This window comes from Parasphingorhabdus sp., assembly GCF_048269865.1.
Lineage (GTDB): Bacteria > Pseudomonadota > Alphaproteobacteria > Sphingomonadales > Sphingomonadaceae > Parasphingorhabdus.
On sequence record NZ_JBLWUA010000003.1, the window covers coordinates 170,975 to 228,087 of the forward strand.

The 57,113-nt window shown below is 58.4% G+C and carries 53 protein-coding genes (2 of these 53 running past the window's edge); 34 read left to right on the forward strand and 19 right to left on the reverse strand.

Annotated elements, in window-relative coordinates; genetic code table 11:
- Positions 1-267 carry the end of an NAD-dependent DNA ligase LigA gene (gene ligA, locus ACN0WW_RS05150; protein ID WP_417610084.1) on the forward strand. Its footprint begins 2,112 nt before the window's first position, so the window shows 267 of its 2,379 coding nt (coding positions 2,113-2,379); its start codon lies beyond the left edge, outside the window; it ends in the stop codon at positions 265-267.
- Positions 268-314: 47 nt separating this feature from the next.
- Positions 315-3,224, forward strand: coding sequence for a CHAT domain-containing protein (locus ACN0WW_RS05155; protein WP_417610086.1), 2,910 nt, complete (start codon positions 315-317; stop codon positions 3,222-3,224).
- A 28-nt stretch (positions 3,225-3,252) separates the two neighbouring features.
- On the opposite strand, the gene ACN0WW_RS05160 is transcribed toward ACN0WW_RS05155, so the two are convergent.
- A complete protein-coding gene (locus ACN0WW_RS05160; RefSeq protein WP_417610088.1) occupies positions 3,253-4,107 on the reverse strand; it encodes a sterol desaturase family protein in 855 nt (284 codons plus the stop codon).
- A gap of 90 nt (positions 4,108-4,197) precedes the next feature.
- Here ACN0WW_RS05160 and ACN0WW_RS05165 point away from each other — a divergent pair, with 90 nt between their 5' ends.
- Entirely contained in the window at positions 4,198-4,860 is a 663-nt protein-coding gene (locus ACN0WW_RS05165) for a Crp/Fnr family transcriptional regulator (protein WP_417610090.1), read from the forward strand.
- A 4-nt stretch (positions 4,861-4,864) separates the two neighbouring features.
- On the opposite strand, the gene ACN0WW_RS05170 is transcribed toward ACN0WW_RS05165, so the two are convergent.
- Complete coding sequence (locus tag ACN0WW_RS05170; protein WP_417610092.1) at positions 4,865-5,581, reverse strand: TIGR02117 family protein; 717 nt, start codon at positions 5,579-5,581, stop codon at positions 4,865-4,867.
- On the opposite strand from ACN0WW_RS05170, the gene phhA reads away from it, so the two are divergent.
- Positions 5,580-6,494: a phenylalanine 4-monooxygenase gene (gene phhA, locus ACN0WW_RS05175; RefSeq protein WP_417610094.1), complete on the forward strand. Its 915-nt coding sequence runs from the start codon at positions 5,580-5,582 to the stop codon at positions 6,492-6,494. The two genes, ACN0WW_RS05170 and phhA, sit on opposite strands and share 2 nt — an antisense overlap.
- An 86-nt stretch (positions 6,495-6,580) precedes the next feature.
- On the opposite strand, the gene ACN0WW_RS05180 is transcribed toward phhA, so the two are convergent.
- From ACN0WW_RS05180 to ACN0WW_RS05190, 3 genes are all read right to left on the reverse strand, one after another.
- Positions 6,581-7,564 (reverse strand): 50S ribosomal protein L11 methyltransferase, encoded by a 984-nt coding sequence (locus tag ACN0WW_RS05180; RefSeq protein ID WP_417610096.1) that lies wholly within the window; start codon positions 7,562-7,564, stop codon positions 6,581-6,583.
- A 12-nt stretch (positions 7,565-7,576) separates the two neighbouring features.
- Complete coding sequence (locus ACN0WW_RS05185; protein WP_417610098.1) at positions 7,577-9,457, reverse strand: ABC-F family ATP-binding cassette domain-containing protein; 1,881 nt, start codon at positions 9,455-9,457, stop codon at positions 7,577-7,579.
- Between the two features lie 128 nt (positions 9,458-9,585).
- Positions 9,586-10,827 carry a diguanylate cyclase domain-containing protein gene (locus ACN0WW_RS05190; protein WP_417610100.1) on the reverse strand — a complete coding sequence of 414 codons (1,242 nt, stop codon included), beginning with the start codon at positions 10,825-10,827 and terminating at the stop codon, positions 9,586-9,588.
- Between the two features lie 335 nt (positions 10,828-11,162).
- Between ACN0WW_RS05190 and ACN0WW_RS05195 the strand changes: the two genes are divergently transcribed.
- Entirely contained in the window at positions 11,163-12,788 is a 1,626-nt protein-coding gene (locus ACN0WW_RS05195; protein ID WP_417610102.1) for a M20/M25/M40 family metallo-hydrolase, read from the forward strand.
- A gap of 15 nt (positions 12,789-12,803) precedes the next feature.
- Here the strand turns inward: ACN0WW_RS05195 and ACN0WW_RS05200 are convergent, their stop codons facing one another.
- A complete protein-coding gene (locus ACN0WW_RS05200) occupies positions 12,804-13,487 on the reverse strand; it encodes a spermidine synthase (protein ID WP_417610104.1) in 684 nt (227 codons plus the stop codon).
- Positions 13,484-14,197: an SDR family NAD(P)-dependent oxidoreductase gene (locus ACN0WW_RS05205; protein WP_417610106.1), complete on the reverse strand. Its 714-nt coding sequence runs from the start codon at positions 14,195-14,197 to the stop codon at positions 13,484-13,486. The genes ACN0WW_RS05200 and ACN0WW_RS05205 overlap by 4 nt, the downstream gene beginning before the upstream one ends.
- Before the next feature lie 200 nt (positions 14,198-14,397).
- Between ACN0WW_RS05205 and sdhC the strand changes: the two genes are divergently transcribed.
- Genes sdhC through ACN0WW_RS05225 form a run of 4 tightly spaced genes read left to right on the forward strand, consistent with a single transcriptional unit; the run spans position 14,398 to position 17,383 of the window.
- Entirely contained in the window at positions 14,398-14,811 is a 414-nt protein-coding gene (sdhC, locus tag ACN0WW_RS05210; RefSeq protein ID WP_417610108.1) for a succinate dehydrogenase, cytochrome b556 subunit, read from the forward strand.
- 15 nt (positions 14,812-14,826) lie between these two features.
- A complete protein-coding gene (sdhD, locus tag ACN0WW_RS05215; RefSeq protein WP_417610110.1) occupies positions 14,827-15,216 on the forward strand; it encodes a succinate dehydrogenase, hydrophobic membrane anchor protein in 390 nt (129 codons plus the stop codon).
- Positions 15,213-17,033 carry a succinate dehydrogenase flavoprotein subunit gene (gene sdhA / locus ACN0WW_RS05220; RefSeq protein WP_417610112.1) on the forward strand — a complete coding sequence of 607 codons (1,821 nt, stop codon included), beginning with the start codon at positions 15,213-15,215 and terminating at the stop codon, positions 17,031-17,033. The genes sdhD and sdhA overlap by 4 nt, the downstream gene beginning before the upstream one ends.
- Positions 17,033-17,383, forward strand: coding sequence for a hypothetical protein (locus ACN0WW_RS05225; RefSeq protein WP_417610114.1), 351 nt, complete (start codon positions 17,033-17,035; stop codon positions 17,381-17,383). The genes sdhA and ACN0WW_RS05225 overlap by 1 nt, the downstream gene beginning before the upstream one ends.
- 30 nt (positions 17,384-17,413) lie before the next feature.
- On the opposite strand, the gene ACN0WW_RS05230 is transcribed toward ACN0WW_RS05225, so the two are convergent.
- The 3 genes from ACN0WW_RS05230 to ACN0WW_RS05240 are packed head-to-tail and all read right to left on the reverse strand — an operon-like array spanning position 17,414 to position 19,618.
- Positions 17,414-17,923 (reverse strand): hypothetical protein, encoded by a 510-nt coding sequence (locus ACN0WW_RS05230; RefSeq protein ID WP_417610116.1) that lies wholly within the window; start codon positions 17,921-17,923, stop codon positions 17,414-17,416.
- A 32-nt stretch (positions 17,924-17,955) separates the two neighbouring features.
- Positions 17,956-18,447: a hypothetical protein gene (locus ACN0WW_RS05235; RefSeq protein ID WP_417610118.1), complete on the reverse strand. Its 492-nt coding sequence runs from the start codon at positions 18,445-18,447 to the stop codon at positions 17,956-17,958.
- A gap of 22 nt (positions 18,448-18,469) precedes the next feature.
- Positions 18,470-19,618 carry an alpha-hydroxy acid oxidase gene (locus ACN0WW_RS05240; RefSeq protein WP_417610120.1) on the reverse strand — a complete coding sequence of 383 codons (1,149 nt, stop codon included), beginning with the start codon at positions 19,616-19,618 and terminating at the stop codon, positions 18,470-18,472.
- A 130-nt stretch (positions 19,619-19,748) separates the two neighbouring features.
- Here ACN0WW_RS05240 and creD point away from each other — a divergent pair, with 130 nt between their 5' ends.
- Positions 19,749-21,164 carry a cell envelope integrity protein CreD gene (creD, locus tag ACN0WW_RS05245; RefSeq protein WP_417610122.1) on the forward strand — a complete coding sequence of 472 codons (1,416 nt, stop codon included), beginning with the start codon at positions 19,749-19,751 and terminating at the stop codon, positions 21,162-21,164.
- Between the two features lie 40 nt (positions 21,165-21,204).
- Here creD and ACN0WW_RS05250 read toward each other — a convergent pair whose 3' ends face one another.
- Complete coding sequence (locus ACN0WW_RS05250; protein WP_417610124.1) at positions 21,205-22,110, reverse strand: neutral zinc metallopeptidase; 906 nt, start codon at positions 22,108-22,110, stop codon at positions 21,205-21,207.
- Between the two features lie 127 nt (positions 22,111-22,237).
- Here ACN0WW_RS05250 and ACN0WW_RS05255 point away from each other — a divergent pair, with 127 nt between their 5' ends.
- From ACN0WW_RS05255 to ACN0WW_RS05280, 6 genes are all read left to right on the forward strand, one after another.
- The gene (locus tag ACN0WW_RS05255) at positions 22,238-23,023 is read left to right on the forward strand and encodes a 3-hydroxybutyrate dehydrogenase (protein ID WP_417610126.1); all 786 of its coding nucleotides are present in this window, start codon (positions 22,238-22,240) and stop codon (positions 23,021-23,023) included.
- A gap of 100 nt (positions 23,024-23,123) precedes the next feature.
- Positions 23,124-24,449 (forward strand): amidohydrolase, encoded by a 1,326-nt coding sequence (locus tag ACN0WW_RS05260; RefSeq protein ID WP_417610498.1) that lies wholly within the window; start codon positions 23,124-23,126, stop codon positions 24,447-24,449.
- A complete protein-coding gene (locus tag ACN0WW_RS05265) occupies positions 24,450-24,815 on the forward strand; it encodes a hypothetical protein (protein ID WP_417610128.1) in 366 nt (121 codons plus the stop codon). It abuts the gene before it with no gap.
- Positions 24,816-24,975: 160 nt separating this feature from the next.
- Entirely contained in the window at positions 24,976-25,395 is a 420-nt protein-coding gene (locus ACN0WW_RS05270) for a rubrerythrin family protein (protein WP_417610130.1), read from the forward strand.
- A gap of 105 nt (positions 25,396-25,500) precedes the next feature.
- Entirely contained in the window at positions 25,501-26,832 is a 1,332-nt protein-coding gene (locus tag ACN0WW_RS05275) for a (Fe-S)-binding protein (RefSeq protein ID WP_417610132.1), read from the forward strand.
- Positions 26,833-26,896: 64 nt separating this feature from the next.
- Positions 26,897-27,490, forward strand: coding sequence for a DUF3501 family protein (locus ACN0WW_RS05280; protein WP_417610134.1), 594 nt, complete (start codon positions 26,897-26,899; stop codon positions 27,488-27,490).
- Here ACN0WW_RS05280 and ACN0WW_RS05285 read toward each other — a convergent pair.
- Entirely contained in the window at positions 27,487-27,885 is a 399-nt protein-coding gene (locus tag ACN0WW_RS05285) for a hypothetical protein (protein ID WP_417610136.1), read from the reverse strand. The two genes, ACN0WW_RS05280 and ACN0WW_RS05285, sit on opposite strands and share 4 nt — an antisense overlap.
- A gap of 183 nt (positions 27,886-28,068) precedes the next feature.
- Between ACN0WW_RS05285 and ACN0WW_RS05290 the strand changes: the two genes are divergently transcribed.
- The 5 genes from ACN0WW_RS05290 (at position 28,069) to ACN0WW_RS05310 (ending at position 36,497) form a co-directional block, all read left to right on the forward strand.
- The gene (locus tag ACN0WW_RS05290) at positions 28,069-29,460 is read left to right on the forward strand and encodes a helix-turn-helix domain-containing protein (RefSeq protein WP_417610138.1); all 1,392 of its coding nucleotides are present in this window, start codon (positions 28,069-28,071) and stop codon (positions 29,458-29,460) included.
- A 161-nt stretch (positions 29,461-29,621) separates the two neighbouring features.
- Positions 29,622-31,010: a TIGR03013 family XrtA/PEP-CTERM system glycosyltransferase gene (locus tag ACN0WW_RS05295; RefSeq protein WP_417610140.1), complete on the forward strand. Its 1,389-nt coding sequence runs from the start codon at positions 29,622-29,624 to the stop codon at positions 31,008-31,010.
- Position 31,011: 1 nt separating this feature from the next.
- Positions 31,012-33,108, forward strand: coding sequence for an XrtA/PEP-CTERM system histidine kinase PrsK (prsK, locus tag ACN0WW_RS05300; RefSeq protein WP_417610142.1), 2,097 nt, complete (start codon positions 31,012-31,014; stop codon positions 33,106-33,108).
- Positions 33,105-34,490: a PEP-CTERM-box response regulator transcription factor gene (gene prsR / locus ACN0WW_RS05305; RefSeq protein WP_417610144.1), complete on the forward strand. Its 1,386-nt coding sequence runs from the start codon at positions 33,105-33,107 to the stop codon at positions 34,488-34,490. The genes prsK and prsR overlap by 4 nt, the downstream gene beginning before the upstream one ends.
- On the forward strand, positions 34,491-36,497 hold the full coding sequence (locus tag ACN0WW_RS05310; RefSeq protein WP_417610146.1) for a tetratricopeptide repeat protein: 2,007 nt from the start codon (positions 34,491-34,493) through the stop codon (positions 36,495-36,497).
- 7 nt (positions 36,498-36,504) lie between these two features.
- Here ACN0WW_RS05310 and ACN0WW_RS05315 read toward each other — a convergent pair whose 3' ends face one another.
- Both ACN0WW_RS05315 and ACN0WW_RS05320 read right to left on the reverse strand, forming a co-directional pair.
- Positions 36,505-36,849, reverse strand: coding sequence for a GntR family transcriptional regulator (locus ACN0WW_RS05315; protein WP_417610148.1), 345 nt, complete (start codon positions 36,847-36,849; stop codon positions 36,505-36,507).
- A gap of 81 nt (positions 36,850-36,930) precedes the next feature.
- Entirely contained in the window at positions 36,931-37,533 is a 603-nt protein-coding gene (locus tag ACN0WW_RS05320; protein WP_417610150.1) for a nitroreductase, read from the reverse strand.
- Between the two features lie 159 nt (positions 37,534-37,692).
- Between ACN0WW_RS05320 and ACN0WW_RS05325 the strand changes: the two genes are divergently transcribed.
- The 3 genes from ACN0WW_RS05325 to ACN0WW_RS05335 are packed head-to-tail and all read left to right on the forward strand — an operon-like array spanning position 37,693 to position 41,982.
- Positions 37,693-39,282 (forward strand): peptide MFS transporter, encoded by a 1,590-nt coding sequence (locus ACN0WW_RS05325; RefSeq protein WP_417610152.1) that lies wholly within the window; start codon positions 37,693-37,695, stop codon positions 39,280-39,282.
- Positions 39,283-39,298: 16 nt separating this feature from the next.
- Entirely contained in the window at positions 39,299-40,690 is a 1,392-nt protein-coding gene (locus ACN0WW_RS05330; RefSeq protein WP_417610154.1) for an amidohydrolase, read from the forward strand.
- Complete coding sequence (locus ACN0WW_RS05335; protein WP_417610156.1) at positions 40,687-41,982, forward strand: amidohydrolase family protein; 1,296 nt, start codon at positions 40,687-40,689, stop codon at positions 41,980-41,982. The genes ACN0WW_RS05330 and ACN0WW_RS05335 overlap by 4 nt, the downstream gene beginning before the upstream one ends.
- A gap of 3 nt (positions 41,983-41,985) precedes the next feature.
- Here the strand turns inward: ACN0WW_RS05335 and ACN0WW_RS05340 are convergent, their stop codons facing one another.
- The gene (locus ACN0WW_RS05340; protein ID WP_417610158.1) at positions 41,986-42,978 is read right to left on the reverse strand and encodes an aldo/keto reductase; all 993 of its coding nucleotides are present in this window, start codon (positions 42,976-42,978) and stop codon (positions 41,986-41,988) included.
- Positions 42,975-44,195 (reverse strand): dicarboxylate/amino acid:cation symporter, encoded by a 1,221-nt coding sequence (locus tag ACN0WW_RS05345; RefSeq protein WP_417610160.1) that lies wholly within the window; start codon positions 44,193-44,195, stop codon positions 42,975-42,977. The genes ACN0WW_RS05340 and ACN0WW_RS05345 overlap by 4 nt, the downstream gene beginning before the upstream one ends.
- A 172-nt stretch (positions 44,196-44,367) precedes the next feature.
- On the opposite strand from ACN0WW_RS05345, the gene glmM reads away from it, so the two are divergent.
- Genes glmM through ACN0WW_RS05370 form a run of 5 tightly spaced genes read left to right on the forward strand, consistent with a single transcriptional unit; the run spans position 44,368 to position 47,444 of the window.
- Positions 44,368-45,708: a phosphoglucosamine mutase gene (gene glmM / locus ACN0WW_RS05350; RefSeq protein WP_417610162.1), complete on the forward strand. Its 1,341-nt coding sequence runs from the start codon at positions 44,368-44,370 to the stop codon at positions 45,706-45,708.
- Complete coding sequence (locus tag ACN0WW_RS05355) at positions 45,708-45,935, forward strand: DUF1272 domain-containing protein (RefSeq protein WP_417610164.1); 228 nt, start codon at positions 45,708-45,710, stop codon at positions 45,933-45,935. Before glmM ends, ACN0WW_RS05355 begins: the two co-directional genes overlap by 1 nt.
- Positions 45,929-46,120: a hypothetical protein gene (locus ACN0WW_RS05360; RefSeq protein WP_417610166.1), complete on the forward strand. Its 192-nt coding sequence runs from the start codon at positions 45,929-45,931 to the stop codon at positions 46,118-46,120. The genes ACN0WW_RS05355 and ACN0WW_RS05360 overlap by 7 nt, the downstream gene beginning before the upstream one ends.
- Complete coding sequence (gene thiD, locus ACN0WW_RS05365) at positions 46,117-46,887, forward strand: bifunctional hydroxymethylpyrimidine kinase/phosphomethylpyrimidine kinase (protein ID WP_417610168.1); 771 nt, start codon at positions 46,117-46,119, stop codon at positions 46,885-46,887. Before ACN0WW_RS05360 ends, thiD begins: the two co-directional genes overlap by 4 nt.
- On the forward strand, positions 46,887-47,444 hold the full coding sequence (locus ACN0WW_RS05370; protein WP_417610170.1) for a ribonuclease HII: 558 nt from the start codon (positions 46,887-46,889) through the stop codon (positions 47,442-47,444). The genes thiD and ACN0WW_RS05370 overlap by 1 nt, the downstream gene beginning before the upstream one ends.
- Here ACN0WW_RS05370 and ACN0WW_RS05375 read toward each other — a convergent pair.
- Positions 47,441-48,472 carry an acyl-CoA desaturase gene (locus tag ACN0WW_RS05375; protein ID WP_417610172.1) on the reverse strand — a complete coding sequence of 344 codons (1,032 nt, stop codon included), beginning with the start codon at positions 48,470-48,472 and terminating at the stop codon, positions 47,441-47,443. The genes ACN0WW_RS05370 and ACN0WW_RS05375 overlap by 4 nt on opposite strands.
- Positions 48,473-48,804: 332 nt before the next feature.
- Between ACN0WW_RS05375 and ACN0WW_RS05380 the strand changes: the two genes are divergently transcribed.
- The 5 genes from ACN0WW_RS05380 (at position 48,805) to ACN0WW_RS05400 (ending at position 55,651) form a co-directional block, all read left to right on the forward strand.
- Positions 48,805-49,944, forward strand: coding sequence for a site-specific DNA-methyltransferase (locus tag ACN0WW_RS05380; RefSeq protein WP_417610174.1), 1,140 nt, complete (start codon positions 48,805-48,807; stop codon positions 49,942-49,944).
- Between the two features lies 1 nt (position 49,945).
- The gene (folP, locus tag ACN0WW_RS05385; protein ID WP_417610176.1) at positions 49,946-51,082 is read left to right on the forward strand and encodes a dihydropteroate synthase; all 1,137 of its coding nucleotides are present in this window, start codon (positions 49,946-49,948) and stop codon (positions 51,080-51,082) included.
- An 80-nt stretch (positions 51,083-51,162) separates the two neighbouring features.
- On the forward strand, positions 51,163-52,698 hold the full coding sequence (locus ACN0WW_RS05390) for a tryptophan halogenase family protein (protein WP_417610178.1): 1,536 nt from the start codon (positions 51,163-51,165) through the stop codon (positions 52,696-52,698).
- Positions 52,695-54,152: a tryptophan 7-halogenase gene (locus ACN0WW_RS05395; RefSeq protein WP_417610180.1), complete on the forward strand. Its 1,458-nt coding sequence runs from the start codon at positions 52,695-52,697 to the stop codon at positions 54,150-54,152. Before ACN0WW_RS05390 ends, ACN0WW_RS05395 begins: the two co-directional genes overlap by 4 nt.
- 206 nt (positions 54,153-54,358) lie before the next feature.
- Positions 54,359-55,651 (forward strand): serine hydrolase domain-containing protein, encoded by a 1,293-nt coding sequence (locus ACN0WW_RS05400; protein ID WP_417610182.1) that lies wholly within the window; start codon positions 54,359-54,361, stop codon positions 55,649-55,651.
- A gap of 146 nt (positions 55,652-55,797) precedes the next feature.
- On the opposite strand, the gene asd is transcribed toward ACN0WW_RS05400, so the two are convergent.
- A complete protein-coding gene (gene asd, locus ACN0WW_RS05405) occupies positions 55,798-56,652 on the reverse strand; it encodes an archaetidylserine decarboxylase (RefSeq protein WP_417610184.1) in 855 nt (284 codons plus the stop codon).
- A gap of 20 nt (positions 56,653-56,672) precedes the next feature.
- On the reverse strand, positions 56,673-57,113 hold the end of the coding sequence (locus ACN0WW_RS05410) for a threonine ammonia-lyase (RefSeq protein WP_417610186.1). It continues 801 nt past the right edge of the window; 441 of the gene's 1,242 nt are visible here — the last part of the coding sequence; its start codon lies beyond the right edge, outside the window; it ends in the stop codon at positions 56,673-56,675.

The window sequence follows — 57,113 nt, forward strand, 5'->3', positions numbered from 1 at the left end:
GACTATATCGTCGAAACCCGCGAAAGCGCAGTGAGCGGCAAGACCATCGTCTTTACCGGCAAGCTTGAAACCATGAGCCGCGACGAAGCCAAGGCGCAGGCCGAGGCGCTGGGGGCCAAGGCTTCCGGTTCGGTGAGCGCGAAGACCGATCTGGTGGTAGCCGGACCGGGTGCGGGATCGAAGGCGAAGAAAGCGGCAGAGCTTGGGATCGAAGTCATCGACGAAGCCGCCTGGGCAGAGATCGTGCAGGCAGCGGGATCGGATTGACAGGCCGGGGCCGCGGTGTAGATTGTTGTTCAGGAGAGGAAAATATCTTGGTTTCTAAACTAGGCATCATGGTCAAAAGACCGGTCTTGGCCTCTTTGTTTCTCGGCCTGTCGAACTTTGGAGGGATTGCATCTCCGGTATCGGCCCAGGATTCCGATCCATCATCAGCGACCGCTCCAGCGTCATTTGAGCAGCGGATCGATGCCGAAGAAAAAGCCGATGCGTCGGTGGATCCTGCTGCTTCTCTGGCGCTCCGCCAGCAAATGCTTGAAGACGCGGTGGCACTGGTGCCACCCGATCCGCGATCGGTCGGCCGCATCCACCAATTAATCGGCCAGGCCTATTTCCATCTTGGCGATGTCGACCAGGCCTTTGCTGCCTTCCAGTCGGCGGAAAAGGCCCTTGCCGAAGCCGGGGAAGAGGCGCGGCAAGATCTGATCAAGACGCGATCCGATCTTGCGGTGATTTATAATTATAAGGGCGAGCATGAAAAGGCGCGCAAAAACTTTCGGGAAGCCCTGGCGTTCTGGGAGCAGAAAGCCGCCGGTGAGCCAAATCTTGAGCTCGCAACCGCGCTGAACAATATGGCGGCCAGCGAGCTGGAACAGGGCAATCTGAGCGCTGCGCTGGAGTATAATCAGCGCGCCACCGATATGGCCTTTGCGCTGGACCCCGTGCCGCTCGACACGCCGGTATGGCTCGCCAACCGGATCGTCTATCTCTATCAGGCCGGACAGACCGATGCGGCTATCGCAGCAGGGCGGGAAGGCCTCGCCAAAATGCGGGAAATCTTGCCGCCGGACCATCCCGCGAACGGCAATATGCTCGCCAATATGGCCAGTCTGCTGTACCGGCAGGGGCGTCCCAATGATGCGCTGGAATTCGCCCGGCGCGCTTTTGAAGTACAGGAAAAGGCCGCCGGTGGGCCAACCCAGAATAGCGCTGCCATCCGGTCGATCTACGCCAGCGCGCTGATCGCAAACGGTGACTATGCCGATGCAATTACGTTTCTCGACGCGGCGCTGCCGATCCTGGTCGATCAGCTGGGGGCGGAATCCGACCGGACGCTGCTCGCCCGTACCTATCGCGCGACGGCCCTGTCGGAACTCGAGCGCTATGATGAAGCGTTGGCGGAGCAGCGCGCGATCGCCTTGATCTCCGATTCCAAGCTGCCGGAATTCCATCGCGACCGGGCCGGATCCTATATCGGGCTGGCTTCGATTGCGCTGAAAGCAGGGCGGCTTGAGATGGCCCGGGAAGCGGCTGCGCAGGCAATCGCCTTGCAATCGCAGGCGCTGGTCGCCGAACATCCCGAGCTTCTCGCGACGAAAGCCATGGCGCTCGCCATCGACAGCCGCCTGCAGCTGCGCTCGCCGGCAGAGCTGACGAGCGAAGCAAAGGCGTTGCTGATGATCATGCAGCGCAATCTGGGCCTCTCGCAAAATGGTGCGATCGGGCAGCGAGAGCGGAAGGCCTTTGCCTATCTCGCCGAGGTTTTGCTACGCGCCGGCGAAGATCTGGAGACCAGTTTTCTGGCGCTGCAATATGTCGCCTTCAGCAGGCTGGATTCGATCCCGCAGGCCGATATGTCGACCGATGGCCTTGATCAACCGGATGCTGATCTGCTGCGTCAATATGCTGAACTGCGATCCGAGCGTACTGCTCTGCTCGACGCCGCGAGCGGCCGTATCGCAAATGTAAAAGCCGAATTTTCGCTGGCCGATGACGTCGCTGCGGTTGCCGCAATTGATCGTAAAATGGCGGCGGCGGAACAGCAGATAAAGGCCGCCGGGCTCACGAAATATCTGCCGGTTCAGACATTCCAGCCGCTGGCGTTTGCGGATGTGAATGCGGCCCTGACCGACAGCGCAGCGGTGCTGATGGCTACGGAACTCAATGACCAGGTCGCGGTCTTCTATATCGACGCCGACCAAAAGACCGGCGTGCTCTCGGACCTTTCGGCGCGGGATACGAAGAATTATGTCGATCGCATCCGGGCGTCCGTCGATCCGCTGACCGCTGCCGAGACTGCGTTTGACGAGGAGGCAGCGCAAAAATTATATCAGGGTCTGCTGGGCGCTTTGCCGTCCGGCATATTGGACGGACGGTCGGAACTATATTATGTCGCCAACGGCGCGCTGGATGCTCTGCCATTCTCCCTGTTATCGGCGCAAGAAACCGGGCCTGATGGTCAGGCCAGCGCACGTTTTCTGATCGACAAGATCGGTCTGGCGCAGCTTCCCTCGATCCAGTTCCTGAAACGGGCCGGCGGCAGCGAGGCGCTCGGCGATGTCGGACTGTTTCTCGGGATCGGCGCGGCATCCGGCGGCAATGGTGACTATCAGACACTGGCGTCGCGCTCCGCGAGCGACGCGCGCGTCGTTGCGGACTTGCCGGCATTGCCCGCCAGTGAGAAGGAGCTGCGCGATCTCGCCGCCATCATCGATGGCAAGAAAACCGCGCTGTTGCTGGGGCCGGATGCGACGGAGACCGCTATTGCCGCGACGGTGGTGCCGCGGCAATCGATCATTGCCTTTGCAACCCACGGCCTCGTCTCCGGCGAGCTGGAAGGGCTGAAGGAACCGGCGCTGCTGGTCGCTCCCGATGATCAGTCCGATGGGCTATTGACCGTTTCCGAGATTGCGAAATTGTCGCTGCCCGCCGAATGGGTGATCCTGTCGGCCTGCAATAGCGCGGCATCGATCGGTCCGGATGATCCGGGACTGTCCGGTCTCGCCGAAGCGTTCATGCGGGCAGGGGGACGCCATATTTTGGCGACTCACTGGATCGTGCAAGACGATATCGCCAGCATGCTGACGCTCGAGACATTGAAATATGCGGGCGAAGGCTTGTCCGCGCCGCAAGCCTTGCAGCGCGCGATTGCAAGCGTTCGTGCGCAGTCAGACGGCAAGCTTCATCCGGCATTCTGGGCACCGTTCATGGTGATAGGCCGCTAAATACGTTCGAAGTGATGCGGGTCTGGACCTAGATATTGGCCGCTCTCTCCATGGCTGCCAGTTCCGCGACCCCATGTCCGCCTTCCTTGTTCTCCGGGAAGATCGGCCAGGCCAGCTGTTGGCCCAAGGTGGCGGGAGCGAGATTTTCGACGCCGTAGCTGTCGGGATAGCGCCGGGTGATATGGGCGGTGCCGAACAGCACGTCCCAGAAGAAAAGCAGATTGCCGAAATTGCCCTTATAATGGGTCACGCCGTCGCTCTTGTGGCGGCCGTGATGGGCGTGGTGGGTAGACGGGGTCGAGATGGTCCGCTCGACCACCCACATGACCGGCGAGAGCCATTTGATCTTGTACAACGGCGCGTCCCAGGCGACATCGCTGTGCGCGCCGACGATCACGGCCATCTTGACGATGATATAGCCGACATAGACCCAGCCAAGGCCGAGATAGATCAGCGCGCCGGAGAACCAGATGCTCGGCATGGTCAGATAATAGAAGATATTGTTCCGGTAGACGAGGCGGACGCTCATGTAGCGGGCATTGTGGTGCGAGCGGTGCAGGTTGTAGAGAAAGGGCACGCCGTGTGACAGCCGGTGCCACCAATATTGCATCATGTCGTCTAGCACCAGGAACAGTGCGATCGCGGCGATCAGCGGAATATGGGAGAGCACGCCGGACCATTGTGGCGCTGCTGCCCCGAGAATATACTGGACCGCCAATATGATGGCGGGCTGAGTGATGACCAGCACCACGAACGAGCCGATAATTTCGACGAGAGCGTCGTCGCGCGTCTGTTCGGGCTTGTTGAACAGCCGGGTGCGCAAAAATTCGAGCATTCCGAAGAAGAGGAAAATTCCTGTGATTGCCAAAAGTTCAGGTCGCATGATGTTTCTCCCGGAGACTTGATTCTGGCGACTCGATAGCCCACAGAGCCGGGTAGAAATGCAAAGATGTTTTCAATTGGGATAATATTGATGGATGAACCTTCACTGGCAGGAACCGGCTTCATCAAGGCGCTGCCAGCGGCGGTTCGCGATGATCTGCTGGCGAGCGGCCAGCCGCGCACGTTCGGCAAGGGCCAGATTATCCAGCAGCGCGGCGATCCGGCCAACGAATTCTGGTATGTGGAGAGCGGCTCGGTGCAGGTTGGACGCTATGGCATCGGGGGCCGGTTGTTGCTGCTGGCGCTGCTCGGGCCGGGCGATACGTTCGGTGAACTGGCCTTCATGGGCGAATTTCCGCGCACCGTGGACTCGATTGCCGGCAGCGATTGCACGCTGATCCGGATTGGCAACACAGAGCTGCAGAGTCTGATGATGTCCGATCCGGCGATCACGCGACTGCTGCTCAAGACGATGGCGCTGACGGTGCAGGATGCGTTCAACCTGATCGAGGCCAGCCGGAACCTGTCGGTGCCGCAACGCCTGGCGCAGGCGCTGCTCCAACTGCGCGGTGATCAGCAGGAGGGCGCAACGATAAGCGTGACCCAGCAGGACCTGGCCGATCTGGTTGGTGTGTCGCGCGTGTCGCTGGGCAAGGCGCTGACGAAATTGCAGGCTTCGGGGCTGATCGAGCCGGGATATGGGGCAGTGAGGATCCCGGACGGAGCGGCTCTGGAGAAATTTGTGGCGGTTTAGGCTGTCATTGCGCGGAGTCCGGAAACCAGCGCATCACGCCGCCCTGAAACGGCGTCCACAGGCCGGTGCGGATACCGGCCTGCCGCAGCACGTCGCTGGTCCAGTTGTTGCAGGTATGGAGGGCGCTGTAGTGGCCGCGCGATCGGTAGAACAGGTCATATTGGCCATAACCGGGTGACGCTTGGGCGCGACCATCATCGTCGAGCACGAACCTCGCCTCGATCGCTGCCGCGATTTTTCGATATTCTGCTTCGCTGACTTTCAGCCGGCGGCGATATGGGGGATAAGCCTGTGGATATCGCAGGTGATCGACGTGGATAAGCACATCGTCGCTGCCAAACACGGCGCTGAACGCGTCGCTCGCGCGCAGATCCTTCCAATAGCGGGCGTTGCGATACACGCCTTCATGGCCCCAGCCGACCAGGATATGGCTGCCGTAGGCCGATGGGTTGGCGAGGTTTTCCGGTCGAATCAACGGTCGCCAGTCGTGCACATCGCTCCAGATCGGCATGATGATCCCGGTGTGCAGACCGTTGGTCTCTATATAGAGTTCGATCCCGTCGTCAGGGCTTTGCCAGTTGGGGTTGGCGGGCAAAAAACTGCCGACAAGCGCGGCGAGCAGATAGAGCGCAACAATACCGGTCACGACAAACATGGCGCGTTTCAGGTATTTAGCGACTAAAGTTGCCATTGAAACCTTTTCTGCTGTATGATGCGTCATGCTCAACAAGCCTGCACCCGAAAGCCAAACCGACCCCGAAACCCATGTCTATGACAAGCCGCCAGCGCACGCAAATGCCGACTGGACGATTGATCAGGACTGGCAGAGCTATTCAGCGGAAGACCACGAGACCTGGGATATATTGTTTGCGCGCCAGCAGAAGATGCTGCCAGGGCGAGCGGCACAGGCGTTTCTCAATGGCATCGACATATTGAAGCTGTCGCGGCCGGGTATTCCCGATTTCGCCGAGCTCAACCAGATATTGATGGATGCCACCGGCTGGCAGGTGGTGGCGGTGCCGGGACTGGTGCCGGATGATGTGTTTTTTGACCATCTCGCCAACCGGCGTTTTGTTTCCGGCAACTTCATCCGGCGCCGCGACCAGCTCGACTATCTGCAGGAGCCGGATATTTTTCACGATGTTTTCGGCCATGTGCCAATGCTCGCGGACCAGCGGTTCGGCGATTATATGGCGGCCTACGGGCGCGGCGGATTGCGTGCGCTGAAATTTGGCACGCTGAAACAGCTGGCGCGGCTTTACTGGTACACTGTCGAGTTTGGATTGATCCGGGAAGCAGAGGGCCTGCGCATCTATGGTGCCGGTATCGTCTCCAGCTATGGCGAGAGCGTCTTCGCGCTCGACGATCCGAGCCCCAACCGGATATTGTTCGATCTCGAGCGGGTGCTGCGCACCGAGTACCGGATCGACGATTATCAGCAGAATTATTTCGTCATTCCCAGCCTTGACGAGCTGCTGCGGGTGACGGTGGAGACGGATTTCAAGCCGGTCTATGACCGGATCGCCGATCTGCCCGATATCAAGATTGCCGAGATTGTCGAAGGCGATGAGGTGCTGACCAAGGGGACGCAGGACTATGCGCGGTCGCAGGCGGGGGAAGCCACGGTTGTTTGAAGGTTCGGTGCTCCGCACTTGATGCGGAACTGGTGCCGCATAACGCTCTCTTGTCGCCAGAGCTTCGCATCAGGTGCGGAGCACAATCAGCACTCCCCGAAATAATCCGAAGCCAGCGGCGATTTCTTGCGGTGCGGTTTGCGGACCCAGCCGTATTTCTTTGCCTTGACCAGAGTGAGTGATGGCCATTCATTCTCCAGCTGCGAATGTTTTAGGCGGAAGCCTTCGCGGACATAGGCGCGGACGACTTCGGCCTTTTGGCGGCTCAGCAGGCCAGCCAGCAGCAACACGGTGCCAGGCGCCGAGGCGGCGGCGATTTGCGGGGCGAGGGCGACCAGCGGGCCAGCGAGGATATTGGCGATGATCAGGTCGAATGGGGAGCGTTGCTTCAGCGCCGGGTGGTCGAGGCCGTTGCTCTGCACCAGCCGGATATGGCTGCGGCCGTTGCCCAGCGGGATAGCATTCAGCTCCGCGTTGGACTGGGTGACGGTGACCGCAATCGGGTCGATATCGCTGGCGATGATTTTCGCCTCCGGCCACAGATAGTGTGCGGCGAAAGCAAGAAGACCGGTGCCAGTGCCGACATCGGCGATATTGCGGAAACGATGGCCGGTGCGGCGCAAATGGTCGAGGCTTTGCAGACAGCCCATGGTGGTTTCATGATGACCGGTTCCAAAAGCCTGACCGGCGTCGATACAGATATTGGTCAGCTTCGGATCTTCCGCCGGCGCGTCGCTGGACGTGTGTACGTGAAAGCGCCCGGCGCGGAGCGGATCGAGACCCTGCTGGCTCAGTGTAACCCAATCCTCGTCCTGCAGCAGCTCTAACATCGGCTCCAGACCGGCGGCCTTTGCGGATGGCGATAACAATAGCAGATTGGCGAGGAGGTCCGGATCGGGCTGTTCCTGGCAATAGACTTCGATCATCCATTCGTCGGGGCGCTTGCTGTCAATTTCACTGGCCACAACCGTTGGCGTCGAATCGGCCGAACTGACGAACAGATTGTCCGCTGTCAGCGTCCGCGCTTCATCGCGAGTGCAGGGGATCGAGACTTTCCAGATTTCGGTCATCTGTCGCGCCGATCAGCCATCACTATTATCTTCTTCCAGCTTGTCGGTGGCTTCCATCCAGAGCGCTTCCGCCTTGTCGAGCTTGTCCTGCGTTTCCGCCCGCAGCTTCATCAGATCGGTCATCGTCAGATCGGCGTGCTTCGGTTCAGCCGTGGCCGGATCGAACATCGCGCGGTCGATCGCGGACAATTCCGTGCCAAGCAGCTGCATCTGCTTGTCGGCGGAGCTGATGCTCTTGCGCAATTCAGCCTGCTGCTTGCGCCGCTCGGCCGCCTGACGCCGCTCTTCCTTGCGATTGCCTCCGCTGGCTTTGCCCGATGATGTGCTGGGCTGATTCCTGCCCAGGACAAAATCGGTATAGTCTTTCAGCGTCCCGGAAAATTCTTCCGCCTTGCCGCTATCGACCATCACCAGCCGGTCGGCGGTGAGCTCCAGCATATGGCGGTCATGGCTGACCAATATGACGGCCCCGCTATATTCGTTGAGCGCATGGACCAGAGCCTCGCGCGCATCGACATCGAGGTGGTTGGTTGGCTCATCGAGGATCAGCAGATGCGGCGCATCGCGTGTGATCATCGCCAGCGCCAACCGCGCGCGCTCGCCACCGGACAGCTTGCCGACCTTGATCGTCGCCTTGTCGCCGGAAAAGCCGAAACGACCGAGTTGCGCGCGCACCGCGCCGGGGGCAGCGCCTTTCATCAGGCGAGTCATATGTTCCAGCGGCGTATCCGCCGTGTCCAGTTCCTCGACCTGATATTGGGTGAAATAGCCTACGGTCAGCTTGCCCGATTTGTTGATCGAGCCTTTTTTTGGCTCCAGCTGGCTGGCGAGCAGCCGGGCGAGGGTGGTCTTGCCGTTGCCGTTGCGTCCGAGCAGCGCCGTTCGATCATCAGGGTCGAGCCGCATATTCAGCCCGGACAGCACAATATTGTCACCATAGCCGACGGCGGCATCATCCAGTGTGATCAGGGGCGGCTTGAGCTCTGCCGGGCTGGGGAAGTGGAAGCTGAGGGAAGGATCGTCGATCGCTTCGGCAATCGGTTCCATCCGTGACAGCGCCTTGACGCGGCTCTGCGCCTGCTTCGCGCTATGCGCTTTGGCCCCCCAGCGGGAGACGAAGGATTCCAGCTTTTCGCGCTGGGCGATCTGTTTCTCCCGGGCGGACGCCTGCTGCGCCTGGCGCTCGGCCCGCTGTTTCTCGAACGCGTCATAGCCGCCGGGGTAGAGCGTGGTCTTCCCGTGCTGCAGATGCAGGATATGGTCGACGACATTGTTGAGCAGATCGCGTTCGTGGCTGATCACCAATATCGTCGCCTGATAGCTGGTCAGGAAATTCTCGAGCCATAAGGTCGCTTCGAGATCGAGATGGTTTGACGGTTCGTCGAGCAGCAGGACTTCCGGTTGCGAAAACAGCAGCGCGGCCAGGGCAACGCGCATCCGCCAGCCGCCGGAGAAACTGTCCATCGGCTGCTGCTGGGCGGCTTCGTCAAAGCCGAGCCCGATCAGGATCTTTGCTGCTCTAGCCGGTGCGCTGTGGGCATCGATCATGTTCAGCCGTTCGTGAATTTCGCCAATGCGATGCGGATCGGTTGCGGTTTCCGCCTCTTCCAACAATTCCGCGCGCTCGACATCCGCTGCCAGCACCGTGTCGAGCGGGCTGTCCTGACCCGCCGGCGCTTCCTGGGCGATGTAGCCAAGCCGTGCGTCCTTTGGCATGTCGACGCTGCCGTCGTCCGGTTCCAGCAGGCCTGCGATCACCTTCATCAGGGTCGACTTGCCGGCACCATTGCGACCAATCATGCCAACCCGCGCGCCGGGTGGCAGCGCTGCGGTCGCGCCGTCAAGGATCACAGTGCCGCCGAGGCGAACGTTTATGTTGCTAAAATTGAGCATCGGCTGCCGTTAGCGGAGCTTCCGCGCTTTGGCTATCAATACTATCGTCGGGATTCCTGTTGAGGGGCCTGTCACCGCGAGCAAACAACCTGCGTGGCCGTCTGGCGCAGCGATTGATAGTGCCGTGATCAGGCGGTGATGGTCGACCCACCTTGTTTAATCGGTCGCAATAAGCGGGTCCGGTTTCGTCCGTCGGATTTCGCCTTGTACATCGCCTTGTCCGCGCGCTGGATGGCGGTGTTGAGCGGCTCACTTTCAAGCCAATAGGTGACCCCGAAAGAACCCGACAATTTCAGGTCTTCAGGCCACTCGGCGTTCCGATAGTTTTCCAGGCTGCAGCGGATGTTTTCGGCGATCCGCACAACATTGTCGGTTGCGCAATTGGCTAGGGCAATGATGAATTCCTCGCCGCCCCAGCGGGCGATCGCTTGACCGCTGTCTGCTGATGTTTCCAGATCACGCAATTGAAACTGCATCAGGCGGGCCGTTGTCTTCAGGACATCGTCACCCAGGCCATGGCCGTGGCGGTCGTTGATCTGCTTGAAATGATCGAGATCGACCATGATGATCGCCATATTGCTGGCCTGCGTTCGAGTTCGGAGTTCTTCTGTCACCCGCTCGAAATCCCGCCGGTTCAGCAAGCCGGTCAGACTGTCGTGCGCCGACAGATATTCCGATATGCTGAGCGCTTCGGAGAGCTTCTCGTTCAGAACGACATTTTCCATCTCTGTTTGCAGGGCGCTTTGTGCCCGTTTTCCCATGGCATGAGAGAGGTAGTAGATGGTTGGTGGAAACAAAATGATGGCAAAAACCACGCGAGAGCCAAAGTGATCATAATAATAAAGACCCGTGGAAATTGCCGTCGTTGCAAAGCCGGCCAGCAGTGCCCTTATCAGCTGCGGGGCGTCTGCGGCGACAACGGCCGCCAGAGCGACGGTGACAATAAGCGTGATCGATATGACGGTCTTTGCCCCATCCGTATCCCCTGTTTCTGCAATGGGTCCGATCATCAGTCCCCAGATGGCACCACTCAGGAATTCGAAAAATAGCCATAATCGGATCGCGCGCGATTCTGCCCGCTCGGAAATCTCGTTGTCAGCCAGTTTGTCCGTGACCCGGAGCGCCGTGTAGGAGGTCATCACGATCATCAGAATTTGGAGGCTGACCAGAGCCAGCATATCGTTTCGGTCCACGAGCGCCAGGGAGGCATAGCCGATCAGGAACAGCGGGATAAGGGTCGGCAGACGGTTCACCACCGGGTTTCCCAGGGCCCGTTTCAGCATCTCGCGTTTAACCAAGGGTGTCGGAATGGATACCGATTCCAGTGTCCTCGCTGCGCTGAACACAGAAGATGATACTGGCAGTTCCATATGAGATCTTTTCCACTGGCTAAAACTGGTTTGCGGCATCGTAGTTGTAACGGGTTAAATTACGGCTAACTACGGTCTTAGGGCCTGCCCTGATGGGCCGCGTGCGGGTGCAGCATTTGCGGCGTGCAGATCGGGGTGCAGCTCTGGTATCCATGGGCGACGAAAAAGGAGCTGGTTCACGACTGACCACGCGCGCGTCCAGTCGCCGAAAAAATCTGCGCAAAACTTGATGTGCAATTGGCGGCTCGAGACGTTAGTAAAGGACCGAATATTGATTTTGCAGGAGTATTGCTTTGTTTTCAGGTCGCGCCACTCTCTTATTTTCCGCAGCTCTCATGGTTTATGCAGCGCCGGTCCACGCACAATCGTCCGATCAGCCGGTCGATATCAGTGCCGACCTGATCACCCAGACGGTCAAAACGATGACTCTTGACCAGTTTGAAGGGCGCGCGCCGGGGACTGCCGGTGAAGACCGGACCATCGGCTATCTTATCGGGCGCTTTGAGGCGCTGGGTCTCGAGCCGGGCGGCGTTGATGGCAGCTGGACGCAGCCGGTGCCGCTATTGCACACCGCTCTGGGAAAACCGGAAACGCTTTCGATCACCGGCAAGACCGGCACCATGGCGCTGAAGGCAGGCAAGGATATTTATGTATCGACGTTACAGCCCAAGGACCAGGCGGTTGTCGACAATGCTGAAATGGTTTTCGTCGGCTATGGCGTGACCGCGCCGGAACGCGGCTGGGATGATTACAAGGACGTCGATCTGAAGGGCAAGGTTGCGGTCTTTCTGGTGAACGATCCTGATTTTGCAGCCGCTGCCGATGAACCCGTGGCTGACACATTTGGCGGGCGGGCGATGACCTATTACGGGCGCTGGACCTACAAGTTTGAGGAAGCCTCGCGGCGCGGTGCGGTGGCTGCGCTGATCGTTCACGAAACCGAAGCGGCGGGCTATGGCTGGAGCGTCGTGGAAAGCCCGCAGGGTGAAAATTATGGCATAGCCGGCGATAGTACGAGCCTGGCGCTGCAGGGCTGGATCAGCGGAGGCACGGCGGAGAAGCTGTTCGATGACGCCGGGCTGGACCTCGCCAAATTGCGGGTGGCGGCGCGGAAGAATGATTTCCAGCCAGTGCCGCTGGGCGCACGCTTCAATGCCGACTATCCGGTGAAGCAGGAAGTTGTGCAGAGCCAGAATGTGTTCGGCAAGATTCCTGGCAAGTCACGCCCCGACGAGACGATTATCTATGGCGCGCATTGGGATGCCTATGGGGAAGGGCCACCGGACAAGGATGGCAATATCTATCGCGCAGGGGCCAATGATGATGCGCTGGGTCTCGGCGGAATCATGGAGATCGCCCGCAAGTTCAAATCGATGCCGCAGCCCGACCGGACGATCGTCATTGCTGCCTGGAGCGCAGAAGAGCGCGGATTGCTCGGTTCGGAGGTTTATGCGCAGAATCCGATCTATCCGCTGGAAAAGACCGTTGCCAATCTGACGATTGATGTTCTGCAGACCGCCGGCAAGGCAAAAGACGTTATATTGATCGGCAAGGGGCAGGGGACGCTGGAGGATGATCTGGCGAAATATGCCAGGGAGCAGGGACGCGTGGTGACGGAGGAAAGTCTTCCGGAGCGCGGCCTGTTTTTCCGCGCCGACCATTTCTCGCTCGCCAAGCGCGGCGTGCCGGTGCTGCTGATGATGGGCCTGGCCGGCGCGTCCGATCTGGTGGAGGGCGGCAGGGCTGCGGGCCAGAAATGGATCGATGACTATACCGGCAATTGCTATCACGCCGCCTGCGATGCCTGGTCTCCGGACTGGAATCTCGATGGCGCGCTGCAGGACATCAATGTAATGTTCGATATCGGGGAAAGCCTCGCCTATTCCGACCGCTGGCCGGAATGGAAAGCGGGATCGGAATTCAAGGACATCCGCGATGCGAGTGCCGAGGCGCGGGAGTAATAGCCGCAGCCGGCGTCAACTTGGCTTGCGGGCCAGCCAGATCGTGTGTTTAGCGCCTTTGCCATTGCTGCGCGCGGCGACGGTTTTGACGTCAACCGCGAAGCCGGCCTTATGCAGTCGGGATGTAAATCGCGAATCGCCTTCGCTCGACCAGACGGCCAGAATGCCGTTTGAGCGGAGCGCTGTCTTCGCCGCAGACAGGCCGGCCATGCTGTATAGCCGGTCGTTCGCTTCGTGGGTGAGGCCGTCCGGCCCGTTGTCGACATCGAGCAATATCGCATCATAGTCTCGGTCGGCCTGACCGATGATATCGCATACGTCACCCAGCGTAGCCGTGACCCGGCTATCATTCAGGCCATTTTGGGTCAGCTCAGCCATCGGGCCGCGCGCCCACTGGATGATCGCCGGAATCAGTTCCGCTACTTCCACATGGGCCTGGGGCGGCAGAACCGCGAGAGCGGCGCGCAGGGTAAATCCCATGCCATAGCCGCCGATCAGCAGCCGCGGGTTTTTGGCCTGCAGGCCAGCGCAAGTGAGGGTGGCCAGCGCTTCTTCCGACCCGCTGAGCCGGCTGTTCATAAGTTCGATGCGGCCCAGCATGATCGAATATTCGTCTGCGCCCTTTAGTTCACGCCGGAACAGGCGGAGTTCACCGCCGCCGGGGATGGTGGCGGTGTCCAGCAGTTCTCGAGCGATCATCTAACGAAGCTGGCACCATTGGCGTCGAGCACTGCGCCGGTCATGCTTTCCGGTGCATCGAGCGCGCAATAGCGAGCCATCGAGGCAATTTCCTCCGGTTGTGCCACCCGGCCGAGCGGAATGTCGGCGAGCAATTTGTCGCCGCCGCGGCTGGTCAGATAATCCTCTGCCATGCCGGTCATGGTGAAACCCGGACAGATGGCGAAGGCGAGGATCTGCTGATGGGCATAGGCTCTGGCGATCGACTTGGTCATCGCGACCATACCGCCCTTGGATGCGGCATAATGCCAGTGGTCGGGACCATCGCCGCGATAGGCGGCACGGCTGGCGATATTGACAATCCGCCCCGGCTTGCCGCGTTGCTGAAAATGCAGCACCGCGAGGCGGCATAATTCTGCAGAGGCCGTCAGGTTGATCGTCATGGTGCGGTTCCAGCTTTCCAGCCAGTCGTCGGCTCCGATCGGGTTGGGCTGAAATAGGCCGGCATTGTTGATCAATATGTCAATCCGCCCGTCGAGCTGATCCAGCGCTGCGTTCCAAAGGGTGTCTGCCGCGCCATCTTGCGTGAAATCTGCAGCGATCAACCCGTCGGCACCGCTTGTGCTTTGCCCGACCCGTTTGACATTGTCCTGATCCAGCGATTCGAGAATGGCCTTGCCAATGCCGCGACTGGCTCCGGTGACCAAAATATGTTTTTTCCTGTTGCTCATGCTCTATGGATTAGAGCGACGGAGCGCGCGCGTCCATCGATGATGCAGATTTTGTGATCTGGAAGGCCGACCAGGGGGTTGGCACTAATAAAATAGTGTTTTCCGCTCCATCAGGTTTGCATGAGACGCGCTTTTCGCTAAGGGGATGGTTCGTTTCAAAGACTCCGGCACGTCCCGGATATATTGCTCAGGGGAAGACCATGGCCGGCGCATCAGGCTCAGCATCGAACAGACCGCTTTCACCGCATTTGCAGATCTATAAATGGGGACCGCATATGCTGGTTTCCATTTTGCACCGGGCGACCGGTGATGGCATGGCCCTTGTCGGCGTGCCGCTGCTCGTGTGGTGGCTTTATGCCATTTCTGCCGGACCGGAAAGCTACGCCTATTTCCAGAGCTGGTTCGATTTTCTCTATCTCGGCTATATTGTCCTGGTCGGCATGAGCTTTTCGTTTTTTGAACATATGTATTCGGGGCTGCGCCATTTTGTGCTTGATGCCGGCGCGGGCTATGAATTGCAGACCAATAAAATGTGGGCGGTTGCCGTGCCTCTGGCGGCGATCCTTACCACCGGCGCGATGTGGCTCTACATCGTTTCCAAAAACATTCTTTAGATTAGGAATCGGAACATGGGTTCAGGAACCAATATTGGCCGGGTACGCGGCCTTGGATCAGCGCACGAAGGCGCGCATCACTGGATAGTCCAGCGGGTTACCGCAGTCAGCAATCTGTTTCTGGTGCTTTGGCTGGTATTCTCGCTGATCCGGCTGCCGAATCTCAGCCATGAACTGATGGTTGAATGGCTGTCGTCGCCGCTCGTCGCGGTGCCGATGATCCTGATGCTGATCAGCATTTTCTGGCATTTGCGGCTTGGCTTGCAAGTCCTGATCGAGGATTATGTCGAGGATCATGGCGTCAAATTCGGCCTGATTGTCCTGCTTAACTTTTTCGCCATTGGCGGCGCGTCGCTGGGTATTTTCTCGGTCGCGAAAATAGCGTTTACCGGAGTGGTCGCATGAATAGTACAACATCCACCCAAGCTGCTTACAAGATTATCGATCACACCTATGATACGGTTGTTGTCGGTGCTGGGGGCTCAGGCCTGCGCGCCACCATGGGCTCGGCCGAATCGGGCCTGAAAACAGCCTGCATCACCAAGGTTTTTCCGACTCGTTCGCATACGGTCGCAGCGCAGGGCGGTATCGCGGCTTCGCTGGGCAATAATACGCCGGATCACTGGTCTTGGCATATGTATGACACGGTCAAAGGTTCCGACTGGCTCGGCGACCAGGACGCGATTGAATATCTCGTCCGCGAAGCCCCCCAGGCGGTCTACGAGCTGGAACATGCCGGCGTGCCTTTCTCGCGCAACGATGACGGTACAATTTACCAGCGGCCATTCGGCGGCCACATGCAGAATATGGGCGAGGGGCCTCCGGTCCAGCGCACCTGCGCCGCTGCTGACCGCACCGGCCATGCCATGTTGCACGCGCTCTATCAGCAGAGCCTGAAATATGACGCGGACTTCTTTATCGAATATTTCGCTATCGACCTGATTATGGAAGACGGCGAATGCCGCGGCGTGATCGCGCTGTGTCTCGAAGACGGTTCGATCCACCGCTTCCGCAGCCATGCGGTTGTGCTGGCGACTGGCGGTGCCGGACGCTGCTATTTCAGCGCAACTTCGGCCCATACCTGCACCGGTGACGGCGGCGGCATGGTGCTGCGCGCTGGCCTGCCCCTTCAGGACATGGAGTTCGTCCAGTTCCACCCGACCGGCATTTACGGCGCAGGCGTGCTGATTACCGAAGGCGCACGCGGCGAAGGCGGCTATCTGACCAACAGTGAAGGCGAGCGGTTCATGGAACGCTATGCGCCGAGCGCCAAGGATCTGGCCAGCCGCGACGTGGTGTCGCGCTGCATGGCCACCGAAATCCGCGAAGGCCGCGGTGTCGGACCGGAGAAGGACCATATCTATCTTCACCTCGACCATATCGCACCCGAAGTGCTGGCCGAACGGCTGCCCGGAATCACCGAAACCGGCAAGATTTTCGCCGGTGTCGATCTGACCCGGGAAGCGCTTCCGGTTGTGCCGACGGTTCACTATAATATGGGCGGCATTCCCTGTAACTATCATGGCGAAGTGATCAATCCGACAAACGGCGATCCGGACGCGATTGTTCCCGGACTTTACGCGGTCGGCGAGGCGGCTTGCGTTTCCGTCCACGGTGCCAACCGTCTGGGTTCGAACTCACTGATCGATCTCGTGGTCTTTGGCCGTGCAACCGGTCTGCGCCTGAAAGAAAAGCTGGTTCCGAACGCCTCGCACAAGCCGCTTCCGGCGGATTCCGCTGACATGGCACTCGAACGTCTGGACCATTTCCGCAACGCCAACGGATCGATCCCGACCGCGGCGCTGCGCATGGAAATGCAGAAAACCATGCAGGCCCACGCCGCTGTGTTCCGCGACAACAAGCTGCTGGAAGAAGGCGTCGCTGAGATGGAAAAAGTCAACGCGAAGCTGGCTGATGTCGGTGTGACCGACCGCTCGCTGATCTGGAACACCGATCTGATCGAGACGCTGGAGCTCGACAATCTGATGAGCCAGGCGATGGTCACGATCAAAAGTGCAGCCAACCGCAAGGAAAGTCGCGGTGCGCACATGCACGAAGATTATGAAGACCGGAATGACAAGGAATGGATGAAGCACACCACCTCGACCTTCGAAGGCTGGGGCGGCAAAGGCGGGAAGGTCGTTATCGATTATCGCCCGGTCCATGACTACACGCTCACCGACGAAGCGGAATATGTGAAGCCGAAGAAGCGGGTATACTGATGGCGATCCCTCCAGTGGTGATCGGGACGCTCTCGACCATTGCAGGGAACCCAAAGGTACAGCAGGCGGCGGGCCGTCTCGCCAGTGACGTCTATGGACGGGTCATGGGCCGGTCCAAAGCCGCGCCGGAACTCGAAGATATGTCGGGCCGGCTTGATGACCGCGCCCGCCTGCAGCAAATGCAGGAGCAGCTAGATAGGATGCCGACTCAGGAAGAGCTTGCGGAATCGTTCGGTTTTTTACAGGCCGAGCTGGATCGCCGATTGCAGCTGCAGAATCGCCTGATCATCGCATTTGGTGGGATTGCCCTGGTGCTGCTGTCGGCCTTGCTGTTCGTCTCTGTCGGCTGAGCGTGTGCCAGCCCGCCACCAAGTAGATCACTATAGCGACGCTCTTGTCGTACAGCCCCGGCTGAACGCGACGCCCTTGAGAAAACTCCGCCGCGCGAAGCCGGCTGAAAGCGCCGCCTGGTAGCGCTGCTCGGCCGCATTGGCGCCGGTTACTTCCCGGACGACGCCGCGAAACGGAATGAAGCTGCCCAACATGCCGCCCGCAACACGGCTGACGCTGCGTTCGCGTTTTTCGGCGCGGGACAGTTCTGCCCCTTCGTTGACGTCTGGTCCGAGGATCGAACGAAGGCTGATTATCTCGCTGGTCAAAGCGCGGCAACCGTCGATGCCGGTCAGATCATAAGGCGCTTTTTGAATCTCCAGCAAACGCGCGGGAATCTCGTCCTGTTTCAGATTGATGTCTTTGGCGGGCTGGACCAGCGCGTCTCCGACGTGATTGATCATCGGCTGATCGCCATCTGGTGTCTTGGCCTGCAGCGGCTGCAAGCCCAGCGAGAGAGACATCAAACTCAGGACAGCCACATAACGGGTTGCGACCATGATATTTCTTCCTTGTTGCCCCCAAGGTTGATCTAGGGTCGAGCGGGTGCCTTGCATCCTTTCTGCAGGCCCACGCCTTTCAGGAAACCGCGCCGGACAGTTCCGGCATAGACGGCCTCGTTGTAGCGCCGCCGCTCGGCATTGGCACCGGTGACCTCACCGATAATACCCCCAAAGGGGATGATAGAGCCAATCGCGCTGCCTGCGACACGAGCCGCGGTCCGCTCCCGTTTCTTGACCCGGCTCTTGTCGACTTGCTCGTTGACATCTGGCCCGAGCACTTCGTTCAGTTCCCGCACCTCGGCAATGATCGCGGCGCATCGGCGCAAACCGCTGAGCGAATAGGGAGCGTCCTGTATGTCTTTCAGCTTCTGGGGAACTTCCTTGCCATCAAATGGCTCGGTTACCTTGTTGCCTGCGGATTCCAGTGTTGAGTCTTCTTGCGCACCCGGCTGTGCCAGTGCTGCGGTGCCGACCATGCCAGCGAACATCAATATGCCGCCAAATTTCATCATTTTCATCATTTCAATCCCCTGAACACGCTGCTTATCGAAAGCGAAGATTGTCGCGGTTCAATTGGTCAACTGCCGTGACGCCCATTAGTTTCATATCGCGTTCTATTTCTGCCTGCAGCAAGGACAGGATTCGCTCAACCCCGGCCTGTCCGGCGGCGGCGAGCGCATATAGATAGAGGCGTCCCCCGGAGCAGGCCTTGGCACCGACGCTGAGCGCCTTGAGAACATGACTGCCGCGGGTGATACCGCCATCGCAGATTACGTCGAGCTTGTCGCCGACGGCATCGCAAATCTCGGCCAACTGGTCGAACGGTGCGCGGCTGCCATCGAGCTGCCGTCCGCCGTGGTTTGAGACCATGATGGCGGTCGCGCCGATATCGACCGCGCGCTGGGCGTCGGCGACCGACATAATGCCCTTCAGGCAGAATTCTCCGCCCCAGTCCTTGCGGATGTCTTCGGCCATTTTCCAGTCGAGCGATTGGTCGAGCATATTGGTGAAATAGTCAGCAACGGAATTGGGGACGCTGGTGCCTTCCGAGACATGATCCTTGAGATTGGACAGCTCGAACTTCTCGCGGAACATATAGTTGAGGCCCCAGGCCGGTTTCGCGGCATAGCTCCAGAAACTGGTCGGCGTGATCCGTGGCGGACTGGTAAAGCCGGAACGCAGGCAACGCTCGCGATTGCCGCCGACAATGGTGTCGACGGTCAGCGTCAACGCATCAAATTTGGCGGCCTTGCACCGCTCGACCATCGACCGGTTCAGATCCTTGTCCTTGTGAACATAGAGCTGAAACATTTTCGGCGTGCTGATGCTTTCGCCAATCTCTTCAATGCTCACCGTAGCCAGTGAGGAAATACCGAAGAAGGTTCCGAATTTTTCAGCGGCGCGAGCAACCGCCCGCTCGCCCTGCCAGTGGAACAGGCGCTGGAGGGCGGTGGGTGAAAGGAACAGCGGCATCGCCAGCTTCTGCCCCATCACCGTTGTACTCATGTCGATATTGTCGACGCCGGCGAGGACATTGGGCACCAGATCGCACCGCTCATAGGCCGCCGTATTGCGTCGTCTCGTCACTTCATCATCGGCAGCGCCATCGATATAGTCAAAGATCGGAAAAGGCAGCCGTTTTCGGGCGAGTGCGCGGAAGTCATTCACATTGTGGCAATCCGAGATATTCATAAAGGCCTTTCGATTCGGCGCACGTGTGCCTCTGTTCGTCCTAGCTCCATTTGGTGAGCAGCGGCGACTCTAGACGATCACGCGCGTCTCGCAAGCCACCATTATGGTGGTAAATTGAGAGGGAGAAATCATGTCAGAAATCGATCAGGCCGAACCGCAAACATCGAAACCGGAGCGGTCACCGGGCGCGAAATTCCTGATGGTGTTACTGATGGGTTTTCTGATCACGATACCTCTGTTCACCGTCTGGTTGCTGAACTACGACCGGCAGAGCCAGAGCGAAACCGCCCAGCAATCGATCGTATCGGGCTGGGGCGGACAACAGGTGTTTGCCGGGCCGAAAATCGTGCTGCCATATCAGGCCAGGATAACCGAATCGCTGGAGGAGAATGGCAAAACCGTGACCCGGACGAACATCGTCACGCGCGAGTTGCTGGTTGCTCCAGAGCTGGTGACACTGGATAGCGAGCTCAACACCGAGACCAAGCAGCGCGCGATCTATGAGGTCGTCGTCTATGATACCGCCATGTCCGGCACGGCCGTTTTCAAGCTGCCCGACGATCTGGACCGCTATGGCGTGAGCCGTGACCAGATCGACTTTGGCCGCGCCGAATTGCGTTTTGGTCTGTCCGATGCCCGCGGTCTGGCTGGCGACAACAAGGTCACCGTCAACGGTGAGGTTCTGAAACTGCAGCCGGGCAAAGGGCTGGCAGAGTCTGGCAACAGCGGGTTCTTCGCCTTTGTCGATGCGAGTTCACTGGAGACTGGCACGATCGAGGCGCAATTTGCGGTGCGCTTCAAGGGCAACCGCAGCGTCACCATCGCGCCGCATGCAGGGCAGACCGAATGGACGGTTCGGTCAAAATGGCCGCATCCCAGCTTTACCGGCAGTTTCCTGCCGGAAAACCGCAAGATTGACGCGGATGGATTCCAAGCCAAATATGTGATCACCAATCTCGCCTTGGGCACGTCTCTGATCGCTACAGAGTCCGGCCAGGAAGTCCGGCCGATGCGGGTGAGGGATATGCCGCGCTATGAACCGGCTTTGGCCAATGGCGGTTCGGCAAGCGCTACCGTCGATCTGATCCAGCCCGTCGACCTTTATGGACAGGTCGACCGCGCCACCAAATATGGTTTCCTGATCATCGGATTCACCTTTGTCGCGTTGCTGCTGTTCGACCTGATCGGCGGCGTCAGGATATCGTCGGTGCAATATATATTGGTTGGGGCTGCGCTCGTCCTGTTCTTCGTGCTGCTGCTGGCCTTTGCCGAGATCATTGGTTTTGCGCTTGCCTATATCGTGGCCTCGGCGGCAACCATCGGCCTGATCACGGCCTATTCGGCGTCGGTGCTGCACAGCTGGCGGCGGGCGTCGCTGATCGGTGGATTGCTGGCAGGGCTTTACGGCGCCATCTATATCCTGCTCAGCCTTGAAGCCTATTCGCTGTTGATCGGATCGCTGCTGATCTTTGCGGCTCTGGCCGGAGTGATGTTCGTTACCCGGCGTCTGGACTGGTCAACCAGTCTCAACCGCACCAAGGCGTAGACGGTCGACGGGTTCCGGCGCGATGCCGGAACCCGGTTCGCTAGACTGCGCCTCTGGCAAATGTGTCACATGCTGCCGGATCGCCGGTCTGCAGACCCTTGCGCAGCCAGGCCATGCGCTGCTCGGAGCTGCCGTGGGTGAACATGCTCTCGACGGGTCGCTGGCCCGCTCCGCGCATCAATGTGTCATCGCCGATCGCATGGGCGGCGTTGAGGCCTTCCTCGACATCGCCGGGTTCCATGCGGTCCGCATTTTGCGCTGCCCAGACACCCGCGTAGCAATCGGCCTGCAACTCCATCCGCACTTGCAGCGCATTGCCTTCGGCCTTGCTCGCCCGGCTTTGGGCCTGACGGACCTGATCTGCGACGCCGGTCAGATTCTGGATATGGTGGCCGACTTCATGGGCGATCACATAGGCCTGAGCGAAATCGCCTTTGGCGCCCAACCGGCTCGCCATCTCGTTGAAAAAACTGGTGTCGAGATAGACGCCCTGATCTGCGGGGCAATAGAAGGGGCCCATCGCCGCTTGCGCCGCACCGCAGCCGGATTGCCCGGACTGTTCGTAAAAGGTGAGGGTGGTCGGGCGATAGCGCTGGCCCTGTTGCTCAAATAGCTTCGCCCAGGTCTGTTCGGTTGAAGCGAGCACCTGACAGGCGAATCGCTCTGCTTCGGTATCACAGGCGACGTTTGCCCCGGAGTTCTGCGACTGGAATCCGCCGGCGCCGGTGTTGTCGGACAATTGCAGACCGCCGCCACTGAAATACATGAAGGCCAGCGCTGCGCCGCCAATCAACAGGATCGTGCCGCAGCCCAGTTTCCGGCCCAGTAACATGGGAAGAAAGCTGAGCAGCATGCCCAGGCCTCCGCCACCACCGCCAAGTCCACGCCCGCCGCCGCGGCCCTGATCACGAACATTCTTGCTCGGGTCTAAATCATCCAAACGCATGCACTATCTCCTCACTGGTTTACAAATCGCCTGATTTTGCAAAAAGCGCAAGCGCCGCTGATTTCTTTTACAAAAGCATTGCAGTTGCACTCGACAGTTTTACAGTCGCCGCAAAGGAGAATAAGGCATGTTTTTAAAGGGTAAGACCGCTCTCATCACCGGATCGACATCGGGCATCGGCGGCGGTTATGCGAAAGCACTGGCAGCCGAAGGAGCGGCCGTGATGATCAACGGCTTTGGCGACGAGGCAGAGATTGAATCGCTGCGCCAGGAACTGGAATCGCTGAGCGGGGCAAAGGCCGCCTATAGCAATGCCGATATGACCAAACCGGACCAGATCCGGCAAATGTGCAGCGACTGCGCCGATCAGTTGGGTACTGTTGATATCCTGATCAACAATGCCGGCATCCAGTTTGTCTCGCCGGTCGATGAATTTCCCGAGGACAAGTGGAACGCGGTCATGGATATCATCATGAACAGCGCCTTCCATACCACCAAGGCGGTGGTGCCGGGGATGAAGGAAAAGGGCTGGGGCCGGATCATCAACACCGGTTCGATGCACAGCAAGGTCGCTAGCCCCTATAAATCCGCCTATAATGCGGCAAAGCACGCGATCGACGGTTTTGGCAAGACAGTGGCTCTGGAAGTCGCAACGCACGGTATTACGGTCAATACCATTTCCCCCGGCTATACTTGGACGCCGCTGGTCGAGGGGCAGATTCCCAACACCATGGAAGTGCGCGGCCTGACAAGGGAGCAGGTTATCAACGACGTGCTGCTGGCACCGCAGCCGACCAAGGAATTTGTCCAGATTGACCAGATTGCGGCTCTGGCGGTTTTTCTGTGCAAGGATGAAGCGCGGGCGATCACTGGGGCCAATATCTCGATAGACGGTGGCTGGACAGCGCAGTGATGCGCCTGCATCGGCGCGCGATCGATGCGAAATAGAATTTAGAACTGACAAGTGCCCCCGATGCGCTTAGTCAGGGGGCGACAAGCAAGATATGGGAATGATGATGCGGAAATTTGGTAAATTGGCTTTGTTTGCAGCGGCTTCGATGCTGGCGGTTTCTCCGGCGCAGGCGGACGCACTGAACGACGCGATTGCAGCCGACATGCCGTCGCTGATGGATTTATATCGCGATCTCCACGCCAATCCTGAACTGAGCGGTGAGGAAGTCCGCACGGCGGCCAAACTGGCGGCCGAAGCGCGGCGTCTTGGCTTTACCGTGACCGAAAATGTTGGCGGCACCGGTGTGGTCGCAGTGATGGAAAATGGCGACGGCCCGACCGTCCTGCTGCGCGCCGATATGGATGGTTTGCCAGTGGAGGAAAAAACCGGCCTTCCGTTCGCATCGAAGGTGAAGGCAAAAACCCGTGAGGGCAACGAGACCTATGTGATGCACGCTTGCGGTCATGATACGCATATGACCGGATGGGTCGCCACCGCCCGCCAGCTCGCCGCGCGCAAGGATGAATGGGCCGGCACGCTGGTGATGATCCTACAACCCGCGGAGGAAACCGGCGAGGGCGCTTTGGCGATGCTCGAGGACGGGCTATATACGCGGTTTCCGAAACCGGATTACGCGCTTGCCTTTCATGATGCTGCCGGCGCGCCGGCAGGCTATATCGGCTATGCGCCCGGCTATGCTCTGGCCAATGTCGACAGCGTCGATATTCGTGTGAAGGGCGTTGGCGGTCATGGTGCCTATCCGCACACCACCAAGGATCCGATCGTGCTGGCCAGCCGGATTGTCGGCGCGCTGCAGACCCTGGTGAGCCGGGAATTGGACCCGCAGGACCCGGCGGTGGTTACGGTTGGAAGCTTCCAGGCTGGCTCCAAGCATAATATCATCTCGGACGAGGCGCTGTTGCTGCTGACCGTGCGCAGCTATGGCGACGAAACACGTGCCAAGTTGCTCGAAGGGATCGAGCGGATTGCGCGTGGCGAGGCGATTACCGCTGGCATGCCGGAGGACCGGATGCCGGTCGTGACCCTGCGCAAAGCGGAATTCACGCCGGCCACCTACAACAGCCCGGAATTTTCGATGGAGATGGCCAAGCTGTTTGAAACCCGGTTCGGAAAGGATCGGGTCTTGCAGTCGAAGCCGGTCATGGGCGGCGAGGATTTTAGCCGCTACCGGCGTGCCGACGAAAATATCAAAAGCATGATCTTCTGGGTCGGCGGTGTGCCGATGGCGGAATATCAGGAATCTCTGAAAACCGACAAAAAACTGCCATCACTGCACAGCGCTTTCTGGGCGCCAGAAGCCGAAAAAGTGATCATGACAGGTGCTGAGGCGCTGACTGCGGCAACCTTGCAGATCATGAAGAAATAAATGGGCTGGCGCGGCCTGCTGCTGGCATCGCTGGCCGCGCCCCAAACGGCGGCGGCCGGACCGCCCATGCCGGATGCCGACCCCTCCTATTTTGAGGGTCGCTGGGCGACGCTTGAGGAAAGCTGTGCCGCGCGAACCAACTGGACGATGATCGGTGGCGGAACCTTTGTTTCTGAAGACCTGCAGGGGACCTGGGCCTGGGAATCTGGTAAGTTGATATTGCGGCTTGATGATCTGGCGATTGACGAGGAAACGGGAGAAGCGGGCGGGCGATTTCGGATGGATGGCCCGGTCGAGATCGTGAATCAGGACAGATTTGATTTCACGATTGCGCCCGATGTTTACCGGTTAAAACGATGCAACTGACATAATCGTTATTGCGAATAAATCGCAACACATTAATCGATTATTCCGATCATCGATCATCAAAAAATTCAATGGAGTGCGCGCGCACGCGGGCTTACTGTCTGGCTAATCCGATTCTTGATATCGGTAGACAGTTTATTCATGCCAATAGGAGAAAATCATGGGACTTGCGGGAAGCAAAACAGAACAGAATTTGAAAGACGCCTTTGCCGGAGAAAGCCAGGCCAACCGTCGCTATCTCTATTTCGCCCAGAAAGCGGACATCGAAGGCTATAACGATGTTGCAGCCGTTTTCCGGTCGACCGCAGAAGGCGAAACGGGCCATGCACATGGTCATCTCGAGTTTCTCGAAGAAGTCGGTGATCCGGCAACCGGTGAGCCGATCGGTTCGACGTCCGACAATCTGAAATCGGCAATTGCTGGCGAAACCCACGAATATACCGATATGTATCCAGGAATGGCGAAATCGGCCCGCGAAGAGGGTTTTGATGAAATCGCTGACTGGTTTGAAACGCTGGCAAAGGCTGAAAAAAGCCATGCGGGCAAATTCCAGAAAACCCTGGAGTCGATGGACGCCTGATCCGTCCCTCTTTTGATTAAGCCGTCGCCGCACTCGTCCTTCCGACGGGCGGCGGCGTACTGTTGTTAGATCCAGAATCCGTCCCTTGGGCGAAAGGGAAATATCATGAAAGAAGGCAGCTTGGGCGCGCCGACACGGCATCCGATCGCATGGCAGGATGATTCCTACTATGATGAAGAAGCGCTGGACGCTGAGCTGCGCCGGGTGTTCGACATCTGTCACGGATGTCGCCGCTGCTTCAATCTGTGTGACAGTTTTCCGCAATTGTTCGATCTCATCGACGAGAGTCCGAATGAGGAGGTCGAAGATTTGACCGCAGCCGATATGAAGAATGTCGTCGATGCGTGTACGCTCTGCGATATGTGTTTCATGGTCAAATGCCCTTATGTGCCGCCGCATGAATTTGATCTCGATTTCCCGCATCTGATGCTGCGCCACAGAGCGGTTGAAAATCGCAAGGGCAAGACCGGTTTCGTCGACAAGCAACTGGCGGAAATCGACCGCAATGCCGCGGTGGCCGGAACCGTTTCGGGGCTGACCAACTGGGCAACGAAACAGGACAATGGCTTTGCGCGCGGTATGCTGGAGCGTGTCGCCGGGATCGACAAGCGTGCGCATTTACCGAAATTCGAGGATGTTCCTCTCACCTATCAGCATGTCGGCCATGGTCCTGCCCCCAATGCCGAGGGGCCTGCCTTTGGACGCAAGGCGGCGATTTATGCCACCTGCTACGGCAATTTCAATGATCAGACTGCGGGCAAGGCTGCACTGGATGTGCTGTCCCACAATGGTGTTCAGACCCGGGTCGAATATCCCGGCTGCTGCGGCATGCCGAAACTGGAGAACGGCGATCTGCCGGCCGTCGCATCATCGGCGGAAGAGGTTGCAGCCTATTTTGAGCCGATCATCGACGAGGGTTTTGATATTGTCGCGCTGACCCCGAGCTGCGCGCTGATGATGAAATTCGAATGGCCGCTGATCCTGCCTGACAATCAGGCAGTGCAAAAACTGGCCGAGGCCACCCGCGATCTCAGCGAATATGTTGTCGAGATTGCCAAGGACAAAGGACTGGTCGCAATCGAGCCGATGGATGCCAAAATCGGCATCCATTTTGCCTGCCACAGCCGCGCCCAGAATATGGGGCCAAAGGCGATGGAGATGCTCAAGCTGATCCCCGAAGCAAAACCGACGATCACCGAGCGCTGTTCGGGGCACGGGGGAAAATGGGGTATCTTCAAGGAGAATTTCGACAAGGCGGTAAAGGTCGGTCGCCCGGCCGCGCGCGCCGTGGCCAAAGGCGATCCCGACTATATGGTCAGCGAGTGCCCGCTTGCCGGTCCGCATCTCAAGCAGATCATGGAAAGCGGTCGTCAGTCCGATGCCCCCGAGCGGATCGGTCATCCGATTGAACTGATCGCCAAAGCCTACGGATTTTAGCGGTGCAAGGCGTCAGAATGGCGTTGTTCCGCCGCTAGCAAGAACCAAGATTTGAGGATCAAATATGCCCCGCGATACCCATGAGATAACCAGAGTCGATATCATCTCGCTCTCCGACTATGAGTCGATCCGGAAGGACAAGCGGCAGGAATCCATTCTCCGCAAGAAGTTTAGAAGGCTGGCCATTGGCCCCTATGCCACTATCCAGTTTGAAAGCTGGGAGAGCATGTGGCTGCAAATCCAGGAAATGCTGCGGATTGAAAAAGGCGGCGATGAGCAACTGACCGATGAACTGGCCGCTTATAACCCGATGGTTCCGAACGGATCGGAATTTACCGGAACGCTGATGTTCGAAATCGACGAGGAAGAGCGCCGCACGGCCTTTTTAAAGGGGCTGGGCGGTGTCGACAAACATATCCACCTGATCATTGGCGACCAGAAGGTGACGGCGGAGCCGGAACAGGACATTGACCGGACTCGACCGGACGGCAAGGCGAGCGCGGTACAATTTGTTCATTTTCCGCTGACCGACGAACAGGCGCGGATGTGGAAAAGCATGGAAGGGCAGGTGATGGTTCAGATTGACCATCCCAACTACGGCCATGCCGCGATCATAAGCGATGAGTGCCGCCGGGACATGGCTCGAGATCTCGACTAACTGCCTCCCGGAGGTGGCGGTTCGGTAGGTGGACTGTCGATCGGGTTTTCGATACTGCCGGGTGATCCTGGCGGTCGGCTTTTGGCGACGGGATTGTTGCTTCCGCCGGAAAACGATCTGGATTTTGTTGTTGGTGCCGCACCGGCGGGTTGAAGCTGGCCGGGTTGTATCGGATCGGCTTCACCGTCCTCAAAAGGCACCGGTTCGCCGAAGGTGAAATCTTCGTCGCCTGCGTCTTCATTGTCCCAGCTTTCATCCGATGGCGGAACCAGCGGCTCCACTGTCTTCTGCACCTCTACTTCTACAGGCTCGGGTGCGGGAGCGGGCTCCGAGGGCGCAAACACATAGACGAGCATTCCGGTGGAGGCGATCAGCAAGATTGATTCTTTGAGCATATCGGTGCCCTGATTTCCTTTAGATTCCCGTCCGCAAATAGCCACTCGCGGTTAAGAAACGTTTACCTTTGGCCTTGGGCCCCGGCCTTCGGTGGCCGCATTTGGCATCTGCAAGCGTCGCCCATCGTTCAGCCAGAGCGAATATCGCTTGAAATATTGTAAACTAATTTACATAGACGCGGCATGACCAATCAGAAACTTTTTGCCGGTGCAGCGATTAAAAGACTGCGCCGCAGCGCCGCGATGACGCAGGTCGCGTTGGCCGAAGCACTCGATATTTCGCCCAGCTATCTCAACCTGATTGAGCGCAATCAGCGGCCGCTCAGCGCCCGTTTGATGCTATTGCTGGCCGACCGGTTTGACTTTGACCCGCGGCAGCTGATCGATGCGGAGCCCGGTGGCGGACTTGATGCCATTCGTCAGCGACTGGCGAACCCGCTGTTTGAAGATCTTTCGATTGATCGGGCTGAGCTGGAGGAATGGTTGATTGCCGCGCCGAATACGGCGGAAGCCTTTGTACGACTTTTTGACAATCGGACTACGGATAGCGGTCAGGTGGAAAATCACGCCGCCGATCCGTTGCAGGCTGTCCGCCGCGAAATTGAGCGCTGGCGAAACCATTTCGCGGATCTCGATTCCATGGCGGAAGAACTGGCCGACGAATTGCGCCTTGGTGCCGGTGATCTTTATGGTGCCATCGCCGAACGGCTACGGGTGAAACACCAATTGACCATCCGGATTCTGCCAGAGACGGTCCTGCCTGACAAATTGCGGCGGCTCGATCTCCATGCGCGCCAGCTACAGCTTTCGGAAATGCTCGATCCCGCCTCCCGGACCTTTCAGGCCGCGCTGTTGCTGGGCCAGATTGAGGCCAAGGGCGAGATTGATGCGCTTGCTGCCGGCGGCAAATTTGCCGACCGGGCGGGAGAAAAAATGTTCCGCCGGCACTTGTCCAATTATTTCGCCGCCGCCCTGATGATGCCGTATGAGCGATTTCTGAAAGCATGTGAGCAGAGCGGATATCGGATCCAGCTGCTTCAGCGCCGCTTCGGTGCCGGTTTCGAACAGGTTGCGCATCGCCTGACGACTTTGCAGCGCGTTGGCTCACGCGGACTGCCATTTTTCATGGTGCGAATCGACCGCTCCGGTATGATCTCGAAACGCTACGCCGGTGCCAGCAACGCTCCGCTTGTCGAGAGTGCCCATCGCTGTCCGCTGTGGGACATTCACAGGGTGTTTGAACAGCCGGCCGAGATCCGGTCGCAACTGGTGGCCCTCGAAGACGGTTCCACCTGGTTTACGCTTTCGAGAGCGGTGCAGGGTATCGGATCCGGTGCAGGCGGCCATACCCCGGCTTTCGCGATCGGCTTGGGAGTCTCTGCCGAAGTCGCCTCGTCGCTCTATTATGCCCGCGGCAAGGACCTGAATATCGAGCATGCCGACCCGATCGGGCTTGGCTGCTCGGCTTGTACGCGGCCACAATGTTCGCAGCGCTCCGCCCCGCCAAGAAGCCGGGCCCTGAAATTCGATGAGCGGGAACGCGGATTGACGCCATTTGATTTTGTGAACGACTAAGACCACGCGCGAAATGGCTGCGCACGGACTGCCGATACTGTCGGCATATTGAACAATTGCGACGATTTTTCGGGATGTCGCACAAAATCACCTGTAAAATTTACCGACAGCTAACGAATTTTCCTTAAGGGACCCTGTGACCTAGGAAAGACCGGCGCTTTATGATCCGATTGTTCAAACATTATATTCCCTACCCGGTGCTTGTGCTGGGCCTTATAGATTTCGTGCTCTTGCTCGTAGCGGCCGAGGCTGGCTGGATCCTGCGGGCGCTCCAGATCGGTATGGACGTGGGATCAGTCGCTGACCGTCCAGGGCCGATTATCAGTTTCGCTGTTGCCCTGCAATTATCGCTGATTGCCGTAGGGATTTATGGATCCGAGGCTCTGCAATCCGTCCGTTTTGCCACCGCCCGTATTCTGGTGGCGATTTCGCTGGGCGTGATTTTTCTGGCGCTGCTGTCTTTTGCCCTGCCGGGTATTACGCTTTGGCGCTCCAATTCCCTTTACGCGATGGGACTCGCGATCCTTTTGCTGGTCATCGTCCGGATATTGCTTGGCGCCGTGCTGGACGGCGACAGTTTCAAACGACGCCTGCTGATCCTGGGGGCCGGCGCAAGAGCGGCCCGGATTTCGGAGCTGGAAAAACGGCAGGAGAGCGGCTTCATTGTCGCTGGCTATGTCGATATGAACGAAGGGCCTAGCCTGATCGACGGCGCTGTCCGGCGGCAGGACATCGTGAATTTGCCGCAACATGTGATTGACCTTGAGGTTAGCGAAGTGGTGCTGGCGCTCGAAGAACGGCGCAATTCTTTGCCAGTGGCCGACCTGTTGACGATCAAGACGACCGGCGTTCATGTGAATGACCTGTCGAGTTTTCTGGAGCGCGAAACGGGGCGCGTTGATCTGGATAGCGTCAATCCCAGCTGGTTTATTTTCTCGGACGGATTTTCATCCGGCCGCCGCCTGTCGACCCTCTTCAAACGGGGTTTTGATATATTCCTGAGTTTCCTGTTGCTGGTGCTTACCGGACCGGTGATCCTGCTGTTTGCGCTGCTCATCAAGCTGGAAAGCAGTGGCGGCTCCTTCTTCACGCAGGAAAGGGTCGGGCTCTATGGCCAGAAATTCAAAATCCTCAAATTGCGATCAATGCGTGCAGACGCCGAGGTTGGCGGGAAGGCGATCTGGGCCAGCGAGAACGATCCGCGGATAACCCGCATTGGCCGATTCATTCGCAAGGTCAGGATTGACGAACTGCCGCAGGCGTGGAGCGTCTTGAAAGGCGAAATGAGTTTTGTTGGTCCCCGTCCGGAGCGGCCGCAATTTGTCGATGACCTGCAGACCAAAATGCCTTTTTATACCGAGCGGCATATCGTCAAGCCCGGCATCACAGGCTGGGCCCAGATCAACTATCCCTATGGGGCGTCGATCGAGGATGCGCGGCACAAGCTGGAATATGACCTTTATTATGCGAAAAACTACACGCCATTTCTGGATTTGCTGATCATCCTGCAGACCATCCGAGTGGTGTTGTGGCCAGAAGGTGCCCGCTGAGATGCCGTCGCTTCTGGATTATATCAGCATATTCGGCCACGCCATCGCCGCTGCTCTGTTCGGTGCGCTGGCGATCTGGCAATTTCAGCGCAAGGTCGAGCGCACGGACAAGCATATATGGCTGATCGTCGCGATTACGCTCACCAGTTTTTGGGCGCTTGCGATTGCGGTAGAGGGATATCTTTCGCCGATCTCCCGATTTGCAGAAACGCTCCGCAATTTTGGCTGGCTGGCTTTCATGTTCACGCTGCTAAGAGCCGGGGAAGGCCGCGATGAGCCGAAAACGGTCAATATCATCTATGCCGCGCTGGCCTTTGTCCTGATCGGCCAGATGCTGGTCGATTCGCTGATTCCGGCCTTTGGAGGAAGTCCGCGTCTGGAAGGGGTTGCCTTGTACACCTCGCTGGTGATGCGGATGATATTCGCGGTCGGCGCGCTGGTGCTTGTGCATAACCTCTACTCCATTTCCGCGCCGGAAACGCGTTGGGGAATCCGGCTGCCGACGGCGTCTCTGGCCGCGATCTGGACCTTCGATCTCAATCTGTACACGATCACCTATCTGACTCAGCAAAACCCGGTCGAGCTTTACGCGATGCGTGGGGCGATGATCGCAGTCATCGCGCCGATTCTCGCTATGGCCTCGCTGCGCAACACGGAATGGAATCTCAAACTCTCGCGCAGCGTCGCCTTCCGCTCGCTGTCGTTGTTTGCGATCGGCAGCTATCTGGTGATGATGATCGTCATTGCGACGGCGCTGCAGATCATCGGCGGCGACTATGCCCGTCTGGCGCAGATCAGCTTCCTGTTTGGAACGACCATCGGGGCGCTGTTGCTGCTGCCCTCAGGCCGGTTTCGCGCGTGGTTGAAAGTCACTCTAGCGAAGAATTTTTTCCAGCATCGCTATGACTATCGCTCGGAGTGGATCCGCTTTACCGATACCATCGGGCGCCCCGGTGCGGATAGCGAACCATTTCACGAACGCGTGATCAAGGCGATTGCGGACATCACTGACTCGCCAGCCGGCATCCTGCTGGTGCCAGATGAATCGGGGCAACTGGTGCTTCAGTCGCGATGGAATTGGTCCACGATCGAAGTACCTGCGCCTGCGAGCACGGTACGGACGGCGGCTTTTTTCGAGAGCACCGGCCATATCATTGAATATGATACGCTCCGCGCCGGTCAGGATGATAAGTCCAACGCAACCGCCATACCCGACTGGATGCAAGCAGATCCGCAGATATGGGCAGCGGTACCGCTGGTCCATTTTGACCGTCTGGCCGGCTTGATGCTTTTGGCGCGTCCGAGGATCAATCGAACGCTGGATTGGGAAGATTTGGACATGCTCCGTGTCGTTGGCCGGCAGGTGGCCAGTTATCTGGCCGAATATCGCAGCCAGGAATCGCTTTCCGAAGTGCAGCGATTTGACGAGTTCAACCGCCGCATGGCGTTCATCATGCATGATATCAAAAATCTGGTCAGCCAGCTCAGCCTGCTTGCGGGCAATGCCAAGCGGCATGCCGACAACCCTGAATTTCAGGCTGACATGATCGATACGTTGCAGGATTCGGCGCAAAAGATGAACGGTCTGCTGCAAAGGCTGTCGCAACATAACAAGGCCCATCCGGAGGAGCCCAAACCATTTAAAATCGCCGATCTGATACGATCGACGATCGAGAAGAAGCAATTGCTGCACGATGTCGAGAGCCAGCGGATTGACGATCTGACCGTGTTGGCGGATCCTGCCCGGGTCGAGCAGATTCTGGGCCACTTGATCCAGAATGCGATAGACGCAAGCCCTGAGGATAAAGCGATCACCATCAACGCCCGCCGTCGCGATCTGTGTGTCGCCATCGACGTCAGTGATCAGGGAACTGGCATGTCCAGTGAGTTTATCCGCAGTCAGCTTTTCAAGCCGTTCACCTCTACCAAACAGGGTGGTTTCGGTATCGGGGCATATGAAGCCCGCGCGCTGGCGCAGGCCATGAACGGGCGGCTGGAAGTCGAAAGCAAGGAAGGCGAGGGCAGCCGGTTTACGTTGATCCTGCCGCTCGCAAAGCATTTGTCAGACGAAATTTTAGCGGACGAAAGGGCAGCATGATGCCGGACAAAAATCTACCCAGAAAAGAGAAGCTGCTGATCGTGGAAGATGATCCGGGTCTGCAAAAACAGCTGAAATGGGCTTATGACGATTTTGAGGTGTTCATTGCCGGTGACCGCGAAACGGCGATCGACATGCTGCGCGCGGAAGAACCTGATGTGGTGACGCTCGACCTAGGTCTGCCACCTGATCCAGACGGCGTCACCGAAGGCTTTGCAACGATGGATGCAATTTTGAGCCTGAAGCCCGATACCAAGGTCATCGTTGCTTCCGGTCATGGTGAAAAGTCCAGCGCGCTGCGGGCGATATCCGGCGGCGCATGGGACTTTTACCAGAAACCCGTCGATATCGATGAACTCGGCCTGATTGTCCGCCGTGCCTTTCACGTCCACAATCTCGAGCAGGAAAATGCCAGTCTAGCGGGGAAAGCGGCCGGCGAGGGACACGTTTTGGGGAATATCATCACCGGTGCGCCCGAGATGTTGAAGGTCGCGCAGATGGTCGAGCGTGTTGCCAACACCAATGCGTCGGTGATGCTGTTGGGCGCGAGCGGAACCGGCAAGGAATTGCTGGCCAAGGGCCTGCACGATGCCAGCGACCGCCGTAACAAGGCCTTTGTCGCGATCAACTGTGCAGCCATTCCGGAGAATTTGCTGGAATCCGAATTGTTCGGGCATGAAAAAGGTGCGTTTACCGGAGCGATAAAGACCACCGAAGGCAAAATTGAACAGGCCAATGGTGGCACCCTGTTTCTGGATGAAGTCGGCGATATCCCGCTGCCGCTGCAAGTGAAATTGCTGCGCTTTCTGCAGGAACGGGTGATTGAACGGATCGGTGGACGCAAGCCGATTGCCGTGGACACGCGAATTGTCTGCGCGACGCATCAAAACCTGGAAAAGATGATCGAGGAAAACGGGTTTCGCGAAGATCTCTATTATCGTCTGGCAGAAATCATCATCAAAATCCCGGCGCTGTCCGAGCGGTCCGGCGATGCGAGCTTGCTCGCCCGGCACTTTCAGCAAAAATTCGCGGCGGAAATCAATCCTGCGGTCAAGGGCCTTGCTCCCGATGCGCTGGCGGCCTTGGAAGCCTGGCATTGGCCGGGCAACGTGCGGGAGCTGGAAAACCGGATCAAGCGTGCGGTGATCATGGCTGATGGCAAGATGATTGCTGCCAAGGATCTCGATCTGGATGTGGACGATGATCTGGCCTCCGGGCTCCTGAACCTGAAGGCCGCACGCGAAGCGGCTGACCGGTCGGCGATCCTGCGCGCCATTTCCCAGACCAGCGGTAATATCTCCAATGCGGCCAAGTTGCTGGGGATCAGCCGTCCCACGCTCTACGATCTGCTCAAGCAATATGAAATGCAGCAGGCAAGCTGAATGGCAGAGGTGGATATCGTTCATAAACGGCGTTTCGTCGGCAAGCCTTTGCCGCTGATTCTGGCTGCTGCTTTGGCGATCGGCACAATCGGTGTCCCGACCGCGATCTATGGTGCCAGCCAGGGCAATGAGGATGCGCGCGAAGCCTTTGCCAACGCTGAGCAGTTTCGCGCTCGCCGTGATATCCGGTCGGCGCGCATTGAACTGATGAATGCCATCAAGGCGGATCCGGACTGGATTGATCCGCGGATTGCGCAGGCCGAGGTTTTGCTCAGCCTTGGGGACGGCATTGGCGCGGCGGCAGAACTCGACCGCGCGGTGGAGCTCGGCGAGGATCCGGCAAATGTCAGGCATCTCTTTGGCTATGCCTATTTCCTGGAGGGCGAAGGGGAAAAAGCCCGCGAGCAGTTGTCGGCAAATGACATCCCGATGCAGTTTCAGGGCTATGCAGCCCGGATCATGGGCAAGCTAGCTCTGCGGATGGAGGATCCGCAATTGGCCAGCGCGTCCTTCAACCGGGCGATGGAGCTGGATGGTAAAAATCCTGACCTGTGGGTTGATATTGCGCGGTTCCGGGCGAATACCGGTGACCAGGCTGGTGCAACCAACGCCGTCGACACAGCAGTAAAACTAGACCCTAAAAATATTCGGGCGCTGCAATATCGCGGCGAACTCTTGCGGTTTCAATTCGGCCTGGGCGCGGCTCTGCCGTGGTTTGAGCGAGCGCTGCAGATCGATCCCAATGATGTGCCGCTGCTGACCGAATATGCGGCAACCCTCGGCGACATGGGGCGGATGACCGACATGCTGACCGTTGCACGCAAGATCATCGCTCTCGACGGACCCAATCCGCGGGCTTTGTTCATGCAAGCGGTGCTGGCCGCACGCGCTGGCAATTACGGGCTGGCACGCCGGTTGATGCAACAGACCAAGGGCGCAATTGACAATGTCCCGTCGGTGTTGCTGGTGCAGGGTATCATCGAGCATGCCGAGGGCAATCACAACGCCGCCGCCGACAAGTTTCAGCGCCTGGTTTCGGTGCAGCCCGATAACAGGCAGGCGCAAGACCTTCTGGCCCGGTCGCTCTATCTGGCGGGAAGCCCGGGCGACGCGTTGGACATCTTGAAGCCTCAGGTCAATCGCAGCGGCGCCGATTCTTATGCCATGTGGCAGGCTGGACGAGCGCTTGAGGCGATCGGCGAACGCGAGCAGGCGGCGGCGGTGCTGAACCGCGCGGCGGTGCACAATGCAGGACGCGAAAGCGCGTTGCTGGCCGATGCGCCGTTGAGCGTGCTTCAGGCAGAAGCCCAGCGTAACCCAAATGACGCGCGCGCGGTCGTGCCCTATATTCGCGCGCTCTATGACGCTGGTGATTTTGGTACCGCTCTGGTCGAGGCCAAACGGTTGCAACAGGCCAATCTGGGAGCAAGTCCGGCGCATCTTCTGGTTGCCGACGTCGCCGCCGCGATGGGTAATTATGATGAAGCGCTCGATGCGCTGACACAAGCGCGCAGCATCCGCTTTTCCGAGCCGGTGATGTTACGTTTGGTGGAGGTTTTGCGCGCCAAGGGCGACAGGCAGGAGGCAGGACAGGTTCTCGCGCAATATCTGAACTATAATCCGAGCAATATCGCCGCACTGCGCTGGATGGCTTACGCTCATCTTGAAACCGAAAGCTGGGCAGTGGCGGCGCAAATTCTGGAGAACCTGCGCAAAAGGATCGGCGACAATGATGCCCTGATCATAGCTGGTCTGACGGAAGCCTATACCGGTCTCGGACAAACCGAAAAAGCGATCGCCACTGGCAAGGTGGCCTATCGGGTGCAACCGTCCAGTCCGGTCGTGTCGCATCTATATGGTCTGGCGTTGATGGCCGACGGTGATCGTCAGAAAGATGGAATCAGTCTGCTCAAAAAAGCGGTGGCGATTATGCCGGACAATCCGGTCTATCGGCAAAGTCTGCGGCGCGCCTATGCGAAGATGCGCGCGACCGACGAGACAAGCTGAACCCTGGTCAGGCGTCGCTTTTTACCAGATCCTCGATCGAGAGATCCAGCCGTTTCATCTGACGCTCGACCGGCGGCCAGATATTCTTGATGAAATCTTCCCGTTGCGCGAGGCGGAGGCGATTTTTGGCGCCAGCGGCAACAAACATGCCGACCCCCCGTTTCACGGTCACCAGGCCGTCTTCCTGGAAACCCTGATAGGCTTTGGCAACGGTCAGTGGATTGGCTCCCTGATCCGCTGCAAATACGCGCACGGACGGCAGCATGTCGCCTTCGCGAAATTCGCCATCCAATATGGATTCGGAGATAATGTCCCGCAATTTCAGGTAGACGGGTTTATTTGCATTGTTCATGCTGCATCACTGCCATAACACAGCGAAGCAGGCAAGTTACAAGTTCAGCTTTTCCTGATATTTAATTCGCAATATGATGAGCTATTCTGTGTTTCCGGGTGACCAGAAGGAAAAAATATTCTCCAGGTCCGGTCGCGGGCGTTCCACTAACTCTGCATTGGATGTGCCGATATACATGAACCCGGCGATTTTCTCCGGTGCGCGGCCGAACAGGTCTCGGACATCTTCATTATAGGCTGGCCAGCCGGTAATCCATCCACCGACAAAGCCCATCGCGTGCACGGCATGAAGAATGTTCATGGCAAAAGCACCGCAGCTAAGCTCCTGTTCCCACAAGGGGATTTTTGTCGAGGCGACTGGCGATGACAGTACGACTAGCAGCGTCGGCGCTTCATGCGCCATGGCCTCAAGACCTTCGAGTTCGACCCGGCCTGCTGTCGGTTTCTCTTTGAGATAGGCTGCCTTTATGTCGTTAGCGAGCCGGGCGCGCTGGTCAGCGGCTACGGAAACCACCCGCCATGGGGCAAGCTTACCGTGGTCCGGGGTCCGCAGCGCAACATTTATGATTTCCGAGATCTGGGCATCACTTGGTCCCGGCGCGACCATATTTCTGGGTCGGCCAGAACGGCGGGATGGCAAATAGGTGGAAAGGTTGGTCAAGTCATTGAATTGATTTTCGCTCATGTCCGATACTTCGGAAGACGCGCGGCCGATTGCAAGGAAATTTGACGATAAACCGGTCTCGGTTGAAACAATCTGCTTCACTTGCGCTTTTTTTTCATTAGGGTGCAGGTCAAATGGGCAGCCTAGGACGGCCCAAAGTGACTTTCGGGGAGTATATAAATGGCGGGTGCGTATCTAGAATCAGGCGATGCAAGAGGAACATTTCTCGGGCATCCCAAGGGACTGTTTGTCCTGTTTTTTGCCGAGATGTGGGAGCGTTTCTCCTATTATGGCATGCGCGCTTTGCTTATTTTCTATCTCGTTCAGCACTGGATGTTCTCGGACAGCGAAGCCGGCGTCATTTATGGTGCCTATACTGCTCTGGTTTACATCACACCCGTTGTCGGCGGCTATCTTGCTGACCGCTATCTCGGGCAGCGCAAGGCGGTGGCCTTCGGTGCGCTGCTGCTTACGTTCGGACATTTTCTGATGGCGTTTGAAGGCGAGGGCGCCGGTCAGGCGGACCCTGCAATCAATATCTTCTGGCTCGCGCTTGCGTTCATCATTGTCGGTTCGGGCTTTTTGAAAGCCAATATCTCGGTTATCGTTGGGCAGCTCTATACCCGTACCGATATCCGCCGGGATCCGGCCTATACGATTTTCTACATGGGGATTAATCTGGGCGCGGCACTGGGCGCGATTATCGCTGGCTGGCTGGGTCAGACCTATGGCTGGTCCTACGGTTTCGGCGCAGCGGGCCTCGGCATGTTGCTGGGCCTGATCGTCTTTATCTGGGGCAAGCCCTTGCTCGTTGGTCGCGGTGAATCCAGCGATCCCGAGCGTCTCGAAAGCAAGGTCGTCGGCATCAAATTTGAATGGCTTCTCTATCTTCTGAGCATTGCCACGGTCGGTCTGGTCTGGGTGCTGATCCAGTATCAGGCCCTGGTTGGTTCCTTGCTGGGCCTCGCTGGCGCGATATTGGTGATCTATGTGCTCTATACCGCGGTCGCCAAGCTGGCGCCTCAGGATCGTGATCGCATTTTTGCTGCGATGTTCCTGATTTTCGGTTCTATCCTGTTCTGGGCGCTGTTCGAACAGGCCGGGTCGTCCCTGAACCTGTTTACGGACCGCAGCGTCGATCGCCACATCTTTGGCGTCGAAGTGCCTGCGTCTGTTTTTCAGTCGATCAATGCGATCTATATCGTTCTGCTCGCGCCGGTCTTTGCCTTGCTATGGACAATGCTCGGACGCCGGGGGCTTGAACCTTCTGCACCGGCAAAGTTCGGCCTTGGCCTGATCCAGCTCGGCGCAGGATTCCTGGTTCTCGTCGCCGGTGCTCTGGCTGCCGGAACCGGCAATCTGACGCCGGTTGTGTTCATCTTTCTGATCTACCTTCTGCACACGACCGGCGAGCTTTGCCTGTCTCCGGTTGGCCTGAGCGCCATGAACCGTCTGGCGCCATCGCAAATGGCAAGCCTCATCATGGGGACATGGTTCTTCGCCTCGGCAACCGGCAATTTTGCTGCCGGACTGATCGCTTCCGCAGTTGGAGCGGAAGGCGCGGGTCCGGATCGGGTTCTGGACGTCTATTCCACCGTTGGCTGGGTTGCGGTTGCGGTCGGTGTGGGCGTTATCGTGATCTCACCACTGATCAAAAAATTGATGCACCTGGACACTTTGACTGATGAAACGGTCGGTGATGACCTCGAAGGTCAGGGGGAGTTCGGTGAAGCTCAGGCTGCGGGTGTTCACCCGACGATCAAATCATAATATAAAGGGGCGTCTCATGAAAACTCGGGCCTTGCTGGCGCTTTTGGCCAGCGGATCACTATTGGCGGGCTGCGCTGCCACGGCGACGGAAACCAATTCGGCAAGCGCAGCGCCGCCTTCCCAATCCGTGGAGACGCCGTTTCCTTCCACCTACACAGCCTATCCGTCCGTACCCACCGCGATCACCGGTGTAACCATTTACGATGGCGAAGGCGGGCGCATTGACAATGGCACCGTGTTGATGGCGAACGGCAAAATATCCTCGGTCGGCGGCGCTGATACCGCGATTCCCGCGGATGCCACGATCGTCAATGGCACAGGCAAATATGTGACGCCGGGCATCATTGACGTGCACAGTCATCTTGGTGACTATCCCACTCCCAGCGTGGCGGCGCACAGTGACGGCAATGAAGCCACATCGCCGGCCACCCCGGAAGTATGGGCTGAGCACAGCGTCTGGCCTCAGGACCCCGGTTTTTCGCGCGCAATGGCCAATGGCGGGATCACCGCGCTGCAAATTCTCCCCGGTTCGGCCAATCTTTTCGGTGGTCGCTCGGCCGTGCTCAAAAATGTTCCCGGACGCACGGTCCAGGCGATGAAATTTCCCGGCGCGCCTTATGGGCTGAAAATGGCCTGTGGCGAGAATCCAAAGCGCGTTTATGGCAGCCGTGGCCGCATGCCTTCCACCCGGATGGGCAGCCTGGCGGTCGAACGGCAGACCTGGATCGATGCGCAGGACTATCGCGACAAGCGCAATGGTGCCAAACCGCCCAAACGGGATCTCGGCAAGGAAACCTTGGCGGCCGTTCTGGACGGAGATATATTGGTTCACAACCATTGCTATCGCGCGGACGAGATGGCGCAGATCATCGATATGTCGAAGGAATTCAGCTATAAGGTCACCGCGTTCCACCACGCCGTAGAAAGCTATAAAATCGCTGATATCCTGGCGAAAGAAGGCATCTGTTCGGCGGTCTGGGCGGACTGGTGGGGCTTCAAGATGGAAGCTTATGACGCGATCCCCGAAAACGCTGCTCTGCTGCAGAAGGCTGGCGCTTGCGTTATCATTCACAGCGATGACGAGAACCAGATCCAGCGGCTCAATCAGGAAGCCGCCAAGGCGCTTGCCGATGGCCGGGCGATGGGCATGGAAATCAGCGATGCACAGGCAATCCAGTGGATTACCTATAATCCGGCGAAGGCGATGGGCATCGAGAAGATGACCGGCAGCCTCCGTCCCGGCAAGATGGCAGATCTGGTATTGTGGAACGGCAATCCGCTGAGCGTCTATTCACGGCCCGATAAAGTGTGGATCGACGGCGCGTTGCTGTTTGACAGCAGCGATCCGAACCGCCGACCGGTCAGCGATTTCGAGCTTGGACAGCCCGGCGAAGGAGATGTGAAATGAAGCGTTTTTCGATACTTCTCGCCTCTGCAGCAGCCCTGTTTGCGGCACCTGTCGCCGCGCAAACCACGGCCATCACTGGCGGCAAGGTCGTGATCGGCGACGGCAGCGCGCCGATTGATGGTGGCACAGTGCTGATCCGTGGCGATCGGGTCGTGGCCGCTGGTGCCAATGTCGCAATTCCGGCCGATGCGCGCCGGATAGACGCGACCGGCAAATGGGTCACACCGGGGATCTTTGCCGGTTTCAGCCGCGTCGGTCTGGTGGAAGTCGGCGCCGTTTCGCAAACCAATGACACAAACGCCAGCGGCTCGCCTTTCTCGGCGGCGCTGGATGTTCAATATGCGATCAATCCCTTCGCTTCTCCGATATCCGTGAACCGGGCGGCGGGCGTTACGCGCGCTGTTGTTTCTCCGGAGACCGCCTCTTCGATCTTTGGTGGCTATGGCGCGGTGATCGACCTCGGACAGGATGACAACCCGATCACCGAGGCGCGCGCTTTCCAGTTTGTCGAACTGGGGGAAACCGGTCATAGTCGGGCCGGGGGCAGCCGTTCTGCATCCCATATCCAGTTCCGCGCGATGCTTGATGAAGCCCGCACCTATGCCCGCAATCCTTCTGCTTTTGACAGTGACCTGCTCAAGGCATCGGATGCCAAGGCGCTGCTGCCGGTGATCAACGGCCAGACCAAATTGCTGATCCATGTGGAAAGCGCCAACGATATTCTCAAGGTGCTGGAGCTCCGCAAGGATTTTCCGAATTTGAAGATGGTGCTGGTTGGCGTCAATGAAGGGTGGCGCGTAGCCGATCATATTGCGGCAGCCGGTGTCCCGGTTCTGGCGTCAGCGCTCAGCGATCTGCCTTATGGCTTTGAAGACCTGTCATCGACCCAGTCTAACATTGGCCGGATGAAAGACGCCGGTGTCAAGGTGGCGATCGGCATGATCAACGACCGCGACGCGCATCAGCTGCGCTATTCGGTGCAATATGCGGGCAATCTCGTTGCGCTCAACAAGGTGCCGCGTGCCACAGGTCTGAGCTGGGATGAGGCTTTTGCCGCGATCAGCTCCGGCCCCGCAGAGATCATGGACCTCGGAGGCAAGTTGGGCTCGCTTCAGGCAGGACGGCAGGCCGATGTCGTGATCTGGACTGGCGATCCGCTGGAGCTTTCGACCCAGGTCGACAAGGTGATTATTGACGGTGTCGATCAGTCTCTGAGCAACCGTCAGCAGCGCCTGCGCGACCGCTACAGCAATCCGACCCCTGGCGCATTGCCAAAGGCTTATGATCGCTAGCGCCTAGAGGCGGACCATCGACATCATCGTATCGCCGTAGCGGGGACCGGCGGTTCCGCCGACAGGAGCGGCCGCTTCCAGCTCGTCGAGATCGCTATTGTCCAGTTTGATATCGACGGCGGCCATGCTGTCTTCCAGGGTCGCGCGTCGTTTTGAACCGGGGATCGGCACGATAAAGTCGCCCTGGGCCAGTAGCCATGCCAGGGCAATTTGTGCGGGCGAGCAATGGTGCCGCTCGGCAACCGATTTCACGACGTCGACCAGCTTCATATTCCGGGCGAAATTTTCTTCCGAATAGCGCGGATCATTGCGCCGATAATCATCCTCGGGAAGATCGTCGCGGCTGCTGATCTGGCCGGTGAGAAAACCCCGTCCGAGCGGGCTATACGGTACGAATCCGATGCCAAGATCCTGACAGATCGGCAGAATCTCTTCCTCGATGCTGCGCTCCCACAGGGAATATTCCGACTGCAGCGCCGCAATAGGGTGCGTGGCGTGCGCTTTTTTCAGCGTCTCTGCGCCGGCTTCCGAAAGCCCGAGATAGCGGACCTTGCCCTCCTTGACGAGTTCCGCCATCGCACCGACCGTCTCTTCAATCGGTACATTGGGATCGACCCGATGTTGATAGAACAGATCAATCGTGTCGACGCCCAGTCGCTGCAAGGATCCTTCGCAGGCCTTGCGGACATTGGCGGGAGAAGAGTCGACGCCGCTCACTTTGCCGTCGTTGAGCGCGAAGCCGAATTTCGTGGCGATGACCAGCCGGTCCCGGCGACCGCGAATGGCGTGGCCAAGCAGTTCCTCGTTGACATAAGGACCGTACACCTCCGCGGTATCGAAGAAAGTGACGCCCAACTCGATCGCCCGGTCGATCGTTGCGAGGCTTTCCTGCCGGCTTGCCATGCCATACATGCCCTTGCCGATCCCGGCCATCGGCATGCAGCCAAGACCCAGTGCCGAGACTTCCAGATCCGATCCGAGGGTGCGATATTTCATGTCAAATCTCCTTCGCTTCTCGCGATTGTTGTGGTCACGGCCATGTCGGCGCTGACATTGGCTACGGTCCGCATGATATCAGGAAATGTCTCGATCGCCAAAAGCAGAACGAGGGGCTCGATCGGGATTCCCATGGCGAGACAGATCGGAGCGATCGAGGTGATGAAGCTGATCGATCCGGGCAGGCTGACCGCGCCCATTGTCGTAATCGCTGCGACGGCAACACCGATCGCGAGAACCCCGAATGATAATTCTATGCCCATCAGATAGGCGACGTAGATGGCGACCGCGAGATTCATGCAGGGCCCGGTGGCGCGGAACAGCGCCACTGCAATCGGCAGAACGACGTCCGCTGATCGATCGCCAACGCCCATAGCTTTGACACCGCTGACCATGGCTGGCAAGGACGCCAGCGAGCTTTGCGTGGAGATGGCCACCGCTTGCGCCCGGGCGGAGGCCTTGAAAAAAGCAACCGGTCCGCGTTTGCCGCCGATATAGGTCAGGATATAGCTGAATATCCAGACGACCGCGCCGACGCTGCTGACGATCAGGACATAGTGCAGCAACGCCCCGAATGCCGCCAGTCCGGCATTGGCACCGACGCCCACCGCCAGTGCAAAGACGCCCAGTGGTGCCAGCGCCAATACCCATTGAATCAGGATCAGCAGGGCGTCAGCCAGCGCATTGAAGAACTGGTCGAGCATCGTTCGCTGGGTATCGGGCAGTTTGGTGATGGCAAAGGCAAAAGCCAGAGCGAAAATCATCAATGGCAGAACCGCATCTTCTGCGGCAGCGGCAATCGCATTGGTCGGGATCAGCGCGCGCAGAAATTCGCTGAACGGCGGAACGTCCCCGGGCGGTACCGCGGTGCCCAGCGCCGACCGCAAGGCGGCGGCAGCATCGCCATTCAGCGGAAACAGTTCAAGCAGGGCCGGTGTCACCAGAGCGGCCATGGCCGAAGAACACCAGAGAATGAAAATCATGAAGCCGATGGCGCGCGCGGTCATCCGTCCGGCGCGGGCCATCGATGCCGCCTTGCCAATGCCGACGATGAGCAGAGTGAAGACCAGCGGAATGACCGTCATGCGCAAGGCGTTTAGCCACATATTGCCGACGACATCAGCGGCTTCTACCAGCAGCTCGCTCTTCGGGCCGACAAACAGGCCGATCAGTATCCCGAAAATCAGGGCGAGCAATATGATCAGCGCTTTTTTCAAATATTCTGTCCCTTTGCCGTGCCGGTTTCTCAGTCAACCATGGGGAGCAGTCGCTGGCAAGCGATGATTATCGCTAAATTAAGCGTTTGAATTCATTCCTCTTGGTTTCCCGCCGTTGCATCGGCTAGGGATGGGGTGACCAACTCGTGAAGAGGTTGAGATACAGGTAGACATGACCAAAAGATTTTTCGGCACCGATGGCATACGCGGTCTGACCAATAAACATCCGATGACCGCCGAGATCGCCATGAAAGTAGGACAGGCGGCGGGTCGCCATTTTCAGCGCGGCGACCATCGCCATCGCGTCGTTATCGGCAAGGACACCAGACTTTCAGGCTATATGATGGAAAATGCGCTGGTCGCGGGTTTTACCAGCGTCGGCATGGATGTGGTACAGGTTGGTCCGATGCCAACGCCGGCGGTGGCGCTGCTGACGGTATCGATGCGCGCCGATCTGGGCGTCATGATCTCTGCCAGCCATAACCCCTATTTTGACAATGGCATCAAGCTGTTTGGGCCCGACGGGTTCAAGCTGTCTGACGAAGATGAATTGACGATCGAGACCTATCTGGATGAGGATGCCAAATTGGCGCCAGCGGCGGATATTGGCCGCGCCAAACGGTTTGAAGATGCCCGCGGCCGCTATATCCATGCCGTAAAAATGTCGCTTCCCGATCACATCCGACTGGATGGCCTGAAGATCGTTTGCGACTGCGCCAACGGCGCGGCCTATCAAGTGACACCGTCTGCCTTTTGGGAATTGGGCGCAGAGGTCATTACGTTGGGCGTGAGCCCGAATGGGCTGAATATTAACGACAAATGCGGATCGACCGACGTGGCAATCCTGCAAGAGACGGTCGTCGCTGCCGGCGCGCATATCGGGATCGCGCTCGATGGCGACGCTGACCGATTGATCGTCGTCGATGAAAAAGGCAAGATCGTCGATGGCGATCAGCTGATGGCGCTGATTGGCTCCAGCTGGAGCCGCAATGGCTTGTTGCGCGGAGGCGGCATTGTCGCCACCGTCATGTCCAATCTCGGTCTGGAACGATTTTTGAATGCGCAAAATTTGGATCTTGTCCGGGCGAAAGTGGGCGACCGCTACGTGCTGGAAGAGATGAAAAAGGGTGGTTTCAACGTCGGCGGGGAACAATCCGGCCATATGATCCTGCTCGATCACGGTACCACAGGCGACGGGACAGTGGCTGCGTTACAAGTGATGGGCGAACTGGTTGAGAGCGGCAAGCCGGCCAGCGAACTATTGCATCTGTTCGATCCGGTGCCGCAATTGCTGAAAAATGTCCGCTACAGCAGCGGCCAGCCGCTGGATGATGACAAGGTCAAGAGCGTGATCGCCGAAGCGGAGAGTGAACTGGAAGGCAAGGGCCGGCTCGTCATCCGCAAGTCCGGGACTGAACCGTTGATCCGCGTAATGGCAGAGGGCGATGACGAGGATCAGGTGCACGCGGTCGTCGACCGGATCTGTGCCGTGGTCGAAGAGGTGGCTGGCTGATGCTGGAAATGCGCCCCGATTGCGAAAGCTGCGGCAAGGATCTGCCTGCCGACAAGTCCGGTGCGCTGATCTGCAGCTTCGAATGCACATTCTGTGAAAGCTGCAATGATGACCGGCTGCGCGGTAGCTGCCCCAATTGCGATGGTTCGCTGACCGTGAGACCGATCCGCTCAGCGGATTTGCTGGCAAAATATCCCGCCTCTACCGACCGGAAATATCAATGCTGAACTTTCTCGATGCCATGGACGCCCGCACGATCGTGGTCATGGGTCTGATCCTGCCGGTGCTGATTACGTTGCTGCTGTTCTTTTTCGCGCGGGGCTTTTTCCGCCGGTTCTGGATCCTGATCCTGTTTTTGGCCGGCGCGATGGAATGGTTTCTGATCGTGCAGGTCGGGCCATTGTTTCTGTGACCGGTAAATGCCCACGGATTTTGTCGATCGCCGGTTCGGATAGCGGCGGCGGCGCCGGCATCCAGGCGGATATCAAGACGATCACCATGCTCGGCGGGCATGCGATGACCGCAATCACCGCAATCACGGCGCAAAACACGCTCGGGGTTCAGGCCGTGCACCAGGTGCCAACCCAAATGATCTTGACGCAGATCGAGTCTGTGGTCAGCGATATCGGCGTTGACGCGATCAAGATCGGGATGATCGGCAGCGCGGATGCGGCAAGGGCCGTGGCGGATTATCTGACAAGACTGGATATCCCGATCATTTTCGATCCGGTGATGATTGCCACCAGCGGCAGCGTGCTGGCGGATGGCAATACGATCGCGGCGTTTGGCAAGCTGATGGATGTAGCATCAGTGGTGACCCCCAATTTGCCGGAACTCGAGGCTTTAGGCGGGATAGACGCGATATCGGCTCATGGCTGCCATCTGGTCGTCAAGGGCGGCCACGGAGAGGGGCCCTTGGTTGTGGACAAACTCTACGCTCCGGGCGGGCTGATCCGGTGTGTGGAGGGCAAACGGTTCGAGACAAGCGAAACCCATGGGACCGGCTGCACTTTTGCCAGCGCGCTGGCGACCGGGCTTGGCGGCGGGCTGGATCTGGATGCGGCGTTCGAGCAGGCGATTTCATTTACCCGTAGCGCTATCATCGAAGCGCCCGGTCTCGGCGGCGGAGGAGGTCCGCTTGGCCACCAATTCGTCACCGATTTTCAGGATGACCGGTGATGATCGCCGGCGTCGACGAAGCGGGCAGGGGGCCGCTTGCGGGACCCGTGGTGGCTGCGGCGGTGATATTGCCGGATGACAATGCCATTACCGGACTGGACGACAGCAAGAAACTGACCGCCAGGACCCGGGCGCGGCTCGAAGCAGAGATTCAGGCTCGTGCTCGCTATTCGGTCGCGCAATGTTCCGAAGCGGAAATAGACGATATCAATATCCTGCAGGCGACGATGCTTGCTATGACGCGGGCCGTCGAGGGTCTGGATTTGCCGCCGGACCATGTTCTGGTCGACGGCAATCGCTTGCCCCGCTGGCGCTATTCAGCCGAGGCGGTGATCGGTGGCGATGCGCTCCATCCCTGTATCTCTGCGGCGTCCATTCTGGCCAAGGAACATCGCGACCGGCTGATGATCGCGGCGGCTGAGCATTATCCGCAATATGGCTGGGAACGGAATAAGGGCTATGGAACTGCGGACCATCTCGCGGCGCTCCGGAAATATGGTCCCACGCCGCTGCACCGCAGGAGCTTTGCGCCGGTGGCGCAACTGGAACTGCTCTAGGCTTCGGCCTTGGCCGCCTTGGGCGCGATCTTGCGTTCGGCCAATACCCATTCGCCGCTTTCGCTTTTGATATATTTGGGCTGCCGGGTGACGTTCCAGACCAAGCCCAGTTTCTCGAGCAGCAGCAGGACATAGCCAGCAATATCGATTTCCCACCAGGCCATGCCCTGGAAGCTGGCGCGCGGGTGCTTGTGGTGGTTGTTGTGCCAGCCCTCGCCAAAGGTCAGCAGCGAGAAGATGAAGCTGTTCTTGGCGGTGCCGACGCCCTTGGTGTGCCGCTGCGACCCGACGACATGGGCATAGCTGGAAATGCCGAGCGTGATCTGCAGGACGACAAAGGTGCGGAAATAACCGCCGATCAGGATTGTGCCGATGACATGGTCCCAGCCGCCGAAGACAAGGCCCCAGAGGCCGGGAAAGATGATCAGCGAGAAGACCAGCCAGAACCAGCGGGTCTTGTGCAGCCACAGCACGACATCATTGTCGGCCAGACCCTTGCCGTAGATGCTCATGTCGGTGACGCAATCGTCCATGAACCAGCCGAAATGCGAATGGAACATGCCTTTCAGCCTGCTCGTCTTGCGACCGCGGCCGTCCAGCCAGGGACTGTGCACATCGCCGATTTCGTCTGAATGGGCGTGATGACGCCGGTGATCGGAGGCCCAGCGCAACACCGAGGACTGGATCGACATCTGGGCCATCGCGCCTAATATATATTGCATCGGCACCGAGGTTTCGAACGCCTTGTGCGAATAATAGCGGTGAAAGCCGAGTACGATCCCGAGCATCAGGACGATATAGCCGGCGATGAAGGCGGACCATTCGACCCAACCGGTGTCATGGGTGAACATCCACCAGACCGCTGCGATCGATCCGAAAATCTTGGATCCGAAGACGATCGCATATTCCTTGCGCTTTTCGCGTCCGGCCTCGCCGCCGACGATCACGCCGGGATGGGGGCGCGGTTCATCGCTCTGCTGAGAGATGCCGTAATCCTGCTGGTATTTATCACGGAAATTGCGCGCCATCGGTTTGCTGACCCTCGGACTGTTGGACTGAAAGGCTGCTCTGTTGTGTTCGCTTATAAAGGGAACGGCGGTTTTTGTGAACTGAATTTACATTTTTCACATTTTGCAAAAAAGTTCGGGAAATATTCTCCGGCGAGTCTTTTGAGTCACACCACTAGGGATTGAGTCTGGCTCGTTGGCCGTGACTCCATATCTGGTGCCGGACTCGTTTCGTTCTCACCCGTCACACTTTCGTTAACCATAAAGATACGCCTTTAACCTAGGTTAACGGCCTTGACCGCCCGCCGTTTCGGACTCACCGTGAGCGCGATTGGAAAAAGGATTACAGGTTCATGGGGATTATTGAGCGCATTCACGCGCCTGAAACACGCACTGCAAAACGAAGCACGAAGCAGGCCGTGGATTTGCCGCTCGGGCAGATATTGAAGATGGATTGCGTCGAGGCGATGGCCTCACTGCCGGACGCGTCGGTCGACATGGTCTTCGCTGATCCGCCCTATAATCTGCAACTGGGCGGCGACCTCTATCGTCCCGAGGGCGGGCAGATCGATGCCGTAGACGACGCCTGGGATCATTTTGACAGCTTTGCTGCCTATGACGCGTTTACCCGTGCCTGGCTGGCCGAGGCGCGCCGGATCCTGAAGCCCAACGGCTCGCTATGGGTGATCGGCAGCTACCACAATATTTTCCGGGTCGGCGCCTCGTTGCAGGATCTGGGCTACTGGATCCTCAATGACATCATCTGGCGCAAGGCCAATCCGATGCCGAATTTCAAGGGCACGCGTTTCACCAATGCGCACGAAACCCTGATCTGGGCGTCGAAATCGGAAAAATCGAAATATACGTTCAACTATCGCGCGATGAAAAATCTCAATGATGAATTGCAGATGCGCAGCGACTGGGTGATGCCGATCTGCGGCGGCCAGGAACGGCTGAAACGCAACGGCACCAAGGCGCATCCGACGCAGAAACCGGAAGCCTTGCTCTACCGGATCATGCTGGCGACGACCAACCCGGGAGATGTCGTGCTCGATCCCTTTTTCGGCACCGGCACCACCGGCGCGGTGGCCAAGCGGCTGGGCCGCGAATGGATCGGCTGCGAGAAAGAGGACAGCTATTGCGAAGTTGCCGAACAGCGGATCGCCGAAGCGCTGCCGCTCGACGAAAGCTCGCTGAAAACCATGCAGTCGCCGAAATCCAAGCCGCGGGTCGCTTTCGGCACGCTGGTCGAAACCGGCTATCTGAAGGTCGGCACCGAGCTTTGCAGCAAGAACCGCAAGTATAAGGCGAAGGTGCGGGCCGACGGCTCGCTGGTCTGGAACGGGCAGGAAGGATCGATCCACAAGATCGGCGCAACCGTGCAGGATGCGCCCAGCTGCAACGGCTGGACCTACTGGTATTATGATGACGGCAAGAAGCTGAAACCGATCGACGATTTGCGGCAGACCTATCTGCTGGCGACCGAACCCTGATATGGGCGCTGTCGTGGAAGAATTGGAAGCATGTGGCGCGGATTCGAGACTCTATCTGAAGCCGGTCGGGCTAGTTGACAGTCCGCAATGGCATGAGGATAAAAATACGCGATTAAACAATAGCTTGATCTGGTTTTCGCAGATCGAGTATCTGGTTGTCGAAAGCGGGCGTCCGAACCTAAGAGGTCTGGTTAACATCACCCAGTGGCCGGAATGGTCAAATGCCTTGCCGGAGCCGCTGGCTCAGCGCGCCGCGACCCTGTTTGCCAACCTGACCCGGCAGCATGAACCACTGACCTGCGGCGAGCGGATCATCCGCTTCGATCAGCCGCATGTAATGGGTATTCTCAATATCACGCCCGACAGTTTTTCCGACGGCGGCAAGCATCAGGATGATCCGGACAAGGCGGCGGAAGCGGGCCTGATGATGGCTGCAGCCGGCGCGTCGATCCTCGACATCGGCGGCGAAAGCACGCGTCCCGGTGCCGATCCGGTCTGGGAAGGCGACGAGATCAAGCGGGTGCAGCCGGTGATTGAAAGGCTGGCCCATTGCGGCGCGGTGCTGTCGATCGATACCCGCAAGGCCGCTGTGATGGAAGCGGGGCTCGCCGCGGGCGCGCATCTGATCAATGATGTTTCGGCTCTGCTGCACGACAAGAGGTCACTGGAAGTGGCTGGCGTGTCCGGGGTGCCAGTGGTGCTGATGCACGCGCCATCGAGCGGGAAAAATCCGCACCAGAATGACGGCTATGGCAATGTCGTCACCGACACGCTGGATTGGCTGGAGCAGCGGATCGCAGAGGTGGTCGCTGCCGGTTTTGAACGGGAAAAAATCATCGTCGATCCGGGGCTCGGCTTCGGCAAGTCGCTGACCGACAATCTCGCACTGATGAACAATATCGCGATGTTTCACACGCTCGGCCAGCCGCTGCTCATTGGTGCCAGTCGCAAGCGGATGATCGGGGCTTTGTCGAAAGAGGCACCAGTCGACAAGCGCCTCGGCGGTTCCATCGCCTTCGCCCATCACGCAATCCAGCAAGGGTCGCAAATCGTCCGGGTGCATGATGTGCCGGAAACGGTGCAGGCGCTGCAGGTCTGGCGCGGCATGCGCGATGCGGGGTTGACCGCGCTGGTTTGAATCCAAAATCCCTTTGGTCAAAACAGGAAAACGCGGCTAGCAGTCACATATCTTGAGACACCAAGCTACGGGGACCCAATTTGAAAGACCGCTCCGACCAGAGGGTTGACAGGATCGTCATCGTCGGCGGCGGTACCGCAGGCTGGATGACCGCTGCGGCGCTTTCGCAGAAGCTTGCTGGTACCGGCATATCAATCCAACTCGTAGAATCGTCTGCAATCGGCACCGTCGGCGTTGGTGAAGCGACGCTGCCGCAGATCCGCGAATTCAACCGGATGCTGGAGATTGACGAAGCGGAGTTGATGGCGCGCACCAGTGCCACGATCAAGCTCGGCATCGAGTTTCGTGACTGGGGCAGGGCGGGTGATCATTATATTCACCCCTTTGGCGTGCACGGCGAACCCATCGGCCCGGCCGACTTCCATCATTATTGGGCGAAGGCACATTCCGTTGGCAAGGCGGCTGATTTTGGCAGCTATTGTTTGCCGATCGTGGCGGCGAGGCAAAACCGCTTTGCCTTGCCGCCGGACAATCCGGCTTCACCCGCCCATGCCTATTCCTATGCATTCCAGTTTGATGCGAGCCTCTATGCCGCCTTTCTGGCGGACTATGCGTGTGCCCGCGGGGTCGAGAGGATCGAAGGCAAGATTGTCGCGGTCGAGTGCGACGGCGAAAGCGGCTTCATCCGGTCCGTCACGCTTGAATCCGGTTCTCAATTGTCCGGCGATCTGTTTGTCGACTGTTCCGGCTTTCGCGGTCTGTTGATCGAGCAGGAAATGAAAACCGGCTTCGCTGACTGGAGCCAATGGTTGCCCTGCAACCGCGCATTTGCCGTGCCGTGCACCATCTCCGGTCCCGTCGCCCCCTATACCCGATCGACGGCGCGCCCGGCGGGCTGGCAGTGGCGGATCCCGTTGCAACACCGGATCGGCAATGGTCACGTCTATTGTGACCGCTATATCAACGACCAGGACGCGGTCGATTTGTTGATGAACAATCTTGAAGGCGAACCGATTGCCGATCCCAAGCAATTGTTTTTCACGACGGGTAAACGCAAGAAATTGTGGAACCGCAATTGTATTGCCATTGGACTGTCGGGCGGGTTTCTTGAACCGCTGGAGTCCACCAGCATTGATCTGATCCAGAGCGGGATTTTGAACCTGGTCGCGCTGTTCCCGGAGAAGCAATGCGCGGCTTCGGATGTCGATGAATATAACCGGCTGATGGATCTCGAATATGACCGCATTCGTGATTTTCTGATGCTGCACTATGTGCTCAATCAGCGCGACGAGCCATTTTGGCGCGATATGCGGGAGATGGTCTGGCCTGACAGTCTGAGAGAGAAAATCGAGGCGTTCAAACGACGCTCCATCGTGCCGCAATATGACCAGGGGCTGTTTCAGCCGGCAAGCTGGCTTTCGGTCCTTATCGGGCAGAATCTGTTGCCGGAAGCCTGGGACCCTCGGGTTGATGCGATGACCGGTGACGAGCTTTCGACCCGTTTGCAGCGGATCAGAACATCGATTGAGACCGGCGTCGACCATATGCGCGATCATCGGGCATTTATCGAAAGCTATCGGGCCTGCTTTGTCGGAACAGAGGCAAAACCAGCATGAATGGCGGCGGTCAAAGAGTGAAGCGGATTGCCCTTTTCGGCAAGGGATATGCCCTTTGGCCGGTTGCGGCTTTGATCAGCCAAAATCTTCCGGCTGATATCGAGCTGATCGCTGTTGAAGAGCCGGAGGACGCTGATCCTGTGGCGATCACTATCCGTCTGGATGATCCGCTTCTCCTCCAGTTGGGAATCAGCGCAGAAGATTTGCAGGCGGCGAGCAGCGCGACATTTTCCTTGGCGACGGAATTGCGGGACTGGTGCGATACTGGCAGCCAGTTTTTCATGACTGGTTCAGGAGATCTGCCGGACGTCGAGAATATTGCCATCCACCAGATCATGCTGCGCGCGGCCTTGATCTATGACCAGCCGGACCGACTGGCCTATCTCTATCGACCCTTCCGGCTGCCGGCCCGGGCTGCAGAGGCTGGAAAATTTGCCTTGCAATCCAGCGATCCGCGATCTCCACTCAGCATGCTGCGGCCAACCGTTCAGATGGATGGCACGGACTATGCCGCGCTGATGAAGAAGATAATTCCAAACAAGCGGATGGAGCGTGTCGAGGCCCGGCCAAAGGCCGCGCACACGGCTTCTGGCTCTGGAATCATTGAGGGGATCGAGCTGGATAACGCTCTCATGGTCAAGGCCGATTTATATATCGACGTTTCCGGCGCTCTAAGCGGTCTTGCCGGTGTCGACTCTCAATCCGACTGGTATTCGATGGCTGGCGGAATTCCCTTTGACCGGCGGCTCACCGTCGAAGGTCTGGAAACGCCGCTGCAGCGAGAACGCCATGCGGTTGCGACGGCGATGGAGGGCGGACTGTTGATCAACACGCCGCTTCGGCAAACATCCGTCACCGAGCTGCTATATGCCTCAAACGCGTTGGCCGACGACGCCGAGCAGACATGGATCGACAATGGTGCGAAAACGGACAGCTTTGACCCAGGATATATCATCCGGCCATGGGCCGGTAATCTCCTTCGACTGGGCCGTGCTTCGTCCTGTTTCGGACCGTTTCTCTCTGCTGACATGACGATTTTGCAGCATCAGGCCATCCTCCTGTCGCGCCATTTGCCGGTGCATCTCGACATGACGGTTGAGGCGAGAGAATTTAACCGGCGGCATCTGGTTGTGGCGGAGCAAGTGCGGGATTTTGTGCAATTGCCCTTCGCGCTGAACCGCCGCGACGATGCGCCATGGGCCAGCGCTCGCCACAGCGATCTGCCCGACAGTCTGGCCATTCGACTGGAGCAATTTCGCAGCCGGGGACGGTTCGTTGCGTTTGACGGTGAAATATTCGATGGGCAAAGCTGGATCGACCTGATGATCGGCTTTGGCATCGTCCCGGAACGCTATGATCCGATGGCCCAGTCGCTCGACATGACCAATATAGCCCGCCGGCTGAAAAGGCTCAGTACCGCCTTTGATCACGCCTTGGGCGCGATTCCGGAATAGCCAAGGGCAGTCGGTATGTTCGACATCACCCTGTCCGTTCTGACCAGTCTCCCAGTTCAATCTGATGCACAAATAACTTTTACCTCAATAGCCGAAGTGGCATCATGTGATAACGAACCACTTGGAGCCTGATAACCATGTTGAAAACGCGAGTGGCTGTCTTTGCCTTAGCCCTTCTGATCGCATTTCCGGCGCACGGGGAGACCGTGAGCGAAGTCTATAAAGAATGGCTGACGGCGTTCAATTCTGGTGAGAAGGCCGCAATACGCGCTTTCTACGCTGAACGAATGGACGATCCGCAGGCGGCGTTCGCGATTGACACAGCAGCAGCCACGTGTGGCTTCGATCCGGTCCGCGTGGAGGACAGGGCAGATCGTAAAATGACTGTCCTTCTGGCCGAGCGCTGCTTTCCTGCGCTTCAGCGTCTGGACATCGAACTGGATCCGAGGGGAGAAAAAAAGCTAGCCACGCTCGATTTGAAGCCCCTGGCGCTCCCCGTTGAAGCTGCGGATAATCTGGTGGCGGCATTCGCTGACCGGCTTTCTGCGCGCAACGAGTTTGCCGGATCGCTGCTGATCGCGCAGGATGGCAAGCCGCTGTTGGAACGCAGCTGGGGAACGATCAAAGAGGGCGAGAGCGTTCCGATAACACTGGATACGCCGATGTTTTTGGCTTCGGCGGGAAAGATGTTCACAGCGGTATCCGTTCTTCAGCTCGCCGATGCGGGCCGGATCAACCTCGATGCCCCGCTGGGCAGCTACCTGACGGATTACCCCAATGCCGAAATGGCCAAGGTCACCATCCGTCAATTGCTTCAGCATCGAGGCGGTGCAGGCGACACTGCTATTCTTGGGCGGAATGACAGCGACAATCGCGCGCGGGTTCATACGATCGATGATATCATCGCGCTGAACGGTGATAGAGCCCCCAATTTTCCGCCGGGCACCGAGTCGGAATATTCAAACTATGGTTTCATTCTTTTGGGCGCAGTGATCGAGCAGGTCAGCGGGCAAAGCTATTACGACTATGTCGCAGACCACGTGTTTGCCCCCGCTGGCATGACCGGAGCCAGCTACCCTGACAACGACAACAGGCAGGGTGTCGCAACCGGTCTGACGACCTTTTACGGCGAAGAAGATGCGCTCGTTTCAAATGAGGAGGTGCTGCCGTGGCGGGGAATGCCGGATGGAGGCGGCGTCGCGACCGCTCACGATATGTTGAAATTCTTTAATGCCTTGCGAGCTGGAAAATTGCTGTCTCCAGAGATGTTCGAGCTTGCGACCGCGCCCGGACAGACGTCCTGGTATGGCGCGGGCTTCGTGACCGGTTCGAAGCCCTATGAGAGCTGGGGCCATGGCGGAAATTCTTATGGAATGGATGTCGCTATCCATCATTATCCTGCTGTAAATGCCACCTTCGTTTGTCTCTCGACAAGAGACATGGCGTGTAATCGCCTCATCTGGTCCTGGACCCCAAAAGTTCTCGGTTTGACTGAATAGCGCAACTCATGCGTCGACGAAGGTCAGCTGTCGGGGGTGCTCCGCGGCCGCTTTTCATTGGTCGTCAAATCATTCCGGATTACCGTGTCAGGTGCCTAGAATAATGTGCACCGTAACCGTTCATCCCGATACTATTCGATGAAACTTCAGGAACCGGGCCGGTCGCCCATCGTTTCGCCGAGACGCACCGCTCTCTCGGCTGCCCAGTCGTCCGAAAAGGCAATCGTGTCCTGTCGGAACAGCATCACGATCGTGGAACCGAGCAGGAATCGTCCCATTTCCTCACCCTTTTCGAGCGTGATATTCTGGTCGGCATAGGTCCATTGCACAATCTTGTCGGCGGGCTTTGGCTTGACGATGCCGTGCCAGACCGTTGCCATGCTACCGACGATTGTTGCTCCGACCAGCACCATCACGAACGGGCCATGCTCCAGTGATTCAAACACGCATACCACCCGCTCGTTTCGTGCGAAAAGATTGGGCACGCCTCGCGCCGTCGTGGGATTCACGGAAAACAGCGAGCCCGGCACGTAGGTCATTCTTACAAGCCTGCCATCGCAAGGCATATGCAGGCGATGGTAATCCCTGGGTGACAGATACAGATTGGCGAAGCTGCCGTTCCGAAATGTTTCTGCCAGTGCGGCATCACCGCCAAGCAGCTCGGTCGTTGTAAAGGAATGGCCCTTTGCCTGGAAGATGCGGTGGTTATCAATCGCCCCAAGCTGACTGATCGCGCCATCCACCGGGCAAGCAAAGTCCGCTGTGGTGATCGGTCGCGCGCCGGCTTTGAGCGGACGGGTAAAGAAGGCGTTGAAGCTGCTATAGCTGGCGATGTCCGGATTTTCGGCCTCGCTCATATCGACCAAATATTTGCCGACAAACCAGCGTATCAGCCGGGTCGTTAGCGCGCCTTGTTCTGCTCTGGCTATGCGGCCGGCAAAGGCCGTGAGGCCGCGCTTTGGCAGTATGTACTGAGACGCGACTTTCAGACGTTCGATCAATTTTTAATTCGCATTATCGCTCAATCGGCCAGTTCAACCTGCCGGACATCATAGCCGGCCTTGTTGAGATCGACGATCAGGCCTTCGAGTTGCTCGCGGTCCTTGGCTTCGCATTCGATATCGGTGATCAGGCCCTTGGCCGGCAGGTTGGTGAAAACCCGCTGGTGATAGACCTCGATGATATTGACCTCATGCTCGGCAAATTGCTTCACGACATTGTAAAGCGCACCGGGCTGGTCGCGCAGATGCAGACGCAGGCGCGCGAGGCGGCCCGAGCGGGCGAGGTCGCGCAGCAGAACATTGGCGAGCAGGCGGGTGTCGATATTCCCGCCGCACAGCACCAGGCCGACCTTTTCGCCCGCAAATTTTTCCTTGTTGGCCAGCAACGCGGCCAGTCCTGCGGCACCGGCACCTTCGACCACGGTTTTTTCAATCTGCAACAGCAGGCTCACCGCGCCTTC

Bases quoted from the DNA above. Each gene is read 5' to 3' on its own strand.
- ACN0WW_RS05160 (WP_417610088.1), bottom strand. From the start codon at position 4,107: ATGCGACCTGAACTTTTGGCAATCACAGGAATTTTCCTCTTCTTCGGA.
- ACN0WW_RS05165 (WP_417610090.1), top strand. From the start codon at position 4,198: ATGGATGAACCTTCACTGGCAGGAACCGGCTTCATCAAGGCGCTGCCA.
- phhA (WP_417610094.1), top strand. From the start codon at position 5,580: ATGCTCAACAAGCCTGCACCCGAAAGCCAAACCGACCCCGAAACCCAT.
- ACN0WW_RS05170 (WP_417610092.1), bottom strand. From the start codon at position 5,581: ATGACGCATCATACAGCAGAAAAGGTTTCAATGGCAACTTTAGTCGCT.
- ACN0WW_RS05180 (WP_417610096.1), bottom strand. From the start codon at position 7,564: ATGACCGAAATCTGGAAAGTCTCGATCCCCTGCACTCGCGATGAAGCG.
- ACN0WW_RS05185 (WP_417610098.1), bottom strand. From the start codon at position 9,457: ATGCTCAATTTTAGCAACATAAACGTTCGCCTCGGCGGCACTGTGATC.
- ACN0WW_RS05190 (WP_417610100.1), bottom strand. From the start codon at position 10,827: ATGGAACTGCCAGTATCATCTTCTGTGTTCAGCGCAGCGAGGACACTG.
- ACN0WW_RS05195 (WP_417610102.1), top strand. From the start codon at position 11,163: ATGGTTTATGCAGCGCCGGTCCACGCACAATCGTCCGATCAGCCGGTC.
- ACN0WW_RS05200 (WP_417610104.1), bottom strand. From the start codon at position 13,487: ATGATCGCTCGAGAACTGCTGGACACCGCCACCATCCCCGGCGGCGGT.
- ACN0WW_RS05205 (WP_417610106.1), bottom strand. From the start codon at position 14,197: ATGAGCAACAGGAAAAAACATATTTTGGTCACCGGAGCCAGTCGCGGC.
- sdhC (WP_417610108.1), top strand. From the start codon at position 14,398: ATGGCCGGCGCATCAGGCTCAGCATCGAACAGACCGCTTTCACCGCAT.
- sdhD (WP_417610110.1), top strand. From the start codon at position 14,827: ATGGGTTCAGGAACCAATATTGGCCGGGTACGCGGCCTTGGATCAGCG.
- sdhA (WP_417610112.1), top strand. From the start codon at position 15,213: ATGAATAGTACAACATCCACCCAAGCTGCTTACAAGATTATCGATCAC.
- ACN0WW_RS05225 (WP_417610114.1), top strand. From the start codon at position 17,033: ATGGCGATCCCTCCAGTGGTGATCGGGACGCTCTCGACCATTGCAGGG.
- ACN0WW_RS05230 (WP_417610116.1), bottom strand. From the start codon at position 17,923: ATGGTCGCAACCCGTTATGTGGCTGTCCTGAGTTTGATGTCTCTCTCG.
- ACN0WW_RS05235 (WP_417610118.1), bottom strand. From the start codon at position 18,447: ATGATGAAAATGATGAAATTTGGCGGCATATTGATGTTCGCTGGCATG.
- ACN0WW_RS05240 (WP_417610120.1), bottom strand. From the start codon at position 19,618: ATGAATATCTCGGATTGCCACAATGTGAATGACTTCCGCGCACTCGCC.
- creD (WP_417610122.1), top strand. From the start codon at position 19,749: ATGTCAGAAATCGATCAGGCCGAACCGCAAACATCGAAACCGGAGCGG.
- ACN0WW_RS05250 (WP_417610124.1), bottom strand. From the start codon at position 22,110: ATGCGTTTGGATGATTTAGACCCGAGCAAGAATGTTCGTGATCAGGGC.
- ACN0WW_RS05255 (WP_417610126.1), top strand. From the start codon at position 22,238: ATGTTTTTAAAGGGTAAGACCGCTCTCATCACCGGATCGACATCGGGC.
- ACN0WW_RS05260 (WP_417610498.1), top strand. From the start codon at position 23,124: ATGATGCGGAAATTTGGTAAATTGGCTTTGTTTGCAGCGGCTTCGATG.
- ACN0WW_RS05265 (WP_417610128.1), top strand. From the start codon at position 24,450: ATGGGCTGGCGCGGCCTGCTGCTGGCATCGCTGGCCGCGCCCCAAACG.
- ACN0WW_RS05270 (WP_417610130.1), top strand. From the start codon at position 24,976: ATGGGACTTGCGGGAAGCAAAACAGAACAGAATTTGAAAGACGCCTTT.
- ACN0WW_RS05275 (WP_417610132.1), top strand. From the start codon at position 25,501: ATGAAAGAAGGCAGCTTGGGCGCGCCGACACGGCATCCGATCGCATGG.
- ACN0WW_RS05280 (WP_417610134.1), top strand. From the start codon at position 26,897: ATGCCCCGCGATACCCATGAGATAACCAGAGTCGATATCATCTCGCTC.
- ACN0WW_RS05285 (WP_417610136.1), bottom strand. From the start codon at position 27,885: ATGCTCAAAGAATCAATCTTGCTGATCGCCTCCACCGGAATGCTCGTC.
- ACN0WW_RS05290 (WP_417610138.1), top strand. From the start codon at position 28,069: ATGACCAATCAGAAACTTTTTGCCGGTGCAGCGATTAAAAGACTGCGC.
- ACN0WW_RS05295 (WP_417610140.1), top strand. From the start codon at position 29,622: ATGATCCGATTGTTCAAACATTATATTCCCTACCCGGTGCTTGTGCTG.
- prsK (WP_417610142.1), top strand. From the start codon at position 31,012: ATGCCGTCGCTTCTGGATTATATCAGCATATTCGGCCACGCCATCGCC.
- prsR (WP_417610144.1), top strand. From the start codon at position 33,105: ATGATGCCGGACAAAAATCTACCCAGAAAAGAGAAGCTGCTGATCGTG.
- ACN0WW_RS05310 (WP_417610146.1), top strand. From the start codon at position 34,491: ATGGCAGAGGTGGATATCGTTCATAAACGGCGTTTCGTCGGCAAGCCT.
- ACN0WW_RS05315 (WP_417610148.1), bottom strand. From the start codon at position 36,849: ATGAACAATGCAAATAAACCCGTCTACCTGAAATTGCGGGACATTATC.
- ACN0WW_RS05320 (WP_417610150.1), bottom strand. From the start codon at position 37,533: ATGAGCGAAAATCAATTCAATGACTTGACCAACCTTTCCACCTATTTG.
- ACN0WW_RS05325 (WP_417610152.1), top strand. From the start codon at position 37,693: ATGGCGGGTGCGTATCTAGAATCAGGCGATGCAAGAGGAACATTTCTC.
- ACN0WW_RS05330 (WP_417610154.1), top strand. From the start codon at position 39,299: ATGAAAACTCGGGCCTTGCTGGCGCTTTTGGCCAGCGGATCACTATTG.
- ACN0WW_RS05335 (WP_417610156.1), top strand. From the start codon at position 40,687: ATGAAGCGTTTTTCGATACTTCTCGCCTCTGCAGCAGCCCTGTTTGCG.
- ACN0WW_RS05340 (WP_417610158.1), bottom strand. From the start codon at position 42,978: ATGAAATATCGCACCCTCGGATCGGATCTGGAAGTCTCGGCACTGGGT.
- glmM (WP_417610162.1), top strand. From the start codon at position 44,368: ATGACCAAAAGATTTTTCGGCACCGATGGCATACGCGGTCTGACCAAT.
- ACN0WW_RS05355 (WP_417610164.1), top strand. From the start codon at position 45,708: ATGCTGGAAATGCGCCCCGATTGCGAAAGCTGCGGCAAGGATCTGCCT.
- ACN0WW_RS05360 (WP_417610166.1), top strand. From the start codon at position 45,929: ATGCTGAACTTTCTCGATGCCATGGACGCCCGCACGATCGTGGTCATG.
- ACN0WW_RS05370 (WP_417610170.1), top strand. From the start codon at position 46,887: ATGATCGCCGGCGTCGACGAAGCGGGCAGGGGGCCGCTTGCGGGACCC.
- ACN0WW_RS05375 (WP_417610172.1), bottom strand. From the start codon at position 48,472: ATGGCGCGCAATTTCCGTGATAAATACCAGCAGGATTACGGCATCTCT.
- ACN0WW_RS05380 (WP_417610174.1), top strand. From the start codon at position 48,805: ATGGGGATTATTGAGCGCATTCACGCGCCTGAAACACGCACTGCAAAA.
- folP (WP_417610176.1), top strand. From the start codon at position 49,946: ATGGGCGCTGTCGTGGAAGAATTGGAAGCATGTGGCGCGGATTCGAGA.
- ACN0WW_RS05395 (WP_417610180.1), top strand. From the start codon at position 52,695: ATGAATGGCGGCGGTCAAAGAGTGAAGCGGATTGCCCTTTTCGGCAAG.